This is a genomic window from Arthrobacter pigmenti, from assembly GCF_011927905.1.
Taxonomy (GTDB): Bacteria; Actinomycetota; Actinomycetes; order Actinomycetales; family Micrococcaceae; genus Arthrobacter_D; species Arthrobacter_D pigmenti.
This window is the reverse complement of the sequence record NZ_JAATJL010000001.1, coordinates 1-55,037: the sequence shown is the minus strand read 5'-3', so window position 1 is coordinate 55,037 and position 55,037 is coordinate 1. Positions and strand designations below refer to the sequence as shown.

The 55,037-nt window shown below is 64.4% G+C and carries 58 protein-coding genes and 1 pseudogene (1 of these 59 running past the window's edge); 30 read left to right on the top strand and 29 right to left on the bottom strand.

Translation table 11 applies throughout. The annotated features are described in order from the left end of the window. Positions 1 to 334, bottom strand: the 5' portion of a protein-coding gene (locus tag BJ994_RS00290) for an SIS domain-containing protein (protein ID WP_167990216.1). It extends 590 nt beyond the left edge of the window; only the first 334 of its 924 coding nucleotides appear in the window; its start codon is at positions 332 to 334; its stop codon lies off the left edge, out of view. Between the two features lie 237 nt (positions 335 to 571). Continuing rightward, the gene (locus BJ994_RS00285; protein ID WP_167990214.1) at positions 572 to 1,324 is read right to left on the bottom strand and encodes a TetR/AcrR family transcriptional regulator; all 753 of its coding nucleotides are present in this window, start codon (positions 1,322 to 1,324) and stop codon (positions 572 to 574) included. A gap of 116 nt (positions 1,325 to 1,440) precedes the next feature. Here BJ994_RS00285 and BJ994_RS00280 point away from each other — a divergent pair, with 116 nt between their 5' ends. Further along, positions 1,441 to 2,442 (top strand): ATP-binding cassette domain-containing protein, encoded by a 1,002-nt coding sequence (locus BJ994_RS00280; protein ID WP_167990211.1) that lies wholly within the window; start codon positions 1,441 to 1,443, stop codon positions 2,440 to 2,442. Then, on the top strand, positions 2,439 to 3,206 hold the full coding sequence (locus BJ994_RS00275; protein ID WP_167990201.1) for an ABC transporter permease: 768 nt from the start codon (positions 2,439 to 2,441) through the stop codon (positions 3,204 to 3,206). Before BJ994_RS00280 ends, BJ994_RS00275 begins: the two co-directional genes overlap by 4 nt. A gap of 53 nt (positions 3,207 to 3,259) precedes the next feature. On the opposite strand, the gene BJ994_RS00270 is transcribed toward BJ994_RS00275, so the two are convergent. Further along, positions 3,260 to 4,066 carry a carbon-nitrogen hydrolase family protein gene (locus BJ994_RS00270; RefSeq protein WP_167990199.1) on the bottom strand — a complete coding sequence of 269 codons (807 nt, stop codon included), beginning with the start codon at positions 4,064 to 4,066 and terminating at the stop codon, positions 3,260 to 3,262. A 57-nt stretch (positions 4,067 to 4,123) separates the two neighbouring features. Then, positions 4,124 to 5,233, bottom strand: a complete 1,110-nt coding sequence (locus BJ994_RS00265) for an alanine racemase (RefSeq protein WP_167990196.1) — start codon at positions 5,231 to 5,233, stop codon at positions 4,124 to 4,126. A gap of 102 nt (positions 5,234 to 5,335) precedes the next feature. On the opposite strand from BJ994_RS00265, the gene BJ994_RS00260 reads away from it, so the two are divergent. Beyond that, the gene (locus BJ994_RS00260) at positions 5,336 to 6,073 is read left to right on the top strand and encodes a SurA N-terminal domain-containing protein (protein ID WP_167990194.1); all 738 of its coding nucleotides are present in this window, start codon (positions 5,336 to 5,338) and stop codon (positions 6,071 to 6,073) included. Positions 6,074 to 6,158: 85 nt separating this feature from the next. Here BJ994_RS00260 and BJ994_RS00255 read toward each other — a convergent pair whose 3' ends face one another. Then, positions 6,159 to 7,448 carry an adenylosuccinate synthase gene (locus BJ994_RS00255; RefSeq protein WP_167990192.1) on the bottom strand — a complete coding sequence of 430 codons (1,290 nt, stop codon included), beginning with the start codon at positions 7,446 to 7,448 and terminating at the stop codon, positions 6,159 to 6,161. A 170-nt stretch (positions 7,449 to 7,618) separates the two neighbouring features. Continuing rightward, on the bottom strand, positions 7,619 to 8,188 hold the full coding sequence (locus BJ994_RS00250; RefSeq protein ID WP_167990189.1) for a hypothetical protein: 570 nt from the start codon (positions 8,186 to 8,188) through the stop codon (positions 7,619 to 7,621). Between the two features lie 227 nt (positions 8,189 to 8,415). Here BJ994_RS00250 and BJ994_RS00245 point away from each other — a divergent pair, with 227 nt between their 5' ends. From BJ994_RS00245 to BJ994_RS00230, 4 genes are all read left to right on the top strand, one after another. Continuing rightward, positions 8,416 to 9,087: a hypothetical protein gene (locus BJ994_RS00245; protein ID WP_167990186.1), complete on the top strand. Its 672-nt coding sequence runs from the start codon at positions 8,416 to 8,418 to the stop codon at positions 9,085 to 9,087. A 12-nt stretch (positions 9,088 to 9,099) separates the two neighbouring features. Continuing rightward, positions 9,100 to 9,957 carry a DUF72 domain-containing protein gene (locus tag BJ994_RS00240; RefSeq protein WP_167990184.1) on the top strand — a complete coding sequence of 286 codons (858 nt, stop codon included), beginning with the start codon at positions 9,100 to 9,102 and terminating at the stop codon, positions 9,955 to 9,957. A 154-nt stretch (positions 9,958 to 10,111) separates the two neighbouring features. Beyond that, positions 10,112 to 10,339: a hypothetical protein gene (locus tag BJ994_RS00235; protein ID WP_167990181.1), complete on the top strand. Its 228-nt coding sequence runs from the start codon at positions 10,112 to 10,114 to the stop codon at positions 10,337 to 10,339. A gap of 20 nt (positions 10,340 to 10,359) precedes the next feature. Further along, positions 10,360 to 11,151: an IclR family transcriptional regulator gene (locus BJ994_RS00230; protein WP_167990179.1), complete on the top strand. Its 792-nt coding sequence runs from the start codon at positions 10,360 to 10,362 to the stop codon at positions 11,149 to 11,151. Here the strand turns inward: BJ994_RS00230 and BJ994_RS00225 are convergent. From BJ994_RS00225 to BJ994_RS00215, 3 genes are read right to left on the bottom strand one after another with little or no spacing between them, the layout of a single operon-like run. Next, positions 11,144 to 12,058, bottom strand: a complete 915-nt coding sequence (locus BJ994_RS00225; RefSeq protein ID WP_167990177.1) for a beta/alpha barrel domain-containing protein — start codon at positions 12,056 to 12,058, stop codon at positions 11,144 to 11,146. The genes BJ994_RS00230 and BJ994_RS00225 overlap by 8 nt on opposite strands. Continuing rightward, positions 12,055 to 13,329 (bottom strand): CaiB/BaiF CoA transferase family protein, encoded by a 1,275-nt coding sequence (locus BJ994_RS00220; RefSeq protein WP_342450195.1) that lies wholly within the window; start codon positions 13,327 to 13,329, stop codon positions 12,055 to 12,057. Before BJ994_RS00220 ends, BJ994_RS00225 begins: the two co-directional genes overlap by 4 nt. 48 nt (positions 13,330 to 13,377) lie before the next feature. Then, complete coding sequence (locus BJ994_RS00215) at positions 13,378 to 14,820, bottom strand: GntT/GntP/DsdX family permease (RefSeq protein WP_167990164.1); 1,443 nt, start codon at positions 14,818 to 14,820, stop codon at positions 13,378 to 13,380. A 124-nt stretch (positions 14,821 to 14,944) separates the two neighbouring features. Here BJ994_RS00215 and BJ994_RS00210 point away from each other — a divergent pair, with 124 nt between their 5' ends. Next, positions 14,945 to 15,574 carry a hypothetical protein gene (locus tag BJ994_RS00210; RefSeq protein WP_167990162.1) on the top strand — a complete coding sequence of 210 codons (630 nt, stop codon included), beginning with the start codon at positions 14,945 to 14,947 and terminating at the stop codon, positions 15,572 to 15,574. A gap of 103 nt (positions 15,575 to 15,677) precedes the next feature. On the opposite strand, the gene BJ994_RS00205 is transcribed toward BJ994_RS00210, so the two are convergent. Together BJ994_RS00205 and fbaA are read right to left on the bottom strand one after the other, a co-directional pair. Next, positions 15,678 to 16,100: a DUF3151 domain-containing protein gene (locus tag BJ994_RS00205; protein ID WP_167990159.1), complete on the bottom strand. Its 423-nt coding sequence runs from the start codon at positions 16,098 to 16,100 to the stop codon at positions 15,678 to 15,680. Then, a complete protein-coding gene (gene fbaA, locus BJ994_RS00200; RefSeq protein WP_167990157.1) occupies positions 16,100 to 17,119 on the bottom strand; it encodes a class II fructose-bisphosphate aldolase in 1,020 nt (339 codons plus the stop codon). The genes BJ994_RS00205 and fbaA overlap by 1 nt, the downstream gene beginning before the upstream one ends. Positions 17,120 to 17,315: 196 nt before the next feature. Here fbaA and BJ994_RS00195 point away from each other — a divergent pair, with 196 nt between their 5' ends. Then, entirely contained in the window at positions 17,316 to 17,855 is a 540-nt protein-coding gene (locus tag BJ994_RS00195) for a MarR family winged helix-turn-helix transcriptional regulator (protein ID WP_167990154.1), read from the top strand. Here BJ994_RS00195 and BJ994_RS00190 read toward each other — a convergent pair. Continuing rightward, the gene (locus BJ994_RS00190) at positions 17,833 to 18,474 is read right to left on the bottom strand and encodes an RNA methyltransferase (RefSeq protein ID WP_167990152.1); all 642 of its coding nucleotides are present in this window, start codon (positions 18,472 to 18,474) and stop codon (positions 17,833 to 17,835) included. The two genes, BJ994_RS00195 and BJ994_RS00190, sit on opposite strands and share 23 nt — an antisense overlap. 61 nt (positions 18,475 to 18,535) lie before the next feature. Here BJ994_RS00190 and BJ994_RS00185 point away from each other — a divergent pair, with 61 nt between their 5' ends. Both BJ994_RS00185 and BJ994_RS00180 read left to right on the top strand, forming a co-directional pair. Beyond that, positions 18,536 to 19,315, top strand: coding sequence for an HAD-IIA family hydrolase (locus BJ994_RS00185; protein WP_167990149.1), 780 nt, complete (start codon positions 18,536 to 18,538; stop codon positions 19,313 to 19,315). After that, on the top strand, positions 19,315 to 20,037 hold the full coding sequence (locus BJ994_RS00180; RefSeq protein ID WP_167990147.1) for a tyrosine-protein phosphatase: 723 nt from the start codon (positions 19,315 to 19,317) through the stop codon (positions 20,035 to 20,037). Before BJ994_RS00185 ends, BJ994_RS00180 begins: the two co-directional genes overlap by 1 nt. Here BJ994_RS00180 and BJ994_RS00175 read toward each other — a convergent pair. From BJ994_RS00175 to pyrE, 3 genes are read right to left on the bottom strand one after another with little or no spacing between them, the layout of a single operon-like run. Beyond that, on the bottom strand, positions 20,034 to 20,678 hold the full coding sequence (locus BJ994_RS00175) for a UdgX family uracil-DNA binding protein (RefSeq protein WP_167990144.1): 645 nt from the start codon (positions 20,676 to 20,678) through the stop codon (positions 20,034 to 20,036). The two genes, BJ994_RS00180 and BJ994_RS00175, sit on opposite strands and share 4 nt — an antisense overlap. A 30-nt stretch (positions 20,679 to 20,708) precedes the next feature. After that, positions 20,709 to 21,704: a thioesterase domain-containing protein gene (locus BJ994_RS00170; protein ID WP_167990142.1), complete on the bottom strand. Its 996-nt coding sequence runs from the start codon at positions 21,702 to 21,704 to the stop codon at positions 20,709 to 20,711. Next, positions 21,704 to 22,267, bottom strand: coding sequence for an orotate phosphoribosyltransferase (gene pyrE / locus BJ994_RS00165; protein WP_167990139.1), 564 nt, complete (start codon positions 22,265 to 22,267; stop codon positions 21,704 to 21,706). The genes BJ994_RS00170 and pyrE overlap by 1 nt, the downstream gene beginning before the upstream one ends. A 276-nt stretch (positions 22,268 to 22,543) precedes the next feature. Here pyrE and BJ994_RS00160 point away from each other — a divergent pair, with 276 nt between their 5' ends. Beyond that, positions 22,544 to 23,431, top strand: coding sequence for a type IV toxin-antitoxin system AbiEi family antitoxin domain-containing protein (locus BJ994_RS00160; RefSeq protein ID WP_209066402.1), 888 nt, complete (start codon positions 22,544 to 22,546; stop codon positions 23,429 to 23,431). Between the two features lie 148 nt (positions 23,432 to 23,579). Here BJ994_RS00160 and BJ994_RS00155 read toward each other — a convergent pair whose 3' ends face one another. Continuing rightward, entirely contained in the window at positions 23,580 to 24,779 is a 1,200-nt protein-coding gene (locus BJ994_RS00155; protein ID WP_167995753.1) for an ROK family protein, read from the bottom strand. 131 nt (positions 24,780 to 24,910) lie between these two features. On the opposite strand from BJ994_RS00155, the gene BJ994_RS00150 reads away from it, so the two are divergent. The 8 genes from BJ994_RS00150 (at position 24,911) to nadE (ending at position 33,808) form a co-directional block, all read left to right on the top strand. After that, complete coding sequence (locus BJ994_RS00150; protein ID WP_167990134.1) at positions 24,911 to 26,416, top strand: ATP-binding cassette domain-containing protein; 1,506 nt, start codon at positions 24,911 to 24,913, stop codon at positions 26,414 to 26,416. Beyond that, the gene (locus BJ994_RS00145; protein ID WP_167990131.1) at positions 26,413 to 27,426 is read left to right on the top strand and encodes an ABC transporter permease; all 1,014 of its coding nucleotides are present in this window, start codon (positions 26,413 to 26,415) and stop codon (positions 27,424 to 27,426) included. Before BJ994_RS00150 ends, BJ994_RS00145 begins: the two co-directional genes overlap by 4 nt. Beyond that, a complete protein-coding gene (locus BJ994_RS00140) occupies positions 27,423 to 28,532 on the top strand; it encodes an ABC transporter permease (protein ID WP_167990128.1) in 1,110 nt (369 codons plus the stop codon). The genes BJ994_RS00145 and BJ994_RS00140 overlap by 4 nt, the downstream gene beginning before the upstream one ends. Continuing rightward, a complete protein-coding gene (locus tag BJ994_RS00135) occupies positions 28,532 to 29,761 on the top strand; it encodes a substrate-binding domain-containing protein (RefSeq protein ID WP_167995752.1) in 1,230 nt (409 codons plus the stop codon). The genes BJ994_RS00140 and BJ994_RS00135 overlap by 1 nt, the downstream gene beginning before the upstream one ends. A 106-nt stretch (positions 29,762 to 29,867) precedes the next feature. After that, complete coding sequence (locus BJ994_RS00130) at positions 29,868 to 30,746, top strand: sugar phosphate isomerase/epimerase family protein (RefSeq protein WP_167995751.1); 879 nt, start codon at positions 29,868 to 29,870, stop codon at positions 30,744 to 30,746. Continuing rightward, positions 30,743 to 31,912 (top strand): Gfo/Idh/MocA family protein, encoded by a 1,170-nt coding sequence (locus BJ994_RS00125; protein ID WP_167990125.1) that lies wholly within the window; start codon positions 30,743 to 30,745, stop codon positions 31,910 to 31,912. Before BJ994_RS00130 ends, BJ994_RS00125 begins: the two co-directional genes overlap by 4 nt. Positions 31,913 to 31,960: 48 nt before the next feature. Next, the gene (locus tag BJ994_RS00120) at positions 31,961 to 32,959 is read left to right on the top strand and encodes a sugar phosphate isomerase/epimerase family protein (RefSeq protein WP_167990123.1); all 999 of its coding nucleotides are present in this window, start codon (positions 31,961 to 31,963) and stop codon (positions 32,957 to 32,959) included. A 27-nt stretch (positions 32,960 to 32,986) separates the two neighbouring features. Then, positions 32,987 to 33,808 carry an ammonia-dependent NAD(+) synthetase gene (gene nadE, locus BJ994_RS00115; RefSeq protein WP_167990121.1) on the top strand — a complete coding sequence of 274 codons (822 nt, stop codon included), beginning with the start codon at positions 32,987 to 32,989 and terminating at the stop codon, positions 33,806 to 33,808. A gap of 16 nt (positions 33,809 to 33,824) precedes the next feature. Here the strand turns inward: nadE and BJ994_RS00110 are convergent, their stop codons facing one another. Continuing rightward, positions 33,825 to 35,249, bottom strand: coding sequence for a sensor histidine kinase (locus BJ994_RS00110; RefSeq protein ID WP_167990119.1), 1,425 nt, complete (start codon positions 35,247 to 35,249; stop codon positions 33,825 to 33,827). 83 nt (positions 35,250 to 35,332) lie between these two features. Between BJ994_RS00110 and BJ994_RS00105 the strand changes: the two genes are divergently transcribed. The 3 genes from BJ994_RS00105 to BJ994_RS00095 are packed head-to-tail and all read left to right on the top strand — an operon-like array spanning position 35,333 to position 38,273. Then, positions 35,333 to 36,133, top strand: coding sequence for an exodeoxyribonuclease III (locus BJ994_RS00105; RefSeq protein WP_167990117.1), 801 nt, complete (start codon positions 35,333 to 35,335; stop codon positions 36,131 to 36,133). Positions 36,134 to 36,136: 3 nt separating this feature from the next. Further along, complete coding sequence (locus tag BJ994_RS00100) at positions 36,137 to 36,985, top strand: DUF8083 family protein (protein WP_167990115.1); 849 nt, start codon at positions 36,137 to 36,139, stop codon at positions 36,983 to 36,985. A gap of 4 nt (positions 36,986 to 36,989) precedes the next feature. Beyond that, positions 36,990 to 38,273 carry an MFS transporter gene (locus BJ994_RS00095; RefSeq protein WP_167990113.1) on the top strand — a complete coding sequence of 428 codons (1,284 nt, stop codon included), beginning with the start codon at positions 36,990 to 36,992 and terminating at the stop codon, positions 38,271 to 38,273. Positions 38,274 to 38,279: 6 nt separating this feature from the next. Here BJ994_RS00095 and BJ994_RS00090 read toward each other — a convergent pair whose 3' ends face one another. The 5 genes from BJ994_RS00090 to BJ994_RS00070 all read right to left on the bottom strand — a co-directional run bounded on the left by BJ994_RS00090 (position 38,280) and on the right by BJ994_RS00070 (position 43,528). Beyond that, positions 38,280 to 39,008 (bottom strand): alanine--tRNA ligase-related protein, encoded by a 729-nt coding sequence (locus tag BJ994_RS00090; protein WP_167995750.1) that lies wholly within the window; start codon positions 39,006 to 39,008, stop codon positions 38,280 to 38,282. A 106-nt stretch (positions 39,009 to 39,114) separates the two neighbouring features. Continuing rightward, positions 39,115 to 40,125: a substrate-binding domain-containing protein gene (locus BJ994_RS00085; RefSeq protein ID WP_167990111.1), complete on the bottom strand. Its 1,011-nt coding sequence runs from the start codon at positions 40,123 to 40,125 to the stop codon at positions 39,115 to 39,117. Between the two features lie 17 nt (positions 40,126 to 40,142). Next, complete coding sequence (locus tag BJ994_RS00080) at positions 40,143 to 41,096, bottom strand: carbohydrate ABC transporter permease (RefSeq protein WP_167990109.1); 954 nt, start codon at positions 41,094 to 41,096, stop codon at positions 40,143 to 40,145. Next, positions 41,093 to 42,058 carry a carbohydrate ABC transporter permease gene (locus tag BJ994_RS00075; RefSeq protein WP_167990107.1) on the bottom strand — a complete coding sequence of 322 codons (966 nt, stop codon included), beginning with the start codon at positions 42,056 to 42,058 and terminating at the stop codon, positions 41,093 to 41,095. The genes BJ994_RS00080 and BJ994_RS00075 overlap by 4 nt, the downstream gene beginning before the upstream one ends. A 126-nt stretch (positions 42,059 to 42,184) precedes the next feature. Continuing rightward, positions 42,185 to 43,528, bottom strand: a complete 1,344-nt coding sequence (locus BJ994_RS00070) for an ABC transporter substrate-binding protein (protein WP_167990105.1) — start codon at positions 43,526 to 43,528, stop codon at positions 42,185 to 42,187. 160 nt (positions 43,529 to 43,688) lie between these two features. Between BJ994_RS00070 and BJ994_RS00065 the strand changes: the two genes are divergently transcribed. Together BJ994_RS00065 and BJ994_RS00060 are read left to right on the top strand one after the other, a co-directional pair. Next, complete coding sequence (locus BJ994_RS00065; RefSeq protein ID WP_342450192.1) at positions 43,689 to 45,422, top strand: glycoside hydrolase family 13 protein; 1,734 nt, start codon at positions 43,689 to 43,691, stop codon at positions 45,420 to 45,422. Positions 45,423 to 45,446: 24 nt separating this feature from the next. Further along, positions 45,447 to 46,127, top strand: coding sequence for a FadR/GntR family transcriptional regulator (locus BJ994_RS00060; RefSeq protein WP_167990103.1), 681 nt, complete (start codon positions 45,447 to 45,449; stop codon positions 46,125 to 46,127). A gap of 6 nt (positions 46,128 to 46,133) precedes the next feature. Here BJ994_RS00060 and BJ994_RS00055 read toward each other — a convergent pair whose 3' ends face one another. The 3 genes from BJ994_RS00055 to BJ994_RS00045 are packed head-to-tail and all read right to left on the bottom strand — an operon-like array spanning position 46,134 to position 49,266. Further along, a complete protein-coding gene (locus BJ994_RS00055) occupies positions 46,134 to 46,970 on the bottom strand; it encodes an amidohydrolase family protein (protein ID WP_167990101.1) in 837 nt (278 codons plus the stop codon). Next, the gene (locus tag BJ994_RS00050) at positions 46,967 to 47,944 is read right to left on the bottom strand and encodes an aldo/keto reductase (protein WP_167990099.1); all 978 of its coding nucleotides are present in this window, start codon (positions 47,942 to 47,944) and stop codon (positions 46,967 to 46,969) included. Before BJ994_RS00050 ends, BJ994_RS00055 begins: the two co-directional genes overlap by 4 nt. A 2-nt stretch (positions 47,945 to 47,946) precedes the next feature. Next, on the bottom strand, positions 47,947 to 49,266 hold the full coding sequence (locus BJ994_RS00045) for an L-fuconate dehydratase (protein ID WP_167990097.1): 1,320 nt from the start codon (positions 49,264 to 49,266) through the stop codon (positions 47,947 to 47,949). A gap of 158 nt (positions 49,267 to 49,424) precedes the next feature. Between BJ994_RS00045 and BJ994_RS00040 the strand changes: the two genes are divergently transcribed. The 5 genes from BJ994_RS00040 (at position 49,425) to BJ994_RS18040 (ending at position 52,461) form a co-directional block, all read left to right on the top strand. Next, positions 49,425 to 50,282, top strand: coding sequence for a fumarylacetoacetate hydrolase family protein (locus tag BJ994_RS00040; protein WP_167990095.1), 858 nt, complete (start codon positions 49,425 to 49,427; stop codon positions 50,280 to 50,282). Then, the gene (locus BJ994_RS00035; RefSeq protein ID WP_167990093.1) at positions 50,279 to 51,031 is read left to right on the top strand and encodes an SDR family NAD(P)-dependent oxidoreductase; all 753 of its coding nucleotides are present in this window, start codon (positions 50,279 to 50,281) and stop codon (positions 51,029 to 51,031) included. The genes BJ994_RS00040 and BJ994_RS00035 overlap by 4 nt, the downstream gene beginning before the upstream one ends. Positions 51,032 to 51,075: 44 nt before the next feature. Continuing rightward, positions 51,076 to 51,531 (top strand): DUF2975 domain-containing protein, encoded by a 456-nt coding sequence (locus tag BJ994_RS00030; protein ID WP_167990091.1) that lies wholly within the window; start codon positions 51,076 to 51,078, stop codon positions 51,529 to 51,531. Positions 51,532 to 51,617: 86 nt separating this feature from the next. After that, positions 51,618 to 51,767, top strand: a complete 150-nt coding sequence (locus BJ994_RS18045) for a hypothetical protein (RefSeq protein ID WP_245192211.1) — start codon at positions 51,618 to 51,620, stop codon at positions 51,765 to 51,767. Between the two features lie 61 nt (positions 51,768 to 51,828). Next, the gene (locus BJ994_RS18040) at positions 51,829 to 52,461 is read left to right on the top strand and encodes a polysaccharide deacetylase family protein (RefSeq protein WP_342450191.1); all 633 of its coding nucleotides are present in this window, start codon (positions 51,829 to 51,831) and stop codon (positions 52,459 to 52,461) included. Here the strand turns inward: BJ994_RS18040 and BJ994_RS00020 are convergent. The 4 genes and pseudogenes from BJ994_RS00020 to BJ994_RS00005 form a co-directional block, all read right to left on the bottom strand. Next, on the bottom strand, positions 52,458 to 53,591 hold the full coding sequence (locus tag BJ994_RS00020; protein ID WP_167990086.1) for a winged helix DNA-binding domain-containing protein: 1,134 nt from the start codon (positions 53,589 to 53,591) through the stop codon (positions 52,458 to 52,460). The genes BJ994_RS18040 and BJ994_RS00020 overlap by 4 nt on opposite strands. Before the next feature lie 62 nt (positions 53,592 to 53,653). Continuing rightward, a complete protein-coding gene (locus BJ994_RS00015) occupies positions 53,654 to 54,262 on the bottom strand; it encodes a hypothetical protein (protein WP_167990084.1) in 609 nt (202 codons plus the stop codon). Beyond that, a complete protein-coding gene (locus BJ994_RS00010) occupies positions 54,259 to 54,846 on the bottom strand; it encodes a DUF6286 domain-containing protein (protein ID WP_167990082.1) in 588 nt (195 codons plus the stop codon). Before BJ994_RS00010 ends, BJ994_RS00015 begins: the two co-directional genes overlap by 4 nt. After that, a pseudogene (locus tag BJ994_RS00005) lies at positions 54,843 to 55,037 on the bottom strand (hypothetical protein); the annotation flags it as partial. The pseudogene BJ994_RS00005 and the gene BJ994_RS00010, both read right to left, overlap by 4 nt.

Below are 55,037 nucleotides of genomic sequence, written 5' to 3'. Positions count from 1 at the left end.
TGTCAAGCAGGTGCAGGACCTCGGTGGTAGTTCCCGAACGGGTAATCACCACGATTGCGTCATAGCCGCGCACGGCGAGATCCGGTGCTTCGGAGGCTGCAAAGGCGTCAGTCACACCCTTGCCCGCGGCCTCACGTGCCACAGCGTAGGCCTGTGCCATGAACCAGGACGTCCCGCAGCCAATGACCGCGATGCGCGCACCGTCGGCGGGCAGCAGATTCTCTTCGGCTGACTGCCGGGCAGCAGTCTTCCAGACGTCCGGCTGGGAAAGGAGTTCAGCTTCCATGTGTGCGCCGGGCTGCACTGCAGAAAGTGGAGCAGTCTGCTGGGTCATAGGTTCTCCTGAAGAAATGTGACGGATGATCGAAACTGGTTATTAGTCTGCCGTATCAATCATTTCTAGTCTACCGCACGTAGATGAAACTTCATCAAATCGTGTTGTTGGACCGCCGGAAAACTGTAACTCGCAGGGATCCCGGCAAGTTGGATGGAGCCTACCGGCTGCGCCCCGTGATCGAACGTGATGGCAGTTGCACGCACATTTGCCTGCACTGCTGGCCGCACCGAGCGGTTACACGCGGTCGATCAACCGCTCAATGCCGTCGAGCGCCCGCGGCAGCGCGAAGTTGATTTCGTAGTTGGGGTCCGTAGACGCAGCCATTTCGGGGTCGGCGAACACACTCAACACTTCGGGGAAGACTTTCGGATCCAAAACACTGAAGAGCGCGCGCACGTACGCGTCCCCGCCCTCATCGGTCAGATTCATAGGATTGGTGGCGAGGTCCCGTTCAAGCCTGGACGTTGTGGCCACCAGGTTGCTGATCATCAAGGCCGCACCGAGCTTGTCCGGAGCCCTCAAGCCTGTTTCCCGCAAAGCGCCAAGCAGCTGCTCCAGCCACTTCAGCTGGCCTGGCGTGGATGGCATGTGACTGATGGGAATATCCAGCACCCAGGGATGCCGTCGATACCGCGCGCTGGCCTGTGCGGCCCATTCGAGGCAACGGTTTCGCCAGCCTGCAGAGGTGGACGGCGTGGGGGCTCCAAAGGCGGCGTCCTGCATCAGGACCAGCAGTTCTTCCTTCGACTCCACGTGTCGATATAGCGACATCGTGGTGAATCCCAAGGCCTTGGCGATGCGGGCCATAGTCAGCGACCCAAGCCCCTCAGCGTCCGCAACGTCGATACCGGCCTGCACAATCCGTTCGACGTTCAGATCCGCCTTGGGTCCACGGGCCGCCTGCTTCTGAAGGCCCCACGCCTTGAGGAAACCCGGTGGAAGAACGCCGTCGGGCAGGGCGGAAGCGGCCAGTTCGTTCTGCTCCAACGGCCAACCCCTTCAGTTGCTTGCAAATCGATCCTAACAAACAGTGTGCGGCGTAAGCGTAAATGTGTATTATATAAACTGTATATCAAATACACACCTCCCAAAAGGAGCCTCTCATGTCCGCTCTCGCCAGCACCGGAAGGCATTCGCAGGATCCCGTCCTGTGGGCGCACGGGATCCATAAACGTTTCGGCGCCCACAGTGTGCTCAGCGGCGTGGATCTTGACCTCTCCAGCGGCGAAGTTGTCGCCCTGCTCGGCCCCAACGGTGCCGGAAAGACAACGTTGATCAACATCCTCAGCACGCTCATCAAGCCCGATCAGGGAACAGCCTCGATTGCGGGGATCGACCTGCTGGCTAACCCAACCAGCGCCCGCAGGCACTTCAGCCTCACCGGGCAGTACGCTGCGCTGGACGATTTCCAGTCAGGCCAGGAGAACCTCATCATGATGGCGCGGCTCTCCGGGCTGACGAAGGGGCAGGCACGGGAGCGGGCAACCGGGCTCCTCGAAGCCTTCGACCTCACGGGGACAGGCACTAAGCGGGTTTCCACCTATTCCGGTGGCATGCGGCGTCGGCTGGACCTCGCGGCCGGCATCGCTGCACGGCCGGCCGCGCTCTTCCTCGATGAACCGACCACCGGTCTCGATCCGCAGAGCCGGCACAGGCTCTGGCAGGAAATCCGGCAATTGGCGCAGGACGGAACGGCGATCCTGCTGACAACCCAGTACCTCGAGGAAGCGGACCAGCTCGCGGACCGGATCCTCATTTTGAACGGCGGCGCTCTTATTGCAGAGGGCACAGCCCGGGAGCTGAAAGGCTTGCTTGGAAACATCCACCAGGTCCGGTTTTCCTTCGGCAGCCAGGAGGACCTCGACAGGGCCGCCGCCCTGACGCAGCCAACCGCTGTTGATCCTGATTCCTGGTCACTCACCGTATCGACCACCGATACCGCCGCCACCATCCGCCGGATCCTCGGCGACCTTGCGGATGTAACCGTGGCGAACATCGCCATCCTGCAACCAACGCTCGACGACGTCTTCCTCACCCTCACTCAGCCTGCCCATGCGGAGCGAGTGAACCAGCCCGCCCGGCCCGCAAAGGAGCAGGTCCAATGACCACCACCACGCTGAACGTCCGCTCCGGAACCGCCGTCATGGTGGGCCGGGAACTCCGCCGCACAGTCCGCAGCATTGACGGCCTGGTGCTCTCGATCGTGCTGCCCGCGATGATCCTGCTGTCCTTCGTGGTGATCTTCGGCGGCGCCATGAACACCGGCACGGAGTATGTGGACTACGTGGTGCCCGCTGTGATTGTCCTGTGCGCGGGGTACGGTGCCGCGAACACGGCAGTCTCCGTGGCAACCGATATGACCACCGGCACCATCGGCCGGTTCCGCACCCTGCCTACCTACGGTTCCGCCGTCCTCGTGGGCCACGTCATAACCAGCGTCCTACGCAACCTTGCTTCCTCGGCCGTGGTGGTCGGTGTCTCCTTTGCGCTCGGCTTCAGGCCCTCCGGGAACGTGGCGGGCTGGCTGACGGCGGTCGGCATCCTGCTCGTGTTCGTAGTCGCGATGACCTGGATAGCCTGCCTCCTTGGCCTACTGCTCAGCCCGGAAGCAGCCAGCGGCTCCACCTTCCTGATGATCTTCCTGCCCTACATCAGTAGCGGGTTTGTCCCGGTCAATACGCTTCCGGAGTGGATCCGCGGCATTGCCGAGCACCAGCCGCTCACACCGGTAATTGAAGCCGTGCGGTCCAACCTGATGGGCAACACCGCGTACGACGACGTCTGGCTGGCTCTCGCGTGGTGGATTCCCTTGGGCGTGGCAGCGCATGCCGGCGCAGCTGTGCTGTTCCAGCGCACCCGGAAGCGCTAGCGGTACAGCTAAATAGCAGGAACCTCGCCATGGCGGGAGCGGTTCCCGTCGCCTTAGTGGGACTCGACGATGTCCTCGTTGCGGGCGAACCGGCGGTTACGCAGCACGGGAAGGAACTCACGCACCTCATCGATCCGGCGCCGGTTCACATCAGCAGTGACCACGCCGCGTTCCTCGTCGTTCAGGAAGACCTGCGGCACGCCCATTGGATCGAGGATGACGGAGTGGCCGATGGTGTGAGCGCTGGAGGTGCCGGCTGCCGCAACCCAGACCGTGTTTTCGATCGCCCGCGCACGCAGCAGGGTCTCCCAATGTTCAATCTTGTGGTCGCCCTTGAACCAGGCGGCGGGCACCAGCACGACGTCGGCCCCCTGGTCCGCGAGCGCCCGCGCGAGTTCCGGGAAGCGCAGGTCATAGCAGGTCATCAGCCCAACGGTAAGGTCGCCCACCGGCACCACCTTGATGCCGCCGTCGCCCGGTTTGATGCGCTTGGACTCGTGGTAGCTGAAGGCGTCATAGAGGTGAAGCTTGCGGTACGTCTCAACGATCTTGCCGGTCGAGTCAATCAGCACGAGCGTGTTGTACGGGCGCTCCTCGCCGCTGGCTTCGTAACCGCCGGCGACGACGGCGATGTTCAGTTCCGCCGCAAGGAAGGATAGCTGCTGCACGAAACCGGACCAGTTCGCTTCCACCGCAACGGCCAGATCCCCGTCCACCTTGCCGATGGAGAACATTGATTCCTCGGGGAAGACGATCAGCTGCGATCCATCAGCGCTGGCCTGCCGCGCAAGTTCCCGCATGGTTTCGATGTTGGCCAGGACATCGCCGCCCGGCCTGAACTGTCCGACGCTGATCTTCATCGTGAGCCCTTTCGGGTAGGAACTGGGGCTGATTCAAGCGTACCGAACCCCAAGGAGCTAGAACTGCGGGTGCCACAGTTCCGTCGCGTTGCCGTGCACCGCCAGCACTGACCGCCACCGGTCGAACACCGAGCACGGGTGCGAGATCCCAAGGTCCACCGTGTCACCGACTACCAGCCCGTCCGCGCTCTCCACGATGGCGTGGTGGTCGAAGAGCTTGACGACGACGCCGGCCGGCTCCACCTGCGCCTCGCCGTTCCGGTGATGCGCAACAAGGGTGGGCAGGCCGGCGTCGTACGCCAGCTCCCTCTTGCCTGCCCCGAGCACCGCCCTGGCTTCCTCTGGCACGGAGAGAACGACGGCGCGCACCACCGCCGCGGGCCGCAGCCCCGGCAGCGGTGAGACGTCGGCGTACGTCCCGTGGTCGTGGATGACGTAGCAGCCCGAGCGGAGGACATTGATCGCTCCGGCGGGCAGGAACTGCGCAGCCCGATCCTGGAAGGCAGAGCCGCCGATCGAGAAAATCGGCTGCTCCCCGAACCGTTCCCGAAGCCCTTCGAAGATGGTCCGGGCCATCCGGCAGTGCGAGTCCACCTGCTCAAGGTTCTCCGCCGTGCGGAGGTTCGGCGCAATTCCCTCGTAGGCACTGACGCCCGCCAGCCGGAGTCCTGGGTGCCGGTGGATCTCATCAGCCAGTGCCGGGGCTTCGTCCGCTGTCCTGATGCCGGTCCGACCCCCCGCGACGCCGACGTCGATGAGCACGTTGAGTCGCGGACCGGCGCCGTCGAAAACCTCTGCCAGCACGGTCACGCCCGCCACCGAATCGGTAAGGCAGAAGATGTCCAGTGTGTGGTCCGCCTCCAGCAACCGCCGCAGCTGCAGGACCTGCGGTGTGAACACCACCTCGTTGGCGATCAGGATCCGGCGAGCGCCCCACGCAGCAGCGTGAACCGCCTGGCCCGCGGTCGCAACCGTTACGCCCCACGCGCCGGGCAGTTGCCTGTGCACAATCTCGCGGGTCATTGTGGTTTTGATGTGCGGCGCGAGGACCATTGACCGTTCTGCCGCCCACCGTTCCTTCAACGCGATGTTGGAGTCGATAGCCGCAACATCCAGCAGCAGTTGCGGGAGGCTTTGCAGGGGGAGGTGTCCGTTGAGGTTCGGCATCTTCGGAATCCTACCGTCCAGCGTACGTACAGCGGGCGCCAAGGTTTACCTCATCAGGGGCTGCTAAGCTCGCTGGCGATCGTCAATCAGTAGGAGAATCTTGTGAAGAAGAAGTGGCTGATCGGCCTGTGCTTAGCCGGATCGCTCGCGTTTGCGACGGGCTGCGCGGGAAATACCGAGGCGGAACCGGCTCCGGAGGAAAGCGCCTCCAGCACCCCGGCCGAAGCACCGACGCCGGACCTTGAGGGGATCCCCGACGTCGTCGCCGTCGTCAACGGCCTCGAAATCCCGAAAGACGAGTTCATCACCTCGTATGAGGGCGCATTTCAGCAGATGTCCATGCAGTCGCAGATGACCGGCCAGGAGGTCAACCAGGAACAGCTGAAGACGCAGACGCTGGATAACCTGATCGGCAATAAGCTGCTCATCCAGGAAGCGGACAAGCGCGGGATCGAAGCATCCGAAGAGGCCGTCGCAGCCGAGACCGACAAGCTCGTGAAGTCCAACAACTTCGCCGACGCGGAAGAGCTGTTCGCGAAACTCGAGGAGGTGCAGGGCATCCCCAAGGAGGAGGCCACCACCCAGATTGAACAGCAGGTCCGGCTGAACACCCTGCTCGCGGAAGAAACCGGCGACGTCACGCCCACCGAGGAAGAACTGAAGGCAGCCTACGAGGAAGCGAAGGCACAGGGCGCAGCGGCCCAGGGCGGCGAAATACCGCCGTTCGAGGAGGTCCGCCCCCAGCTCGAGCAGCAGGCCGTCGCCCAGAAGCAGAATGAAGCGGCAGCTGCCCTGGTGGAAAAGCTCCGCGAAAGCGGCGAGGTAACCAGCAACCTCTAGACCCCATCCGCATCGACTCTCCCCAAATGGGGCTTCTCAGGCTGAAAACCCGCTGAGAAAGCCCATTTGGGGAGAGTCGAGGTAGTTAACCGGCGATCAGGTCGTTGATCACGATGGTCTGGTCGCGGTCCGGGCCAACGCCGATCGCCGAGAACCGGGTGCCGGACATCTTCTCCAGCGCCCGCACGTAGGTCTGCGCATTCTCGGGGAGATCGCCGATGGTCCGTGCGCCCGTGATGTCCTCGCTCCAGCCCTCGAAGTACTCGAAGATGGGCTTGGCGTGGTGGAACTCGGTCTGCGTCATGGGCATTTCGTCGTGGCGGACGCCGTCGACGTCGTACGCCACGCACACGGGGATGCGGTCGATGCCGGTCAGGACGTCGAGCTTGGTCACGAAGTAGTCCGTGAAGCCGTTCACGCGGGCAGCATGCCGCGCCAGAACGGCGTCGTACCAGCCACAGCGGCGCGGCCGGCCGGTGTTCACACCGTATTCACCGCCGGTCTTCTGCAGGTAGATTCCCATGTCGTCGAAGAGTTCGGTGGGGAACGGACCCGCGCCCACACGTGTGGTGTACGCCTTGATGATGCCGACTGCCCGGCTGATGCGCGTCGGGCCAATACCTGACCCCACGGAGGCGCCGCCCGCGGTGGGATTCGACGACGTCACGAACGGGTACGTGCCGTGATCCACGTCGAGGAACGTTGCCTGGCCGCCCTCCATGAGGACCACCTTGCCGGCGTCGAGTGCTTCATTGAGCACATAGGTGGAGTCGATGACCAGTGGCCGCAAGCGCTCGGCGAAGGACAGGAAGTACTCGATGATCTCTTCGACCTGGACGTCACGCCGGTTGTAGACCTTGACCAGCAGTTCATTCTTCTGCTCCAGTGAGCCCTCGACCTTCTGGCGCAGGATCGACTCGTCGAACACGTCCTGCACGCGGATGCCGAGGCGCGCGACCTTGTCCATATAGGCAGGGCCGATGCCGCGCCCGGTAGTTCCGATCGCGCGCTTGCCGAGAAAGCGTTCGGTGACCTTGTCCAGGACCTGGTGGTACGGGGCCACGAGGTGGGCGTTCGCGGAGACGCGGAGCTTGGAGGTATCTGCACCACGGGCAACGAGTCCGTCAATCTCCTCAAACAATGCCTCCAGGTTGATGACGCAGCCATTACCGATGATCGGGATTGCGTTGGGGCTGAGGATGCCTGCGGGAAGGAGCTTGAGTTCGTACTTTTCACCGCCGACGACGACGGTGTGCCCGGCGTTGTTGCCACCGTTCGGCTTTACGACGTAATCGACGCGACCGCCGAGCAGGTCTGTGGCCTTGCCTTTACCTTCGTCGCCCCATTGGGCTCCGACAATCACAATTGCTGGCATGGGATCCTCCCCCATTTGTTGGCCGCATTCTTTAGCGCGCCGCGTGCCGCGCGCAAGGTGCCGCCGTGCATGAGAATGCCCCAAGACTTGTAAGAAGTCCGGGGCTCTTACCACCCAAGTTTAGCGGACTCCCCGTTCAGCGCCCGGGAGCGTTACGCGAACGCTTTGCTTCAGCCGCCCTGCGCGCCGTTGACGAAGCCTACGATCATCGCCGTCCACCAGCACGCCTGCGAGATGCCGAGGCAGATCAGCAGGTGCGTGCGCATTCCAACGTCGAGGTCCACGAAACGGGTGTGGCGCGGCTTGGAGTTCAGCCGGCGCATACAGGGGATCAGCAGGATGCCGTTCAGCGTAAGGATCAGCACGGCGGCCGTCTTCACCACGGTGAAGGGGTTCTGCATGTCGGGGTTGATGAGCGCACCCGTGATCAGCAATCCACCGATGCCTGCCCAGATGATGGGCAGAGCCGCCGATTCGATGCGGCTCGTCTCGTGGAGTTGGCGGCGTGTGATGAGCCAGAGGAAACCCACCCAGTCGACCAGCAGGACGGCACCGAAGGCGGCAACAACGGAGAGGGTGTGAAAGGTGAGTGCCACTTGCTCCACGGGCGGCTCGACCCGTACTACTGAGCCTATGGTGACCGACGCGATCCAGGCGGCAATCGCGGCCAACGAGAGGAACGCGATTCGAGGAAGGGAATAGCTGGTTCGTAAAGAGACGCTCGAAACTGCGGATGTCATGACGGTCAGCTTCATTCGGGGCGTGCACGGCGCCGGGTTAATATGGGTGAAGGACTCCTTTCCTGCCAACCCCCACACGAGCTGAGGTGAGGAATTTTACGCCTCGTTGCAGGTCTTCACAAGGAATTGGTCGGACGGGAACTTATGATTTCCTCACCGGTTCAGGAACCGCTCGCAAGGGCAGCGGTCGCCGGCTTCCAGGGGGAACCATGCATCCGGTCCGGCGTTTGTCTCTGCTTTTTGCAGCGCTCCTTCTCGTTTCAGGCTGCAGCAATCCCGACGACGGCGGCAGCCACGTTGGGGGCGGCGCCGTCGTTGAAGCTGTTGGCCCGCTCCCAGCGGAGATGGTGCCGACGGTTGAGTCGCTTCGTATCCCGTCGTCGGGCACCGACGAAGAGACAGGACGCGCCGTCGTCGACCGTCTTACCGCATGGATAAATGCCGGGGCGAGCGCCGAGGTTTATGAGCACTATGACGGAAGTATCAGCGTCGGTGCCTTCGCCCACGAAGTGGTCGCGCAAATGCAGCCCACCCACGTCGAGGCGCTCTTCACCGACGAAATCGTCGCTTCCAGCGACATCTCCCACCAGGAGTTCCTCAGAAAAGCGGGCGAGTTCCACGCAAGCAACCTCACGCTGCATTACTCCACGCTGGAGAGCCGTTCTGACCGGCCGAATGAAGAGCCATACTCCATGGGCTATGAGTTCAGGGAGTTGCTCGGCAGCGAATCGGAAGGCGCCGCGCTCAATCTGCTCATCAGCGCCGACTTCGTTCACAACGGTGACCGCAACGTCGTCGGGCTCAGGTACGGTGACACCCGACAACCCGTAGAGCTTCACGTCATTCTCGAAGGCGGCGATTACCTGCTCATTGACTATTACGAAGTCACGTTTGAGTAGTACGTTCAGTTCATGAGCCCGTCAGTCCCGACAGCCCGCATCGGCATTTCGGGCTGGCGATACGCACCGTGGCGGAAAAACTTCTATCCGGTTGGGCTGCCGCAGCGGCTCGAGCTCGAGTACGCCTCCCAGCATCTCGACACGATCGAAATCAACGGCACCTTCTACTCCTTACAGCGACCAACCAGCTTTGTTCAGTGGCGGGACACAGCACCGGATGCTTTCCGCTTCTCCGTCAAGGGCCCGCGCTTCATCACGCACATGCTGGGCCTGCGGAACGCGGAAACGGCTCTCGCGAACTTCTTCGCGTCGGGTGTTCTCGCCCTCGGCTCCAAGCTTGGACCTATCCTCTGGCAGCTGCCCGCCACCCGCCGCTTCGACGCGGAACTTCTCGAGGGCTTCCTTTCCCAACTGCCAACGACGACGACGGCCGCCGCCTCTCTCGCCAAAGGCCACGACGATCGCCTCAAGGACCGCAACTGGACAGAGACCGACGCTGATCGGCCGCTATGCCACGCCCTCGAGGTCCGCCACGAGAGCTTCCGGGACGAAGCGTGTTACGAGATTCTCCGGAAGCATTCGGTGGCCATGGTGGTGGCCGACTCCGCCGAAAAGTGGCCGCAGTTCCGGGAGGTGACCGGCGGCGTCGTTTATGTGCGCCTGCACGGCAGCACGGAGCTGTATACGAGTGGCTACTCCGACAAGGAACTGGATGAGTGGGCGGGACTGGTCCACGGTTGGCTTACGGGCAGCGGCTGCCCGGACGGGCAGGGCCGGGATGTGCACGTCTATTTCGACAATGACGTGAAGGTACATGCGCCGTTCAATGCAATCGCCCTGGCTGGGCGGTTGAGCACCATGCGGCGGTAGGTATCTCTCTCAGCGGTGCCTGCAGAGTGCAGATCGCACTCGTTGCAGGCAACGCCTGCAGTGCAGGCGGATCCTGAAACAGTACCGGTTCCTTGACGGAGACCACGCGAGCCAAGTAGGAATCAAGTACGGCAACAAACCCCAGGAGGACATCATGAGCCAGAGCACCTCGGACGAACCACAGGAAATCGATGAGGACCTGCCGGGCAAGCCCGACACCGACCCGGATGTCCAGTCCGATCCCGCCTACGACGCCAGCGATTCCAGCGACTGGAGCGGCGAAGGCGGGGCAACGCCGTCGGGCGCCGCAACCGATGCAGCGGACGATGACCGGCCGGTCAACGAGGAAGACGAGCAGGACGGCGAACAGGATGGCAAGTGAGTCCATCCTAGGATTGGGGTATGCCTGCAACTGCTGACACGGGACCCGCTCCCCTGCTGGTCCTCAACAAGATCACGAGCATCCTTGACGCCTTCTCGCTCAGCAGGCCCGAACTCACCCTCGCGGACATCCGCAAGGCCACGGGGTTGCCGACCTCCACCGTGCAGCGGCTCGTCGGCAACCTGGTGGCCAACGGCTTCCTCGACCGCACCCAGGACGGCTACCGGGTTGGCGTGAAGATGGCGTACTGGGCAGCTCCGGCCGCGCACGGCGTCGAAATCCTCGAGACCCTGAAGCCGGTCATGAAGGAACTGCGGGATTCCCTCGGCGAAACCGTCTGCTTCTACCAGTCGTCGCTGGAGTACCGCGTGTGCGTGGCGATGGCCGAGACCCACCACATGCTGCGCCGCGCCATGCACGTTGGCGACATCCTGCCGCTCCACGCAGGCTCCGCCGGCCGGGTGCTCCTGGCCTATGACCGGCCACTTGCCGATCGCATCCTCGCCATGGACCTTGATCCGCTGACCGCCGGAACCATCACCGACCGGGAGATTCTCCGCGACGCGATAGAGAAGACCCGCGTGGATGGCTACGCGATTACGATCGGCGAGCGCGAATCCGGCTCCAGCGGCCTGTCCGCGCCGGTCTTCAACGCGCAGGCGGACATCATGGGCGCCCTGACGATCATGGGGCCGTCCTTGCGTATGACTCCCGAACTCTGTGAGTCCTGGGTCGAGAACCTCCTCGAGGCAACCGAGCGCATCACCCGCATGATCGGTGGGCGGCTGCCCGGCGAGAAAACGCTTAGATAACCCACTCGAAGGCGCTGGCCTTGGAGCGTGCGCCCTGGGCGGCCTTGGACCGGTTGTCCTCGCCCAGTTCCGCGATGACGCCTTCGCCGAGGGTGACCAGTTCAGCGAACGACGACGGCGTGAGCCACCCCGGGCGCGTAGCGAACAGGATGTCCTCACTCGAGGTGTTGCCCGAGGCGCCGGGTGCGAACGGGCAACCGCCCAGGCCGGCGAGCGCCCCGTCCACCATGTAGGCGCCGGCGTCGATCGCGGCAAGTGCGTTGGCGACCCCCATCCCCCAGGTGTCGTGCCCGTGGTACACCACCCCGCGCTCCGGGGATAGCTCAGTGGTCCTGCGGATCAGGCTGCCGACTTCCTGCGGGACGGCGTGGCCGAGGGTGTCACAGATGACGACGTCGTTGGTTCCAGCCGAGCGCTCGTCGGCTACCAGCGCGAGCACCCGTTCCGGGTCGATGCGCCCTTCGAAGGGGCAGGTGAACGACGTCGCCAGGCAGAGCTGGATGGTGGCTCCGGCGTCGTTCGCGTACCCCACGGCCTCCGGCAGTGCGGCCATGCTCGCCTCGGTGGTGCGCCCGATGTTGGCCTGGTTGTGGGCATCGGAGACGCTGAGGCAGTACTGGACGTTCTTGGCGCCTGCTGCGGTGGCCTTCTGTACGTGGCGCGGGGTGGCCACCCAGATCCAGCACTTCTCAAGTTCCTCAGGCGTGAGCGCCTCGATGACCTCAAGGGTGTTGGCCATGGGCGGTACCAGGTCCGGCCGCGCCATGGAACCGATTTCGAGGGCGGGCACCCCGGCGGCAAGGAGGGAACGGACAATGCTGACCTTGCGGTCGGTGGCAAGGACGCCGCCGGTCAGCTGCAGTCCGTCGCGCAAGGTTACGTCGCGGAGCGCGGTTGTGCGGGTCATCGGATCTCCTTCTCAAGGGCCGGGGTCAGCCCCATGTCTTCCAGGATGCGGTCCACGTCTCCCGGGGACCGGTCGAGCAGGTCTCGGAGGATCTCCGCCGTGTTCTCTCCCAGGTCCGGTCCGAGGTTGCGGATGGGCAGCGAAGCACCACCGATGACGGGCGTGATGCCCGGGAAGGCGACGTCGTCGAGCGTTTCCTCGCCCGTTGAGACGCTGAACCGCTGGATCATGTTCCGCGATGCGTACTGATCGTCCTTCACGATGTCTTCGGCCGTGTAGATCGGTCCGGCGGGGACACCGGCGTCGTCGAGCACTGCGAGCGCCTCCGCAACAGTGAGCTTCGCGCTCCACTCGCCGATCGCGGCGTCCAGTTCCTCACGCCGCTGCCAACGGGCAGCGTTGGACTGCAGCCCGGGATCGTCTCCGAGGTCCGGCCGCCCGATCGCTTCCATGTAGCGCTTGTAGATTCCGTCGCCGTTGCCGGCGACGACGATGCTCCCGCCGCCCTTGCAGAGATACGCGTTCGATGGCGCAATCCCCTCCATGCGCCCGCCTGTGCGTTCGCGCTTGATGCCGTAGGCCGTGTAATCGGGGACCAGCGATTCCATGACGGAGAGCATGGCCTCGTTCAACGCGACGTCGATGGTGCGGTGGTCCAGCGGGATGGGCGGGCCGCCGCGCTTCACCTCGCGTTCAAACAGCGCCATCACGGCACCGAACGCGGCGTAGATGCCCGCGATCGAGTCGCCGATGGAGACGCCGACGCGTACGGGCGGCCGGTCGGGATCCCCCACGAGCTCCCGGAAGCCACCAAAAGCCTCGGCGACGGCGGCAAAACCGGGCCGTGCCGAGAGCGGTCCAGTCTGGCCGAACGCGGAAATCCTAGTCAAAATTAGATCAGGATTCGCTATGTTGAGCTGCTCCGGCCCGATACCCCACTTCTCCAGGGTTCCCGGGCGGAAGTTTTCCAGCACAATGTCGGACTTCGCGGCGAGTTCCAGCACAATGTCCCGGCCCTCCTCGGTACGCAGGTCCAGCACCATGGACTTTTTGTTCCGGTTCACCGTCCGGTACAGCATCGAGGTGTTGCCGGCGTAGAGGCGCCAGTTCCGCAACTCGTCCCCGGTGCGCGGCCGCTCGATCTTGATGACCTCCGCTCCGAAGTCTGCCAGCATGCGGCCGGCTGTCGGGGCGGCGATGTAGTTGCCGAGTTCGAGAACCCGGACTCCCTTCAGCGGCGCGATGTCATTGTTCCTCTGGGGGTGTTCCACAAAGTTCCTTTCATGCGGTCTTCCAGCAAGCTTTCCAGCAGGCACTTGCTACAGGAACAGGCTGAGTACGAGGGTGAATCCGAGTGCCATCACGGAGGCCACCGAGACGCCGAGCGAGCAGGACTTGAGCGTTCCGCGGGTGGTCTGGCCCAGCAGCGACTGCAGCAGCCAGAACGTGTTGGACGTCGCGTGCACCAGGAACAGCGAACCCGCACCTGCCGCGAGGGCGATGAGCACCGGATTCAGTCCCATGGCCGGCGCTACGGGTGCAAGGATACCCGCGGCGGTGATGGCCGAGATTGAGACGGAGCCGACGGCGATGTGCAGCACCGCGGCGATGGCCCAGACCACAACGAGCGGGGCGACGGTGCTGGCCGTGAAGTACTGGCCAAGGATGTCACCCATGCCGCTGGTGGCAACAATGGCGGCGAGCGATCCGCCGGCACCGGTGAGGAGCAGGATCTGGCCGGACTCACTGAAGCCGCGGGCAATTGCCTTCTCAACGCGCGGTGTGCCGATGGTCATCCGCGCAACGATTCCCGTGCCGACCAGGCCGATCAGCAGGGAGATCACCGGTGTGGAGAGGAAGTCCATGACCGGTGAGCTGAAGTTGACCATCTTCAGGATGGCACCGGTGCCGATCAGGACCAGCGAGAGCAGCATCGGGGCGAACATCACAAACAGTCCGGGCTCGCGGCCGCTGGTTTCCACGCCGGTCTTCGCCGGGGCGGCGACGCGCACGTGGCCGCTGCCGCCGTCGTCGTTGGGGGTTGTCTGGTCCCTGGGGGTCTGGGCGAGGCTGCCCTGAGCGCCGTTGCCGTCGGAGGGCTCTTCGGCTTCCTCGAACGGCTGCTGATCCTTGTCGATCTTCCACAGGCCGCGGGTGATGAAGAAGTTCATGATGAAGATGGAAGTGACGATGGTCGGGATGATGACCAGCAGCCCGAAGATGAGCATTTCGCCGAGCGGGACGCTCAGGAGTCCGGCCAGCGCAACGGTCGCAACGCCGGGAACCATGAGGACAATGCCGCATTCGAGGCTGATCGCCATTGCGGTGGCGATCTTCGCCGTGCCGTACTTGCCAAGACGCGGGGCGATGCGGCGGGCCAGCGGCGCGCTCATCACCAGCAGCACGTCGAGGAAGATGGACTGCAGCGCGGTTCCGATGGTGAGGCCGAGGGCGTAGGGGATGCCCTTGGGACCGAAGACGTGCATCAGTTTGTCGACCAGGCGCCGGATCGCGCCCATCTCATTGAGCAGGGCACCCATCAGGACGCCCCAGCCGATCAGCAGGCCCACCTCGAACATGATGTCCGCGAAGCCCTGCATGATCGTCTCGGTAGTGGTGTTCGCGCCGAGCCCGGTGGCCAGGCCGAGGAAGGCCGCGCCAAGTACAAGGGCGAGTACGGGGTTCACTTTGAACCGGATGATCAGTACGACGATGGCGAGAATTGCCACCCCGGTGATGGTGAGTATTTGCCAGTCTTCCACGCTGAAGAACCTCCACGGACGAACGGTTGGTGATGTGTGACACACTTGCTTCCTTACAATGTGAGCACGTGCTCACCATGTGAGTCAAGTGTTGGGGCGGAACAAGTCCGTACATAATGGACCCATGAGCGCCGGTACGGAACGATTCGTAGGACACATAGCGGGCCTGGGCACGACCTCGGGGGTGCGGATTGTGATCGGCATGTGGGCGTCGTCGCCCTTTGGCGCCTTCACGGATGTGATGGTGCAGAGCGCTGAGGGCACGCGGACGCTGCTGGCGCCGTCGTCGTCGATCGCTGACTATGTGTCCGGCGCCTATTCGTTCGACGTCGTGCGGGTGGAGCCGTTGAGCGTGAGTATGGGCGAGGATTCGCTGAGCCTCGACGCCGGCCCGCTCAGCGTGGAGGCTGAACTGGGCGCAACAACCGGCGTCGGACGGCTGCTTGGCCTCATTCCGACGGCGGTCGCAACGCATCCGCGCTGGCTCACCGCGATCAACCCGGTAGCGAAGGTCCTCATGCCCGGCGTCCGGACCGTTGGCGCTACCCGCGACCAGCGCAGGCAGTACTACGGCGTGACCGGCGCGCGGCTCATCACATCAGCCAGGGTGTCCTGGGCCGGAGACGACCTCGGTGAGCTGTCGTCCGTTCGACCGCGGGTTCGGTTCGGGTTCAGCTCAGTGCCGAAGAAGCCGCAGGTTGTGGACGTGACGACCATCGCCGTCGTCGTTCCGTCGGAGGTTTCGGGCACCTAACGCGACTTCCAACCCCAGGAAGTCACCAGAACTGCACGAAAGTTCCTGAAAACGCGAAGGGCCGCCCTTCCCTTGAGGAGGACGACCCTTCGACGGTTACAGCCTAGGACCCGCTCAGCTTCTCGCTTGCCTCGGGATCCGATTCGCGGAGGAACTTCGCGATGCGCTCAGCCTCATCGATTTCACCGATCGACGCCGCCGCACGACCCAGCGCATTCAGCGACCGCAGGAAGCCACGGTTCGGTTCGTGCGAGTACGGGACCGGGCCCGCGCCGCGCCAGCCGTTACGCCGAAGCGCATCCAGCCCACGGTGGTAGCCGGTGCGAGCGTAGGCGTAGGACTCGATGGTTCGGCCTTCCGCGTACGCTTCGTCGGCAAGGATGGCCCAGACCAACGACGACGTCGGGTGCTTGGCTGCCAGGTCCACGGCCTCATCCCCCGCGGCCAGGCGGGAGACAACTTCCGGCTCTTCCGGCAGCAGGGTGGGCTCGGGGCCGAGGAGGTTCTTGCGGAATTCGTCCGACATCAGAGCTTCTTGCCTGCCGAACCCAGGGACTGCGCCGCCTCGACAATGCGTGCAGCGAGGCCCGCTTCGGCGGAAGCGCCCCAAACGCGAGGATCATAGGTCTTCTTGTTGCCCACCTCGCCGTCCACCTTGAGGACGCCGTCGTAGTTCTTGAGCATGTGGTCCGCGACCGGGCGGGTGAACGCGTACTGGGTGTCGGTATCGATATTCATCTTGATCACGCCGTAGGAGACCGCGTCGGCAATTTCCTGCTCGCTGGAGCCGGACCCACCGTGGAACACGAGGTCAAAGGGGCTGTCCTTACCGATCTTCGAACCGACCTGCTCCTGGATGTCCTTCAGGATTTCCGGACGCAGCTTCACGCCGCCCGGCTTGTACACGCCGTGGACGTTGCCGAAGGTCAGGGCGGTCAGGTAACGGCCATTCTCGCCGGCACCAAGTGCCTCGATGGTGGCCATGGCGTCATCAACCGTGGTGTACAGCTTGTCATTGATGGCGTTCTCGACGCCGTCCTCTTCGCCACCGACGGTGCCGATTTCCACCTCGAGGATGATCTTCGCGGCGGCCGCACGCGGCAGGAGATCCTTGGCAATGCGCAGGTTCTCCTCCAGCGTCTCGGCCGAGCCGTCCCACATGTGGGACTGGAACAGCGGGTTCTCGCCGCGCTTCACAGCTTCCTCCGAGGCAGCCAGTAGCGGGAGGACAAAGCCGTCCAGCTTGTCCTTGGGGCAGTGGTCGGTGTGGATGGCGATGTTAACGTTGTAGTTCTTCGCAACCTGGTGCGCAAACGCCGCGAAACCGAGCGATCCTGCCACCATGTCCTTCACCGAAGCGCCGGACCAGTAGGCGCCGCCGCCGGTGGAAACCTGCACGATGCCGTCGGAGCCGGCTTCAGCGAAACCGCGCATCGCTGCGTTGAGGGTCTGGGAGGACGTGACGTTGACCGCTGGGTAGGCGAAGCCGCCTGCCTTCGCGCGGTCGATCATCTCGTTGTAAATCTCAGGTGTGGCGATGGGCATGGCAACTCCTCAGTGTGGACGCTTCGGTGATGGGAGGCACACCGAACCCTCGAGCCTCCCGCTTCCCCCATCCTATCGAGGCGCCCTAGACCGCGGAAACCTTGGGTCACTGCGAGACGACAACCTGCATTTTGCTAGGCAAACTAATAACCAGTTGTTTGTGACAGTAGAAAGGCTGTCTACTAGAGTTGTTCGCATGAGCATCTCGGCGCCCCCGCCCTTGAACCACCCTTCGGGGTACTGGTATGAGGGCGGCGTCGGAGCAGTGGGCGTTCTGAACGCTCTGCGCGACTACCGCGCGGCTGAGGCGGCAATGCGCCGTCGAACCCGCTCATCCATGGGCATGGGGGAAACCGATCTGCTCGCCCTCCGGTACCTCCTGGAAGCGCAGAAGGCCGGGCGGCAAGTGACCCCCAAGGAACTGTCCATCCGGTTGGGGATCTCCTCCGCCTCCACCACCACGCTGATCGACCGCCTCGCGAAGACCGGGCATGTGGTCCGCAAGCCGCATCCGAAGGACAGGCGGGCGCTCATTCTGGAGGCAACCCGCAACTCCGACTGTGAGGTGCGCGCAACACTCGGCGAAATGCACAAGCGCATGAAGGATGTCGCGGATTCCCTCTCGGAGGAGGAGGCCGCCGTCGTCGTCGGCTTTCTGTCCCGCATGCGCGAGGCCGTGGACAAGATCGACACCCACCAGCCGGAACAGGACGCTAACGAACCACCGGCTGGTTGAACACGTGGCGGCGCACCCAACCGTGCATCGCGATCGCAGCCGCTGCTGAAGCGTTGATGGAGCGCGTGGACCCGAACTGGGCGATGGACAGGGTGGCATCTGCGGCGGCATGAACCTCGGGCGTCAGACCCGGCCCCTCCTGGCCGAAAACGAGCACGCACTTCCGCGGAAGCGCGTAGGTTTCAAGCGGCACGGAATCGGGAAAGTTGTCGATCCCGACGACGGCGAGACCCTCCCCTCCGGCCCAGGCAACGAATTCCTCGACAGTGGCATGGTGCCGCACGTGCTGGTAGCGGTCGGTGACCATCGCGCCGCGCCGGTTCCACCGCCGTCGTCCGATGATGTGGACTTCACGGGCGAGGAAGGCGTTGGCCGTGCGCACTACGGAGCCGATATTGAGGTCGTGTTGCCAGTTCTCGATGGCCACGTGGAATTCGTGCCTCTTCGAGTCAAGGTCAGCAACGATGGCCTCGTGCGTCCAGTAGCGGTATTCGTCCACAACGTTGCGGGTATCACCGTTGGCGAGAAGTTCCGGGTCCCAGTGCAGGCCCGTTGGCCACTCGCCCTCCCACGGGCCCACTCCCACGGTTCCCGGAGCGTTTTCCACCGTTTCTTTCACCCCCCAAGCCTAAGGTGAAAGACTTACCTTGGATTTCCACCTGATCTTCAGAAAGAAGCGTATGCGCGAGAACGAACACATCGAGTGCTGGTTGACGGATATGGACGGCGTTCTGGTGCACGAGAACCAGGCGATTCCCGGAGCTGCCGAGCTAATCGACCGCTGGGTTGCCACCTCGAGGCGGTTTCTCGTGCTCACCAACAACTCCATCTTCACGCCCCGGGACCTCGCCGCGCGCCTGAAGGCATCGGGACTGGAAGTGCCCGAGGAGAACCTGTGGACCTCCGCGCTGGCCACCGCGCAGTTCCTCCGCGACCAGATGCCCGGAGGCCGTGCGTACGTTATCGGCGAGGCCGGACTGACGACGGCGCTCCATGAAGCCGGTTTTGTCCTCACCGACCAGAAGCCCGACTACGTGGTCCTCGGCGAAACCCGCACGTACTCCTTCGAGGCCATCACCAAGGCCATCCGCCTGATCCTGGACGGCGCACGCTTCATCGCCACCAACCCGGATGTGACGGGCCCCTCCAAGGAAGGGCCGCTGCCTGCCACCGGGTCCATCGCGGCCCTCATCACCGCGGCAACCAACAGGGAACCGTACGTGGTGGGCAAGCCGAACCCCATGATGTTCCGCTCTGCCATGAACCAGATCGACGCACACTCTGAGACCACCGCCATGGTGGGCGACCGCATGGACACCGACATCATCGCAGGCATGGAGGCAGGGCTCCACACGGTTCTGGTCCTCACCGGAATCACCCAGCGGTCAGATGTGGATGCCTACCCCTTCCGGCCCGCGCAGATCGTCGATTCGGTCCAAGACCTGATTGAGCAGGTCTGATGGCCGGCATCCTGAATCTGCGGGACATCGCGGAAGTCACCGCCGGAAGCCCTCACGCACCGGCCCGCGGCAAGGTCTACCGGTCCAGCCAGCCCTTCGGGTGGGATGCGGAAGCCACCATGGACTTCCTCGGCCGCCAGGGCATCGAGACGATCGTAGACCTCCGGAGTGAGCGCGAAGCGGGCATGGTGCCGTGGCAGGTGGCTCACGATGCCGGGATCGACGTGATCGCCGCGCCGCTGGACCCAACGGATGCTGACCCGGCCGCCACGATGTCCCTCCAGACGGCGGAGGATCTCGGCAACTACTACCTCAGCTGGCTCTCCGCCCGGCCGGACGCCGTTCTCAACGCGCTGCAGCCCATCATCGACGGCCGGACCACGCTCGTGCACTGCGCCGCGGGCAAGGACCGCACCGGGGTGATCACCGCCGTCGTACTGTTGGTGGCAGGCGTTGAGGATGAGCTGATCATCGAGGATTACGCCCACACCACCGGCGCCCTGCCGCAGATTCTGCCCGCGCTGGCCGAGCTGTGGTCGGGGCAGCTGCCCGCCCACGATGTGCCGAAGGATCTGCCCGTCATCATGACCGCGCCGGGCGAGGCAATGGCCACGTTCCTCGCGGGCGTGCGGCGGGATTTCGGTTCGATCGAGGACTACCTGCTGGGTGTCGGGATGAGCGAGGCCGACGTCGCCGCGTTGCGCTCGGGCCTGCGCGCCTAACCCTTCGCGGCGTCCCGCGCTACTTCCAGGTCCGCAACGAGCTGCGCGAACGCCGGATCGCGGTCCGCTGCGTCACGAAGCCGCAGCAGCGCCGAGGGATGCGTGGTGAGCAGCACCCCTTTCGCTGCTAGCTCAGCCGGGTCCGGCATGAGCTTCCCGCGTTCGGCGCCCACCCGCACCGGTCGGCCCAGGACAGCCCGTCCTGCGGTCGCGCCCAGGCAGACGACGACGGCGGGACGCACCGCCTGCAGCTCAGCCTCCAGCCAGGGCCGGCAGGCGGTGATGTGCCCGACGTCGGGCGTTTTGTGGATCCGGGCCTTCCCGCGGCGTTCAAACCGGAAGTGCTTCACGGCGTTGGTGAGGTAGACCGACTTCGTCTCAATGGAGGCGGCGGTCAATGCTTCGGCGAGCAGGCGTCCAGCGGGGCCCACGAAGGGACGGCCGCGCTGGTCCTCCTGGTCGCCGGGCTGCTCGCCAACCAGCATGAGGCCCGCGCTCTTCGGACCGGCGGAGAACACCACCTGCGTTGCATCAGCATAGAGTTCACATCCGCGGCACTCCGGCGCCGCGTCAGCCAGTGCCTTCAGTGACCTGCTGTCAGGCACCCAACCTTGGGCGCCCGGACGTTCCTCATCAACCATGCTGAACACTCTAGGCAGCTTCGACCTCCGTTAGAAGTAGCTCTTTCTTGAACCCCCAACGGGAAGGGGCAGGAATTCCCGCTGCAGCTCCCGCACAACCTCCTGGTAAATGCGCGGGTTCCACTGAGGGCTGGCGTGCGCGGGCAGGGCGCCTTCAGTGATCAGGTCCGCGGAGACCATATTGTCCGGAAAGGCACCAGCCCAGCCGGGGCGCGCCATTGAATAGTCGACGGTGCCGTCATTCGGGTTTCCGATGAACGCGAGCTCTGTTTTGCCGAGATTGAACCGGGCAACGTTGAAGTGGAAGATATAGGACGCCTGCGACTGGATCAGCACGCTCGACGGCGCCAGCGGCGAAAGCTGCGCGAGCGTCTGATCGATGATCTGGGACCAGGTCCGCTCGTCCTTGTTCACAATGCGCTCAGCGAGTTCATACGTGCCCCGCAGTACCGACGGCACGCGCGCACCGGCCTCATAAAGGTAGACAACGCCGTCGAACATGGCCTGGTCCACCACGTCGAAGCGATCGTGTGGGCTTGAATCGAGGAGGACGAACCGCACGTCCACGCCCACTTCGCGCAGCCGGGACGCCACCTCCACAGCGACCATCCCGCCGAAGCTGTGGCCATAGAAATACAGTGTGTTGATCTGCTGGATACGGATGTACCGGCGCAGCGAGCCAACGATGCTCGCGACATCGAGGCCCCGGTTCGAGTACCCCATCACGGCCATTCCCCCGCGGCGGCTCAGGACGGGGCGCAGTGAATTCATGATCCAGACGCCCTCCTCCCAACTGGTCTTGTAGCCGGGAAAGAGGATCCAGCGGGCGTGGGGGAAGGCGGCGTCGGCGTACTCATCCTCTACGGGGATGATGGTGAATTCCTCGCGGGCTTCCTGGATCTGCCGTGTGACATAGAGATCCGTCGCCAACGCCAACCCCAGGGCAGAGCCCGTGAGGAAGCGCCGGCGCGACATCCCCTTCAGCCCATGCGCGTAGTTGAGCAGCCGCTTCGGATCGTTGGTCATTACTCCAGGCCGAGCTCGTCCTTGCCGAACGCGAACAGGTACGGCACACCCGCCTCGGCCTCGATACGCTCCTTTGAACCCGTATCGCGGTCCACAATCACAGCCACGGCCTGCACCTTGGCGCCCGCCCTGCGGACACCCTCCACCGCGGTGAGCGCGGAGCCACCGGTGGTGGAGGTGTCTTCGAGTACGACGACGTTCCGCCCCGCCACCTCCGGACCCTCCACCTGCCGGCCCATGCCATAGGTCTTTTGCGCCTTGCGGACAACGAAGGCGTCAATGTTCCTGTTGTCGCGGCCTGCCGCGTGCATAAGGGCAGTGCCCACCGGATCCGCGCCCATTGTGAGCCCGCCTGCGCTCTGGAAGCTGATGCCGGCGTCGTCGAGCATTGCCAGCATTACCTGGCCCACCAGCGCGGACGCCTCATGGTGCAGGGTGACGCGCCGGAGGTCGATGTAGTAGTCCGCTTCCTTGCCGCTGGAGAGAGTGACCCTCCCCCGCACCACCGCCAGTTCCAGGATGAGTTCTTTCAGGCGGGCGCGGGCAGCGGCAATATCGGTCATGCGAACCAGTTTAGTAGTGGCTTGCTTGCGAGGTGTGACGGTCCGGGGCGTGACGGTCCGGCCGTCCTGGCTCGCGGCGTAAGCGTCCTGTTCCAGATGTCGCGGCTTTGCGTCCCGGATGCCGTGATGTGACGGCGTGTCGCCGTCCGACTCGCTCCTGTTGACTCCAAAGCCGCGCAATTGGCATACCCCAACCGGCGGGGAGTGAAACTTGCGGCGCAAGCGGGACCCGATTTTGCAGCGACTCGTCCTCCACAAAAGGTTGATAGTACCTAGTTGTCCACAGATTCCGGACCTACCGCCAAGCGCCAGATGCGAATCGACTGGACTAGGGTGATGGATCCAGTCGCTCTGCTGCGTAGTGCCGGTTCTGTTGCCCGGACAGCCCAACTGCTCGAACGAGGCCTGACCAGGAGGACACTCGCCGCGGCCGTTCAAACGGGTGAGATACAGCAGGTACAGCGCGGCGTGTTCGCGCTACCCGATGCCCCGCCGGAATTCGTCGCCGCGCTCACTACCAATTCGCTGGTCACCTGCGCGTCTGCCGCCCGACACTACGGCCTCTGGCTCCTTCATGAACCCACCGCTCATCACCTCACCTGTCCGGGCGGCAGATGTGCTCCCCATCTCAACCACCACCGACGGCGGAGTGTTCCGGTGGATCGACGCTTGCCGGTCGTGGGGCTCGTGGATGTTCTGATTCACGCTCTTCACTGCCTACCGCCGGTGGAGGCAGCAGTTGTGGTGGAGAGTTCGCTGCGCCGGGGAGACACTGTCCGCACCTTCCTTCTCGACAGGTTGCAGGGAAACCGGAACGGGAAGGCACGTGCCGCGCTTGAGCTGGTCAGCGGATGCGCAGAGTCGGCTATTGAAGTGGTGGCACGGGTCATGTTCCGACGGACGGGCTACTTTGTGGAGACCCAGGTGCGCATCGACGACGTGGGGCGGGTCGACTTTGTCCTGGAAGGTTTCCTGGTGGTTGAGGTGGACGGCGATGAATTCCATTCGACCCGGGAGGCGCGCAACCGGGACCGCCGGAGGAACAACGAACTGATCGCGCGAGGCTACCTGTACCTCCGCTTCGGTTATGGCGACGTCACGTTCCGCCGCGATGACGTCCTGGAGCAGGTACGGACTGTGCTTTCCGGGCGGGTTGTCCGCTGAGCCTAAATCCGGGCCGTTCCAACCCTCGCGGGTTTGAGTTTGGAAGCCACCATTTTCCCGGCGTGTTGGGCTCCGACACGCCTTCCCGCACCGCAAAGCCGCGAACAAAGGAACGACGACGACGCGCGCCGCCGCTTGCCGTCCCCGGCTACCCCGTCTGCAGGCTCGCCGCTTCGATTGCCTCGGGCGAGAGCACGTGCGAAATAGCCATCGACGCCGCACCCATCACACCCGCGCGCTCGCCGGCAACTGACGGCACGATCCGCAGGTGTTCGGTGGCCAGCGGCAGTGAACGCCGGTACACCACCTCCCGGATACCGGCCAGCAAATGCTCGCCGGCCTGCGCGAGGGACCCGCCGATAACTACAACGGATGGGTTGATGAGGTTCACGCACGTGGCCAGAACGTCACCGATGTCCCTGCCCGCCTGCCGGATGACCTGGATTGCGGTCGCATCGCCCGAGCGAACCAGATCGATCACGTCGCGGCTTGTCACCAGGGACCCTCCGGTCAGCTCGTTCAGAGCCGAGGCGAGCGCGGGCCCACCCGCAAGGGCCTCCAGGCAGCCGGTGTTTCCGCAGCGGCAGAGCACCTCTCCGCCCCGTGGAACGCGGACATGTCCAAGGTCGCCCGCCGTACCCTGCGCGCCCCGCTGCAACTGTCCCCCGGAAATGATCCCTGCGCCAATACCCGTAGCGACCTTGATGAACATCAGGTCAGCGACCTCCGGCCAGCTTCCGGTCTGTTCACCGAGCGCCATGATGTTCACGTCGTTGTCCACGAGGACCGGCACGTTGAAACTGCGCTGCACGAAGTGCGGAACATCGAACCGGTCCCAGCCCGGCATGATCGGCGGATTGATCGGCATGCCGGTTTCGTGTTCAACCGGACCGGGAAGCCCGATGCCGATTGCCGCCAGCTCGAACGATCCGCGCTTCCCCTTGTCCAGGAGCGCCTCGACGGCCTTAGCCAACCAGCCGAGCACAGCCTCCGGACCGTCGGAGATGGTGATTTCCTCGCGTTCACTGACGATCTCCCGCCCCGAGAGATCGGTCAGGACGACGATGGCGTGCGTGGCTCCGATGTCCGCGCCGATCACCACGCGCGCCCCCGGATTGAGGGCGAACAATGACGGCGGCCGCCCGCCGGTGGACACGGCTCCCCCATAGGGCGCTATGAGCCCCGTGCGCATGAGCCAGTCAACACGCGAGGCGACTGTGGAACGCGCCAGTCCGGTCAGCAACGCCAGTTCGGCGCGGGTGCGGGGATGACCGTCGCGCAGGAGCTGAAACACCTCACTGGCCCCCGGTGCCGGCACTCCGGACGCCCGCTGGATTACTGATTCCATCACTGATTTGGCCACCCTTTTAGTAAATCACGCGGCACTTCCATTCGCCATGCAGGTAACTATTTGATCTCAAACCAAATACTTTTGACTGATGCTCGACAAAAGTCTGCGATCTGTGTCACAGTGAAGGCGTGGATAAAGAAGTCAACCAACCTGTTCTCAGGGTCACCGGGCTCACTAAGGCGTTTTTCGGTGTGCAGGTACTCAAGGACGCGCATCTGGAACTGCATGCAGGAGAAGTGCACGGCCTCGTCGGTGAGAACGGTGCCGGTAAGTCAACACTGATGAAACTGCTTGCCGGCGTCTACCAGCGGGACGCCGGAACCATCGAGATCAATGGCGAAGAGGTGGATTTCCACCACCCCACGCAGGCGCAGAAAGCCGGTCTTTCAACGGTCTTCCAGGAGTTCAACCTCCTGCCCGACCGCACCGTCGCCGAGAACATCTATCTCGGTAGGGAACCTCGCAGGGGCCCGCTTGTGGATCGCAAGGCCATGCAGTCCAACACCGCAGAACTGCTGGCGCAACTGGGAATTACCAGCATTGAGCCTTCGACCGAAGTGCGCTCCCTCTCCGTAGCCCAGCAGCAAATCGTGGAGATCGCGAAGGCGGTCAGCTATGACGCGCAAATCATCTCCATGGATGAGCCAACGGCTGCGCTCGCCGGCCCGGAAGTCGATTTGCTGTACGCGATCATCCGCCGCCTGAAGGAGCGCGGCACCGCCATCCTGTATGTCTCGCACCGGCTGAAGGAAATCTTCGATCTGTGCGACACCATCACCGTCCTCAAGGACGGCGAGATTGTCGGCACCCAACCGGCGTCGAGCATGGATGACGCCGCGCTGGTGCGCATGATGGTGGGTCGCCCCATCTCGGCGTTCTTCCCGGAAAAACTGCCAGGCACCGAGCGCGGAAAGGCATTGCTCACAATCGACGACGGCGGCAACCACCAGCTCGATTCCATCAGCCTTTCGCTTCACGCCGGTGAGATTGTCGGCGTTGCGGGGCTGCAGGGCTCGGGACGCACTGAACTCGTGGAAGCGATCTTCGGCGCCCAGCCCTTCACACGCGGACGTATGGAGTTGGACGGTTCGCCGTATGAAGTCTCCAGTCCGCGGCAGGCCATCCGCCGCCGCGTCGCTCTCATCACCGAGGACCGGAAATCCCAGGGACTGAGCCTGAACCAGTCGATCCTGGACAACGCGCTCGGGGTAATCCGGTCAGTGTTCCCCCAGAAGACCTCGACTGCCAGGGCCGGCGTCCCCGGAGTTTTCTCATCCCTGGAAGTGGTTGCGCGCGACCTCGACCAGGAAGTCCAGTACCTCTCCGGTGGCAACCAGCAGAAAGTCGTCCTTGCCAAGTGGCTCGCGATCGACCCGCAGATTGTCCTGCTGGATGAGCCAACCCGCGGCATCGACGTCGGCGCGAAGGTAGCCGTCTACAACCTGATGCGTTCCCTCGCAGCGGAAGGAAAGGCCATTCTGATGGTTTCGAGTGAACTTCCCGAGGTGCTCGGGATGTCGGACCGCGTCGTCGTCATGCGCGACGGCCGGATTGCCGGCGAAGTTGCCCCCCACAGCACCGAGGAACAGGTCCTCCAACTCGCAACCGGGGCCCGGACGGAGGCCCTCTCATGAAGCGTCTGACCTCAACGCACGTCGTCTACGCAGTAGTGCTCCTGACCATCATCGCCGGAGCCATCCTGGTGGGTGCCGCCGGGCGCAGCTTCTTCAGCACCGGCAACATCTCCGCCATTCTCACGGGCACCAGCGTGCTGGGGTTCATCGCCATCGGCCAGACCCTGGTGATCCTTGTGGGAAGCCTCGACCTTTCGGTGCCCTACGTGGTTAGCCTGAGCAGCCTAGTCTCCGCAGGGATCATGGCGAACCAGGCGGTCAATATACTGCCGGGCGTACTCCTGGCGCTGCTCGTCGCGGCGGCTATCGGGCTGGTCAACGGGCTGATTGTCTCCGGTCTCAAGGTGCACGGTTTCATTGCCACCCTCGGCGTGGGACTGATAGTCAGCGGGTACCTCGCAACCAACTACAAGGGCAGCTCCGGACAGGCTCCCATCGAGTTCCGGCTGCTCGGCGCCACCGGGATCGGGCCCGTGCCCATCTCGACGCTCATCATGCTGGTGTGCGCCGCCGTCGTGCTGCTCATGCTCACCCGGACCCGGCTGGGACACCACATCTACGCTGTTGGGGGCGACATGGCGGTGGCCCGCATGTCCGGTATCCAGACCCGCACCCCGATCATCGCAGCTCACGTCATCTGTTCGGTCATGGCAGGCCTCGCCGGATTGCTCCTTGCCGCTCGGCTCGGCGTCGGGAGCCCGACGATCGGCACCCAGGGCGGCTATGACCTGCTGTCCATCGCCGCCGTCGTACTCGGCGGCACCCTACTCGCCGGAGGTAAGGGATCCCTGGTGGGAACCCTCGGCGGAGTCCTGATCTTCGCGATGATCGACAACATCATGAGCGTCATGCAGATCAACCCGTTCCTCAAGGACGTGGTCCGCGGCATCGTGATCGTCGTAGCGGTTGCCATCTACGCCCGCCGGAAATCCGCCAGCCGGACGGACAGATTCCCCAGCACCCCGCGCCCTGAGTCGAAGAGCGCCGCCAGGCAGGAGGTTGCCGCATGAGCACCGCGACCACACCCCGAAACAAGGCCCTTGAGCAGAACCGGTCGACTCGAGGCGAGCGAATACTCCGCGCATTGCGGACGCCCAGCGGGGCCGTCTTCGTGCTGCTCGTCGTCCTGCTGATCGCTGTCATCGCGGTCAACCCGTCCTTCGGGGAGCCCGGATCGCTGATCCGTTTCATCGGCCGCACCGCCCCGATCGCCATCGCGGCCATCGGACAGTACTTCGTAATTGTCTGCGGCGAGTTCGACCTCTCGATGGGCTCTCTGGTGACCGCGCAGGTCATCATCGCGGGCAACCTGATCGGCGAGAATGACAGTCTGGCCATCCCTGTCCTGCTCCTCATGCTGGTGTTCGGCGCGTTCGTCGGTCTCGTGAACGGCTTGCTCACCACACTCCTGAAAGTGCCCAGCTTCATCGTCACGCTCGGGATGATGCTCGCCCTCCTCGGCCTGGTTCTCTACTGGACCGGCGGCGCTGCAACCGGCAACCCGGCGGATAGCTTCCGCCAGATCGGCCGCGGCGGCATCGAGGGAATTCCCGTGCTGGAGGTCCTCCCCTACCCCGTCATCATCCTGGCGGTACTGGGCGCCGGCGCCTTCTTGCTCATGCGCCGCCCGTACGGACGCACCCTCATGGCGGTCGGAGACAACGCCGGAGCGGCCGCGCTGACCGGCGCACGCGTCTGGTGGGTGCGGACCCGCGCGTTCATGCTCTCCTCACTGGCAGCGACGGTGGCCGGTGTGATCCTGGTGGGCTACGCCGGCGTCCATCCGTCGGTTGGGCGCGGCTACGAGTTCACGGCGATCACCGCCGTCGTACTGGGCGGCGTATTACTCGGTGGCGGTCGCGGCTGGGTCCTGTCGGCAGCAGCCGGCGCGTTTGCCCTGGAAATGCTCTTCACCCTGCTGAACTTCGTCGGCGTCCAGTCAACCTGGCGCGACACAGTGCAGGGCCTGATCATCATTCTCGCCGTAGCCGCGGGAGCGCAGACGTGGCAGCGCCGCAGGCGCGGCCGGAGCAGCACCACCCATGAACCGCAACACCCAATAGCAGAAACAGATGCACCAAAGCCCGCCGTGGGCACCAATGAGGGAGGAAAATGATGCGTCGAAGCATCCCAACGAAGGTCACTGTGGTGGCAGCAACAGCGCTGCTCGCCCTGACCGCCTGCACCACCGATTCATCCATCGAGAATCCGCCGTCCGCGGACGCCGGTGGAGAGCCCGCGGCAACCCCAGCGGGAGAGAGCAGCGACGAATGGTTTGTCCAGGAGGAGTATGACGAGCAGTTCGAACAGCGCTCAGCAACCTTCGAGGGTGACGCGGAAACGCCGTGGCTGCAATACATCGACGGTGAGATGGTCGAAACTGCCGAGTACACCGCGGACGGCCCGCAGAAGGTCTGCTTCTCCAATGCCTCGATCAACAACCCGTGGCGGCAGACCGGCTGGATCACCATGAACGAACAGCTCAAGGTGCTGCAGGAGTCCGGCGTCATCTCCGAGATGGAGACCCGTGACGCGCAAGCGGATGACAACACGCAGATCGCCGACCTCGACTACTTCATCGCTGAAGGCAACTGCGACGCGTTCGTCATTTCCCCGAACTCAACGGCGGCCCTGACTCCGGCAGTTGAGCGTGCGTGTGAAACCGGCAAGCCCGTTGTCGTCTTCGACCGCGGTGTGGACACTGATTGCGCCACCACGTTCATCCACCCGATCGGCGGCTTCGCCTGGGGCATCGACAGCGCGAATTTCCTGGTGGAGAACCTGGAAGAAGGCAACAAGGTTGTGGCCCTGAGGATTCTTCCGGGCGTGGACGTCCTGGAGCAGCGCTGGGCAGCGGCTGAGAAGATCTTCGAGGAGAACGGGATTGAAGCGGTGGACTACTTCACCGGCGCCGACCCCACCGAGATCAAGAAGATCATCTCCGATGAGCTTGCCACCGGCGACGTCCACGGCGTGTGGATGGATGCGGGCGACGGCGCCGTCGCGGCGATCGAGGCGTTCGAGGACGCCGGTGTGGACTACCCGGTCATGACCGGTGAGGACGAGATGAGCTTCCTGCGCAAGTGGGAAGAGACGGGCCTGAACGGACTGGCTCCGGTCTACTCGAACTTCCAGTGGCGCACTCCGCTGCTGGCGCTCGAGAAGATCTTTGCCGGCGAAGAGATTCCGGCTGAGTGGGTTCTGCCGCAGGAGCCGATCACCGAGGACCAGCGTGCTGACTTCCTCGCGGCGAACGAGGGTATGCCTGACGGCCACTACGCCAAGTTCGGCGGCGAAGACCTCCCGGGTTACCCGGAGGTCTGGCAGGAACGCATCATTCCGTAACCACCGGTTCACCCTGTATCGACTCTCCCCAAATGGCGCTTCCCAGCCCGTATTCGGCGTCCAGAACAACCATTTGGGGAGAGTCGATGCAATGAAAGGCAACAACATGCATCGCTCGATCGGCGTCAACACCTGGGTCTGGGCATCCCCACTCACGGACGCAAACCTGCCGGACCTGCTCCGGCGGATCGCGGACCTGGGTTTCGACGCCGTCGAGCTGCCCCTGGAGAACATTGGGGACTTTTCAGCGGCAACAGTTCGGGATGTCCTGACCTATACCGGGTTGAAGCCCTATGTGGTCGGGGCCATGGCTCCAGGTCGGGACCTGGTGCGAGCAGACCCTGCGACCATCGCGGAGACGCAGCGTTATCTGAGCGCCTGCATCGAGTTGGCGCACGACGTCGGTGCTTCCGCCGTCTGCGGCCCGTTCTACTCCTCCACCGGCCGGGTGTGGCGGATGAGCGAAACCGAACGGCAGGAAGCCTACGCCGAACTGCGCCGCAACCTGGCTCCCCTTGCCGCGGAAGCGCTAAGCGCCGGCGTCGTACTGGGTATTGAACCGCTCAACCGGTACGAGACCTCCCTCATCAACACCACTGCCCAGGCGTTGGAAGCGCTTGAGCCGCTACTGGGCCACGGCGTGGGCCTGGCCCTGGACACCTACCACCTGGGTATCGAGGAGCGGTCCTCGGCACTGGCGATCGAAACCGCCGGGGAGCACCTGGTCCACCTGCAGGTCTGCGGGAACGACCGCGGTGCACCCGGCGGCGACCAGACCGACTGGGACGGCATCTTCGACGCCCTGGACCGCATCCGGTACAAGGGCGCGCTCAATATCGAGAGTTTCACCGCACTGAACGCCAGCATTGCGACGGCCGCTTCGATCTGGCGGCCACTGGCCGAGACGCAGGACCAACTTGCCGAGGACGGCCTGGCTTTCCTCCGCATCATGCAGAACAGCACCATCAAGGAGATGCAGTTATGACGACGACGGCGCCGGCCCCCTCTGCCCCGGACGTTGTGCAGGCGGGCCCTCTCGGTGTGGCGGTGCTCGGTTACTCGTTTATGGGCAAGGCCCACTCGAACGCGTGGCGCAACGTCAACGCCTTCCATCCGTCCCCGCAGGTTGCACAGAAAGTGCTTGTCGGACGCGACGCCGGGCACGTCAAAGAGGCTGCCCAGCAGTACGGCTGGGAGGAAAGCCTCACCGACTGGCGCCAGGTCCTCGATCGGGACGACATTCACATCGTCGACATCTGTACCCCCGGGCACCTTCACGCCGAGATTGCCATCGCAGCACTCGACGCCGGCAAACACGTGATCGTCGAGAAGCCGCTCGCCAACACCCTTGCCGAGGCCGAACTCATGGTGGCCGCCGCCCAGCGTGCACAGGCACGTGGCGTCCAGTCGATGGTGGGCTTCAACTACCGCCGGGTGCCGGCGCTCGCACTGGCGAAGAAGCTCATTTCCGAGGGCCGCCTGGGTGAGGTCCGGCAGGTTCGCGTGAGCTACCTGCAGGATTGGCTCGCCGACGCGGACGCGCCCATGACCTGGCGCCTCCGCCAGCAAACGGCCGGTTCCGGGGCGCTGGGCGACCTCGCGTCCCATGCCGCGGACCAGGTGCGGTACCTGTGCGGATCGCCCATCGAATCTCTCACCGGCACCGTGAATACCTTCGTGAAGACCCGCACCGGCCCGGACGGCCCGGAAGAAGTAACCGTCGACGACGCCGCCTGGGCCACCCTGCACCTTGCCTCCGGTGCTGTGGCCAGCCTGGAGGTTTCGCGGTTCGCCACCGGGCGCAAGAACTCGCTCGAGATTGAGATCTACGGATCGGCCGGCAGCCTCTCTTTCAACCTCGAGCGGCTGAACGAGCTGCAGTTCTTCGACGCAACCGAGCACGCCGCAACCCAGGGGTTCCGCACCATTCCGGTCACCGAGCCCGAACACCCCTACCTTGAGGCATGGTGGCCGGCCGGTCACATTCTTGGCTGGGACTCCACCTTCACCAACCAGGCGGCCGACTTCCTCACCGCCATCCGGACCGGAACCGCACCGTCGCCGTCGTTCGAGGACGGCCTGGAGGTTCAGAAGGTCCTCGCCGCGATCGAAACGTCTGCGGCGCAGTCCGGCGCCGCCGTCGTACTCTGAACCCTGAACCGCCGCCGAATCCTGAACCGCCGCCGCAAGGAGACACCCATGAGACGAAACTTCACGCTCTTCACCGGCCAGTGGGCCGACCTGCCGTTCGAGAAGGTGGCCGAGCTCGCCGGTCAGTGGGGTTACGACGGGCTGGAGATCGCAGTATCCGGTGACCATCTGGATGCGTGGCGCTGGGACGACGACGCGTACATCCAGGACCGCCTCGACATCCTGGAACGCAACGGGCTTAAAGTCTGGGCCATCTCCAACCACCTCAAGGGCCAGGCGGTGTGTGATGATCCCATTGACTTCCGGCACCAGCCGATCGTTGGCCCGAGGGTGTGGGGCGACGGCAAACCGGAGGGCGTCCGGCAACGCGCCGCGGAGGAAATGAAGCACACCGCACGGCTTGCGCAGAGGCTTGGTGTGAAGACCGTCGTCGGGTTCACCGGTTCCTCCATCTGGCAGTACGTGGCAATGTTTCCTCCCGTGGGCCAGGACGTGATCGACGCCGGCTACACCGACTTCGCGGACCGCTGGAACCCGATCCTCGACGTCTTCGACGAGTGCGGCGTCCGGTTCGCGCACGAGGTTCACCCGTCAGAGATCGCCTACGACTACTGGTCCACCCGGCGGGCGCTCGACGCCGTCGGGAACCGGCCCGCGTTCGGCTTGAACTGGGACCCGAGCCACTTTCTGTGGCAGCAGATTGACCCGGTGGCGTTCATCTCCGACTTCGCGGACCGCATCTACCACGTGGACTGCAAGGACACGAAGATGCGAATGGGCGGCGGACGGAACGGGATCCTGTCCTCACACCTGCCATGGGGCGACCCGCGGCGGGGTTGGGACTTCGTCTCGACAGGCCGCGGAGACGTCCCGTGGGAGGACAGCTTCCGTGCCCTGACCGCTATTGGCTACGACGGCCCCATCTCCGTGGAGTGGGAGGACGCCGGGATGGACCGGCTTGAGGGCGCTCCGGAGGCGCTGGCGTTCCTGAAGAAGTTCGACTTCGCGCCGTCGTCGTCGTCGTTCGATTCGGCGTTCAAGCAGTAGCTTTCCTCGCGTAGTACCCTAAAGCCCATGCGCGAACTCCAGGCGAAAATCATCGAGGAAATGGGCGTACGCCCCACCATTGACCCGCAGGAGGAGATCCGCCGCCGCGTTGGCTTCCTGAAGGATTACGTTCAGGCGACCGGCACGAAAGGTTTCGTTCTCGGCATCAGCGGCGGGCTCGATTCCACGCTGGCGGGGAAGCTTGCCCAGCTCGCGGTGGACGAGTTGAAGGAAGAAGGAACGGATGCGCGGTTTGTCGCCGTCCGGCTTCCCTACAAGGTCCAGCACGACGAGGACGACGCCCAGGCAGCCCTCGCATTCATCCAGCCGAGTGAGTCCGTGGTGTACAACGTCGCCCCGGCCGTCGACGGATTCGAGAACGAGTTTGCCAGCGCGGCCGGCGTCGAAATGTCCGACTTCAACAAGGGCAACGTCAAAGCCCGTGCCCGCATGATCGCCCAGTACGCCGTAGCCGGTGAACACAACCTCCTGGTCATCGGCACGGACCACGGCGCCGAGTCAGTGACCGGATTCTTCACCAAGTACGGCGACGGCGGCGCGGACGTCCTGCCCCTGTTCGGCCTCAACAAGCGCCAGAACCGGCAGGTCCTCAAGGAGCTCGGCGCCGAGGAACGCCTCTACAACAAGATTCCGACGGCGGACCTGCTCGACGAGAATCCCGGCCAGACCGACGAGCATGAACTCGGCCTCACCTATGAGCAGATCGATGACTACCTCGAGGGCCGCGAAGTGCCCGAGGAGGCTGCACACGCCATCGAACGCCGGTACACGATGACCCGCCACAAGCGCACCGTACCGGTCAGCATCCTCGACAACTGGTGGCGCTGAGCAGCCCTCTGAGGAGTTACCGCCGCAGCGTGATCTGGAAGCAGGCACCCCAGCCCGGCTTCTCCACGAGCGCCGCCGAGCCGTGGTGCGCCTCGGCAATCGCGCTCACGATCGAAAGCCCCAGGCCCGCCCCACCACGGTTCGGATGACCTCCCGGCACATTCACCGTCCCTTTCCGGAACCTTGTGAAGATGTGCTCGGCGTCGACGTCGGCAATTCCCGCCCCGCTGTCCGCAAGCCACAGGCGGATCTGCCCCTTGGCGACGTCGGCGCCCAACCGGATGGCGGCGTCGTCGTCGGTATGTTTCACGGCGTTGTCCGCGAGCTGGAGCATCGCCTGGGTGAGCCGGTGACGGTCGCCGGTGAAGCGCGTTGACGGCGGGACCTGCACCTGCCAGTCCCGTTTGCCGAGGGCGGTCATCTTCCGGTGCATGCTCAGCACGAGGTCGCGCAGGTTGATGCTTTCGAGGTGCAGGAAGTCGGGCTGCTCAGCTTTCGCCAGCAGGAAGAGGTCGGAGACAATCTGGTTCATCCGGTCGATCTCATCGGTCACCAAAGCGATTGTCGCCGCACGCTCCTGAGGCGTCTCGTCCAGTTCCAGCAGTTCAATGTGCCCGCGGATCACCGTGAGCGGTGAACGCAGTTCGTGGCTCGTGTCGTCCAGGAACTGGCGCTGCGTGGTGAAGGCCTGGTCGAGGCGCTCGAGCATGTCGTTGAAGGCCTCCGCGATGCGGGATGCCTCATCCCGCCCACGGATGTCGATCCGCTTGGTCAGGTCGGTTTCCGAGATGCTCAGTGCGGTCTCCGCGAGCGAGCGCAGCGGACGAAGGATCCGCCCCGCGAGCGCCATTCCAAGCAGGGTCGCCAGGACAGCTGTTCCCAGTTGCACCACGAGCTGGGTCTGCACCGCACTGTCGATCTCGCTCTGCTCGAAGGCCGGGAAGTTCGCGATCACCATGACGCCGTTGTTCGGCTCACCCATCAGCGGGATGACCACGTATTGTGCCTCCCCCGCCTCTGTATCCCGGCGCCCGCGCTCAACCTCGGTCCGGGAAAGCCAGTAGTCGACGGCGGGAGAGAAGTCCTCGAGGTCCGGCACCGCTGCGGCGCGGCTGGATTCATAGAGTTCCCCGTCGATGTAGGCCATCAGCGTCTCTCCCTCGTCGGCAATTTCCCGCGAGAAGTAGACATCGAAGATGGCCGTCAGGTCATTTCCAAACGGCTGGCCGGTGCGCGGATCCAGTCCACCGGCCAGCAGCTGGAACTCCTCGGCCTCGCGATCGAGGCTGGTGGCGATCTCTTCCTGGAGCCGTTCGAACAGGACCACGCGCAGCAGCAGCACCGAGCCGATTGAGGACAGCGCCAGCAGGCCGGCCACGACGGCGATGATGCGGACCCGGATGCTGGAGGCCCACGCCCTGGCCCCGATGCTGCTCGACATAAGCGCAAGGTTATCTGTGCAGGATGAGAACGCGTGTCTGGGCGCATCAGGGAATGCCAGCCATCTTCGGTAACGTAGCGTCTGTGAAGATTGCCACCTGGAACGTTAATTCCCTCCGAGCCCGTGCAGACCGTGTTGAGGCCTGGCTGGGCCGCTCCGACGTCGATGTCCTCGCCATCCAGGAAACCAAGTGCAAGGACGATAATTTCCCCTGGGAACTGTTCGAGAAGAGCGGCTACGAGGTTGCGCATTTTGGTGTGAGCCAGTGGAACGGCGTCGCGATCGCCTCCCGGGTGGGGCTTGAGGACGTCGAGCGTACCTTCCCGGATCAGCCGGTCTTCGGCAAGGACGCGGATCCGGTACAGGAGGCCCGCGCGATCGGCGCAACCTGCGGCGGGGTGCGCGTCTGGAGTCTGTACGTGCCGAACGGGCGTGCGCTGGATGATCCCCACATGCCGTACAAGATCGAGTGGCTCGAACTCCTGCGCAAGCACGCCGTCGGGGTCCTCGAAGCTGACCCCACCGCGCAGGTTGCCCTCACCGGCGACTGGAACATCGCACCGCGCGAAGAGGATGTCTGGGACAACGAACTTTTCCTCCGCAACGGATACACACACGTCAGCCCTCCGGAACGCGCAGCGTTCGCGGCCTTCGAGGATTCCGGTTTCACCGACGTCGTCCGCCCCTACACCCCCGGCCCCGGCGTCTACACCTACTGGGACTACAAGCAGCTCAGCTTCCCGAAGAAGATGGGCATGCGCATCGACTTCGTGCTTGCCTCCCCCGCCCTTGCACAGCGGGTCAGCGGCGCCTCGATCGACCGCGAGGAGCGCAAGGGCAAGGGCGCGTCGGACCACGCTCCCGTCGTCGTAGAGCTGGACTGACCAGTGGCAAGCGCACCGGGCTCGGGCCGGAGCTTCCCCTACGTTTCCTTCCTGCGGGTCTATGAGCCGCTTGACGCCTTCAGTGACGCCCAGCAGCTTGCCATCCTGGAGCAGCGGACGCGTGAACGGCACGTCACCGAGGACCTCGACCGCGTCGATGCCCTCCGGCGGATCACCAGGCTCGTCTCGGATCCGTTCCCGCACCACGAACCGGATCTGGTGCGCGTGCTTCACTACCCGCGCAGCAATGGGACTACGGCCCCGTATTACTGCCCCAACCAGTTGGCGGTCCGCACTTCGCTGGCCGCGGAGTCACTTGAGCAGACCATCCGCGGGCCCCTCATGGACGTGTTGCTCCCCGAAGTTGCCCGTGAGGCGCAGCAGGCCCGCCTGGACCCCGAAACACTCTCTGAGTCCACCGCGAAGCTGCACACGCGCTCCGCCACGTGGGGTGTGCCGTTTTCCTGGTTCGTCCTGATCCACGAGGACGATCTCACGGACGTAGTGGACGACGACGGCGAAGTCCACACCGTGCGCGTAGCAGTCACCATCAGCGAGTGCATCGACCGCGCGCGCCGGGCGGTCGCGAGCCTCGCCATCGCCGCGCCCGAGTTGGACCTGCTGGAGGACCTCACCGAGCTCACCGAGTGGCTGGAACTGTTCCGCCGGGACGCCGTCGTCGAGCTGGACTACGGCCCGGTCGCTGACCTAGTCTTCCCCGATGAATCACCCATGGACGTGCGGATGGGCATTGAATGCCTCGCGGAAGCGGACATGACCGGCGCCGCCGCCGCTTACCGCCGCCTTGCCTCGCGCTGGATCCCAATCCGCCAGCTCGCCCGCGCGTCCTGACGTCATGCAGCTGCGCCGGAATCCAGCGTTCGTACGGTTCTGGGCGGCGTCGTCGGTCTCGGACTTCGGGACCTACCTGACCACCGTTGCGCTCTCGGTGCTCATCCTCGTCACGATGGATGGCACCGCACTGGATCAGGGGTTGGTCAACGCCGCCCGCTGGCTGCCGTATCTGCTCTTCGGGCTGCTCGCGGGAATCTGGGTGGACCGGTTCCGGCGACGCACCGTCATGATCACCGGGGACCTCGGCCGGGCAACCATCCTGGCTGTGCTCTGTCTCCTCGGGGCGACCGGCGTCATCGGCCTCCCCGCGCTTCTGATCCTGATGTTCGCGTTCGGGACGCTCGCGCTGATGAGCGACGCCGCCTACCAGTCCTTCCTGCCGCAACTCGTGCCGCGCTCCCAGCTGGTTCGTGCGAATGCACGCCTCCAGCAGAGCGAGACCGTCGCGCAAACCTCGGGCGGCGCAGTCGCCGGTGGCATAGTGGCGCTGCTCAGCGCGCCGTTCGCGCTCCTGCTCGACGCCGCGAGCTACCTCTTCTCGGGCCTCACCCTCCTCACCGTTCCCGCCGGTGATCGGCCTGCACGGAGTACCACGCCGGTACGCACCCGCATCGCCGAAGGCCTGCGCTGGATCTACGGGCACCGGATGCTGCGGCCCCTCGCGCTCAGCTCGCACCTCTGGTTCATCGGCTCCGCGATGCTTGGCGCGGTGCTGCCGGCGCTGATCCTGAATGACCTGCGCCTCGGCGCACTCGGCCTCGGGTTGGTCCTCGGCGGCGCCGGAATCGGCGCCGTAATCGGAACCACCCTGTCCCAGCGCTGGGGAGAACGCTGGGGTACCGGCCGGGTGGTGGTCGCGGCGCGGCTCGCGCAACCACCCGCCGTCGTCGTCGTTCTCCTGGCGCCCCTCGCTGCCGGCGGTGCGACGGGGGACGGGAGTATGGGAAGTTGGCCGGCGCCGGTGTGGGCAGCGTTCGCGCTGGCCGTTCTCGGGCAGGTGCTGTACGGGTGTGCGCTCGGGGCGGAGGGCCCGGTCGAGATGGGTTACTGGCAGGCGGTCACGCCCGACGCGCTGATCGCCCGGATGAATGCGACGCGGCGGTCGGTGAACCGCGGCATGATCGTGGTCGGGGCGCCGTTGGGTGGCGTTATTGCGACGGGTTTCGGGAGCGTCGCCGCGCTGGGTGTGGCCGCGGCGGTGATGCTCGTCTCGGCCCTGGTGCTGGCGCTTTCGCCGTTCCGGGTGGCCTCGGACGCGGACTTCCCGGTCGAAGCGTCCCACTGAGGTGCGCTAGTTCAGGCCTTCCACGGCGTAGGACACCTTGGTGACACCTTTCTTGGACTTGATCTTGGTGATCGTGAGGGTCCCGACGTCCGCAACGTCCCGCACGTGGGTTCCGCCGCACGGCACGCCGAACGTCTCGTTGTAGAGCACAATCCGCGCCGGCTTGTTCGTGGGAATGTTCTCCGGCACGTGGCGGCAGTAGGCGTCCATCTCCGAAACCGGCATGAAGCGGATCTCATTACTGCTGCCCGTCGCAATGACTGCGGCCACCTCGCGCTCGATGCGCTGCCGCGTCTCCTCGATGTCTCCGGGCACCTCGCCGGAGTACTCGACGAAGGACATGTGCGGGTAATGCGCACCCTTGCCCGGCACCCACGGCAGTCCCAGCCGCTCCACTGCAAGGTCCACGATATGGCCCGCCGAGTGCAGCCTCGTGTTCATCGAACGCCGCTCGCCGTCCACTTCGAGTACGACGCCGGCACCCTCCGACACCGCGCCCGCACCCAGGTGGTGGACCACCCCGTTCTCATCGAGCCGGACCTCATCGACGGTGAACGCGTCCCCGCCCGATCGGATGACGCCGGTGTCCCAGTCCTGGCCGCCGCCACGCGGGTAGAAGCAGGTGCGGTCGAGTTCGACGTCGAGCCGTCCGTCATCGAGCTCGCTGACCTGCATGACGGTCGCTTGGGCGGTGAGGACATCGAAGTCGTCGAGGTAAAGGAGTTCCGTAGCCATAGTGGTTAAGACTATCGGCAGGGTACCCTCGCAGCCTCTTCATCGACCGGCCACTTATGACGAAAATCTTACGAGAACACCGCTATATCTGGCCGCTCGATGAAGCTTACGACGGCGCCGGGCCGGTTGACGCCCGCTCGACCAGCGTGTGCGGCTGCGTGGGCGGGCACTGCAGGGGCGTCCTGCCTTCCAACTCACCCAGCAGGAGGTCTGCGGCGAATGCCCCCTGTTCCTCCGGCACCTGGCGTACAGTGGTCAGCCCCATCGGCTCCGCAAATTCGTGGTCGTCAATGCCGATGACGGACAGCTCCTCAGGCACCCGGATGCGGAGCTCCGTGGCAGCGGTGAGCGCACCGAAGGCCATCTCATCTGAGGAGCAGAACAACGCCGTCGGCCGTTCCGCGACAGTGGAGAGCATCTGCGTCACCGCATGCTTGGATTCGTTGAACCGGAAATCACCGAACACACACCACTCGGAGCGGACCGGAAGGCCGCGCGATGCCATTGTCTCCAGGAAGGACTCCTCGCGGATGCGCGGCACCTCGAAGTAGAGCCCGTCGGATCCGCTCCCGCGCACATGGCCGATCTTCGTGTGGCCGAGGGAGATCAGATGCTCGACGGCGTCACGCACAGCCACCCGGTCGTCGATGCCGACGTGCCGCACCCCCTGGACGGAACCGCCCACCACCACGGTGGGCGATTCCAGTTCGCGCAGCGAACGGTGTTCCTCCTCGGTGAGCTCCATGCACATCACCAGGAGCGCATCGATCCGCTTGCGGAGGATCGAGCGGTGGAATACCCGTTCCCGGTTGGCTCCCCTCCCGCCCAGGCTGAAGACAATCAGGTCATAGCCGGCTGCACGCAGCTGCCGGTCCACTCCCTCGAGGACCGCCGAGAAGTACCAGCGTTCGATGGACGGCAGCAGCACTCCCATCGCCATGGTGCGTCCGGAGGCGAGTCCGGAAGCGGCCGACGACGGCACGTACCCCAGTTCCTGCGCAGCACTGAGTACCCGGGCACGCGTGCCCTCCGAAACCCCCGCGAGCCCGCGAAGGGCTCGCGACACCGTCGCCGTCGAGACCCCCGTGGCTACCGCAACATCCTCGATGCTAGTCACTCTTAATCATCCGTGCATCAGCCCTTGAGGCCACCAGCCAGCAAACCGCGAACAAAGTAGCGCTGCAGTCCGAAGAAGACCAAAAGCGGGACGATCATCGACACGAAGGCTCCCGCCGTAAGCCGGTGCCACTCGCCACCGCGGGTTCCCGTCAGTTCCGCCAGCCGCTGGGTGATGGGAGCGACGTCGGCAGTTCCGCCCGAGAAGACGAGAGCCACCAGCAAGTCATTCCAGACCCAGAGGAACTGGAAGATCCCGTAGGAAGCGAGCGCGGGGACGGAGAGCGGTACGATGATGCGCCAGAAGATGGTCGTGTGGCCGGCGCCGTCCACCCTCGCTGCCTCGATAACCTCGCCGGGAATTTCGGCGATGAAGTTGTGCAGCAGGAAGATGGCCAGCGGCAGCGCGAAGATGGTGTGCGCAATCCACAGCTGAGCGTAGGAGCCCGGCGGAATCAGCTGGAACTCACCGATCTGCAGGTTGACGAACAGGCTCAGCAGCGGAATGAGCGCCATCTGCAACGGCACAATCTGCAGGGCGAAGATGAACACAAACAGGGTGTCCTTGCCGCGGAACCGTCCCCAGGCGAAGATGTACGCTGCCATCGCCGCCACCACCAGCGGAATCAGGGTGGCCGGGATGACGATCGCCAGCGAGTTGACGAAGTACTGGCCGAGGTTGGATGACGAACTACCCTCGTCGCCGATCACATCCACGTAGTTCTGCAGCGTGAAGTTGAATTGAGTGAAGCTTGTCCACCAACCGGTGTCGTTGATGACCTCCTCGGAACGGAAGGAGGAGATGAACAACCCGAAGGTGGGAATGGTCCAGAGCACCGCGATGATGATCGCGGCGATCGTCGCCCCACGCGAGGTGAGCTTGTTCTTCACCCGCCGGGTGATGGGCGCCTCCCGGGTGGTATCCGGCGTAGTATCCGTGCCCATGGCCGGCACGGCTGGGGTCGAGGTCATCGGATCTCCTTCTGCTTCTTCAGCTGCCGTGCGTTGTAGAGCACTACGGGCAGCACCATCAGGAACAGCACCAGCGCCAGTGCCGCGCCGCGTCCCGGTTCGTTTGCCCGGAATGCCTGCGTGTACATCTCGTTGGCGACGACGGACGTGTCGTAATTACCCGCCGTCATGGTGCGCACGATGTCGAAGACCTTCAGTGTGATGATCGTGATAGTGGTGACCACCACGATCAGGGCCCCCCGGATTGAGGGAATGGTGACGGACCAGAACTGTTGCCACGCCGTCGCGCCGTCAAGCCTGGACGCCTCGACGATATCCGCGGGGATTCCCTTGATCGCGGCGGAGAGAACCACCATTGCAAAGCCCACCTGGATCCACACCATCACCACGATCAGGAAGAACGTGTTCCAGGGCGCGTCGAGGAGGAACTGCCGTGGTTCGCCGCCGAACCACACCAGGATCTGGTTCACGAGGCCGATCTGATCCTGCTCGGTGCCGCGGTAGGCGTACATGAAGTTCCAGATGATGCCTGCGCCCACCATCGAGATGGCCATCGGCATGAAGACGAGCGCCTTCAGCACGCGTTCCCCGTGTGCCTTGTCGATGAAGACCGCGTACACCAGGCCCACGATCGTGGAGATCGTGGGAACCAGGATTACCCACAGGACGGTGTTGCGGAGCGTCACCAGGGCCGTGGGTTCAGTGAACATCCAGATGAAATTATCCAGGCCGTTGACGTTGCCGTCACGGTCCGTGAACGCAAGGAACGTGGTCTGCACCGCGGGCCAGACCATCCCGACCGTAAGCAGGATGCCGGCGGGTGCAAGGAACCCGATGATCGTTGCCTTGTCGCGGAAAGACTTTGGCGCCCGGTCGACCAGCAGCATGATGAGCCCGATGATGGCCGCAAAGATGGCCAGGGCGATCACCACCTGCAGGAACTTCTCGCCGACATCCTCCATAGCGGAGCCTCCTAAAGTGTGAAGTTTCCTTCGGAATGAAAGTTTCTCCGCGCGCGGACGTTGCCGGAGAAAGTCAGGTAAGGCCCGGCGCGTCACCTGGGTGACACGCCGGGCCTGACGAAGGAACTACTCGGGCCAGCTGCTCTCGATGGTGTCGACCACTTCTTCGGTCGGCGTTCCATTGATCCACTCCACAATGCCGCTCCAGAAGGAGTTGGCGCCTACGGCACCGGGCATGAGGTCGGAGGCGTCAAAGCGGAAGACGGTCTCTTCGCTCTGCAGCAGTTCAATGGACTGGCGGTCGAGGTCGCTGGAGGCCAGCGAGGCATCCAGTCCCTGGTTGGCGCTGATCGCACCGCCCTGCTCCACACGGTTGTTCGCGAACTCAGCCGAAGCCATGTAGGACAGGAAGGCAGTGATCGGCTCGCCCTCGTTGTAAGCGGCTACGAACTCGCCGCCGCCGGTGATCGCGGAGGAGCCGGCTTCCTCACCGGGAGTGATGAAGGCCCAGATGTCGCCGTTCTCCGAGATGTCGGTACCCTCAGGCCAGTTCGCGGCCTGGAAGGTGGCCTGGTGGTACATGGCGCACTCACCCTCGACTACCGGGTCTCCTGCAACATCCACGTTCGTGGAGATGATGGACCGGACGTCGCCGAACCCGCCGTTGACGAACTCCTCGTTCTTGAGGATGTCGCCCACAGTGTTCCAGGCTTCGGTGATCTGCGGATCGTTGAAGGGGATTTCGTGTGCAACCCACTGGTCGTAGACTTCCGGTCCGGCCTGGCGAAGCACTACGTCCTCGATCCAGTCGGTGCCCGGCCAGCCGGTTGCTTCACCGGACTCGAATCCTGCACACCACGGCTTGATACCGCTGTCCGCGATGGTCTGGGAGAGTTCCATCATCTCGTCCCAGGTAGCCGGAACTTCCCAGCCGTTTTCCTCGAAGGTTGTCGGCGAGTACCAGACGTAACCCTTAACGCTGGCGAGCATGGGAGCGGCGTAGAACGTGCCGTCCACGGTGCCGTAGCTCTTCCAGTCCTCGGACCAGTTCTCGTCGACCAGCGCCTCAACCTCCGGGGGTGCGGGCTTGATGTACCCCTCACGAGCCTGTGCTGCAAGAAGGCCGGGCTGCGGGAAGATTGCGACGTCCGGCGGGTTGCCCGCCTGCGCCCGCACAAGGACCTGGGTTTCAAACTCGTTGGAGCCTTCGTACGCCACTTCGATGCCGGTGCATTCCTCGAAGTCCGCCCACGAGTTCTCCAGCAGGTCCTGTTCGCTGTCGGTGATGGTTGAGTAGACGCTCACCTCTTCGCCCTCGAACGTTCCGTACTCTTCGTAGGCTGAGCAGTTGGCTGCGGGCTCCTCGCCACCGCCGTCGCCCTCGCTCCCGCCACAGGCGGAGAGGGTGAGCGCTAGTACGCTGAGTGCTGCGAGCGGCAGCACCGCTTTCTTGCTGCGAATATTCGCCATGAAATGACTCCTTTGTCTGGCAGCAGGCACCTAGAAGGAATCCGCCGCCTCACCTCTTGATATCCTGAATGTAAGCGCTTACGTTGTGGCGTGCAACACAATTCAGGCTGCCCACTGTTGTCGATATCGAATCGTGACACCATCCCTGTCGAGGAGTTCCGTGACTGCTTCCAAACCCTCCGGTTCGCTCATTTCCGATCAAACGGCCCGTTCGGCCGCTTGGTGGAAAGACGCCGTCATTTACCAGATCTACCCCCGATCCTTCGCGGATGGGAACGGGGATGGAATGGGTGATCTCCCCGGAATCACCAGGAAGCTGCCCTACCTTGCGGACCTGGGAGTCGACGCCGTCTGGCTTTCCCCCTTCTATGTGTCGCCACAGGCCGACGCCGGTTACGACGTCGCCGACTACCGGGACGTCGATCCGCGCTTCGGAACGCTGGCAGATTTCGACCTCATGCTTGCCGAGGTACATGAGCGCGGTCTCAGGGTGATCGTTGACCTGGTTCCGAACCACACTTCGGATGAGCACGAGTGGTTCAAGGCTGCCATCAGCTCACCCAAGGGCTCCCCGGAGCGCGGGCGCTACATGTTCCGCGAAGGCCGCGGTGAAAACGGTGAATTGCCGCCCAACAACTGGCAGTCCGTCTTCGGCGGCAGCGCCTGGACGCGTGTGGAGGATGGCCAGTGGTACCTGCACCTTTTCGACACCAGGCAGCCGGACCTCAACTGGGAGAACCCCGAGGTCCGCGAGGAGATGATCTCCGTCCTCCGCTTCTGGCTGGACCGCGGGGTGGATGGCTTCCGGATCGACGTTGCACACGGACTTGTCAAGGCCGAAGGTCTTCCCGACTGGTCCGGCCGCGAAAGCATGGTGGGCGAAGTGAAGACGCCGGACGCCACTGAGGAAGCTGAGGCCACAGAGCCCACGCCGCCCTATTTCGACCAGCCGGGCGTGCACGCGATCTACCGCGAGTGGAACCGGGTGCTTGCCGAGTATCCCGGGGACCGCATGCTGGTTGCCGAGGCCTGGGTTGAACCGGCCGAGCGGCTCTTCCGCTACGTCCGCCCGGACGAGATGCAGCAGGCGTTCAACTTCGATTTCCTGCGCGCAGGCTGGGATGCGCGGCGTCTGACCGCGAGCATCACCGAGTCCCTTGAACAGGCCGGCCGGGTGGGCGCGCCGAGCACCTGGGTGCTCTCGAACCACGACACCGTCCGCCACACCACCCGCTTCGGACTCCCGGATCCCACTACCCTGCCCAAGGGCGTGGGAGCGCAGGATGAGCAGCCGGATGACGCGCTGGGACTCCGGCGAGGTCGCGCGGCACTCCTGACTATGCTTGCCCTTCCCGGCTCGGCCTATCTGTACCAGGGCGACGAGCTCGGCCTTCCCGAGCACACTCTGCTGGACGATGATGTCCGACAGGACCCTTCCTTCTTCCGCACCAATGGCGCCGAACGGGGCCGTGACGGATGCCGCGTCCCCCTTCCCTGGAAGGCCCAGGCGCCAGGCTTCGGTTTCAGCAACCAGAACGACGACGACGCACCCTCCACGGGCGCCGATCCCTGGCTCCCACAGCCCCCGGCGTTCGCGCAGTACGCCGTGGACGCCCAGGTGGGCCAGCCGGGCTCTGTACACAGTCTTGTGAAGGACACTCTGAGGGAACGTGCGGCCCGGCGCGCCGGCCGTGGCTCCCTTGAGTGGGCTCCTACCCACCGGCCCGACGTCGGCGTGGTCGCCTTCGTGAACGGGGACGTCACGGTGATTGCGAACATGGGCCGGCAGCCCACGGAACTGCCTGCCGGCGTCGTCGTGCTTGCGAGTGCTCCCGACGCGGTGCAGGGCACTTCGCTACTGCCGGATAACGCTGTGTGGCTCCTCCCACGCTAAACATCTGACCAATAGGATGGGCTCATGGCTGTAACAGACGAAGCGATCATCAGAATCAAGGAGATGCTCCTCTCCGGTGAGCTGAAGGCGGGTGACCGTCTACCTCCTGAGAAGGAATTGAGTGAAAGGCTCGGCCTATCCCGTAGTTCATTGCGGGAAGCCGTCAAAGCTCTCGATCTGATTCGCGTTCTGGACGTCCGTCGTGGAGACGGCACCTACGTCACCAGCCTGGAGCCGCAGCTCCTGACCGAGGCAATTGCCTTTGTGGTTGACCTTCATCAGGACAGCTCCGTCCTTGAGCTTTTCGAAGTCCGCCGGATCCTTGAGCCGGCCTCGGCTGCCATGGCTGCCGTACGGATTCTCCCCGAGCAACTGACAGCGCTCCGAGAGTCAGTCAAAGCGGCGAACGAGGAGACGGCTGTCGAGAGTCTGGTGGCGCACGACCTTGAGTTTCACGGCCTGATCGCGGTTGCTGGCGGAAACAACTACCTCTGTAGCCTTTTGGATGGACTCTCAAGTAGCACCGTGCGTGCTCGCGTGTGGCGCGGTCTGACGCAGGAGAAGGCTGTCGAACGTACGCTGGCCGAACATCTTGCCATCGTTGACGCACTTGAACGACAGGATGCTGAGCTTGCCAAGGCGCTTATGGTTGTACACATCAGCGGGATCGAAGAGTGGCTGCGTCGTGCGTCGGAAAGCTTCTGAGCGTCTTTATCTCAGGTAGACAGCCGTCGCTGTTCCTGCCATGACAGCTGTGCGCTCATCGGGCGAGAGCTGGTCAGCCAGTTGCGCGATAATCCCGCACGTTTCCTCATAGGTGCCCCCGAGAACGGACACGGGCCAGTCGCCGCCGTACATCAACCGTCCCGGCCCGAACCCGTCGAGTGCAAGATCCCAGACGGGCTGGAGTGCCTCGACGGTGAGCGGCTGTCCTGGTACCGCAAGTCCGGAGACCTTCACCGTGACGTTGGGCAGCTGTGCCAACTCACTGAGCTGGTCCTTCCATAGCTCCATCGCTTCCGCGTCGCCTCTCGGCGGCTTTCCGAGGTGATCGAGGACCACGTTCAGTTCCGGAAGGTCGCGGGCCAGCTCAACCGTGGCCTGCAGGTGCCGAGGGAAGGCGTTCGGCACGTCGAACGGCAGACCTGCTGCTGCCAGCGACTTCAGGGACGTCCGCACCTCGGGCAGCGAGAGGAAATCGTCCCGCGGATCGTCATGCACCAGGTGCCGCACGCCTACCAACGCGGGGTTGGCCGCGTAACCGGCCAGCGCGCCCTCAGTCGACGAGGGGTTATCAAGCGGAACCCAGCCGACGACGCCGGCAATCCAGCTGTGCGCCGATGCCTGGGCGAGCAGAAATTCGGTGTCCGCTGCGGTGTCGTCAGCCTGCACCAGAACGGCGCTTCCAACTCCCGCAGCATCCAGTTCCGCGCGCGCCTGCTCCGCGGTGTAGGTCCGGTACAGCTCGCCGGCGTCGGGGGTGAGCCACGAGTACCCGCCGGAGGACAGATCCCACAGGTGCAGGTGTGAGTCGAGAATCCCGGTCATGCCGGCACCAGGCCTTCGCGGGCGAGAGCGGCCCAGAGCCCCTGTGGAATCCGGGCGTTCATGGACTCGATGTTCTGCTGGATCTGCGCGGCCGTACGTGCGCCGACGACGACGGTTTCCACTGCCGGGTGGTGCAGGCTGAACTGGATCGCGGCGGCCGGCAGTTCGACGTCGTACTCACGGCACAGCGCGGAAAGGCGACGTGCGTGTTCCAGGACGGCCTCGGGCGCCGGCTGGTAGTTGTAGTGCGCATCGTCTCGGATAGTCGAGGAAGCCAACAGGCCGGAGTTGAACACCCCGACGTTCACCACACCCACACCGCGCTCCAGGCAGGCGGGCAGCAAGTCGGCCAGAGCAGGCTGCTCCAAGAGCGTGTAGCGGCCGGCAAGCATGATGAGGTCGAGGTCCGCGCGCTCCACGCAGGCGAGCAGGGCTTCGGAAGAGTTGGCGCCAACACCGATCGCCTTCACGAGCCCTTCGGCCCGTAGCTTCTCCAGCGCGGGCAGCGCCTGGCTGATGCCTTCCTCGAGGTTGTAGACGTCGGGATCGTGCAGGTAGAGGATGTCAATGCTGTCCAGGCCCAGCCGTTCGAGCGAGTCCTCCAGGCTCGCGCGGATACCGGCCTCATCTGGTGCCCACTGGCGCCTGAACTCGGCGGGGACGGCGAAGCCTTCGTCGTCAGGCTGCCCGCTGAACTCCGGGTTCGGCCTCAGAAGCTTGCCCACCTTGGTGGAGATCAGGAACTCTTCGCGCGGTTTGCTCCGAAGGAATTCACCGACCCGGCGTTCGGAAAGGCCCAGGCCATAATGCGGTGCCGTGTCGAAGTAGCGAATTCCGCCGTCCCAGGCCGCTTCGAGGGTGGCCCGGGCGTCGTCGTCGGGCACGTTCCGGTACAGGTTCCCGATGCCCGCGGCGCCAAAGCCCAGCCGCCCGAACCGAAGCTCGAGGCTGTTTGGGGATTCCTCAGAGGCCATGGCTATCCTGCAATCGCTACGGTTTCGGGCATCCAGGCCGGGCCGCCGGGGTAAGAGAATTCCTGCAGCGAGGCCAGGTGCATCTCGGCGCCGGCACCCTGGGCGAGCGGCGGCCAGTAACGTCCCTGGCGTACGTCGATAGGCGTGATGAAGTGCTCATGCAGGTGATCGACGAACTCAATCATGCGCCGTTCAAGGGTCCCGGACACGGCAACGAAGTCGAACATCGAGAGGTGCTGCACCGCTTCGCAGAGGCCTACTCCGCCGGCGTGCGGGCACACAGGAACATTGAATTTCGCGGCGAGCAGGAGGATTGCAATGTTCTCGTTGACGCCTGCCACGCGTGCCGCGTCAATCTGCAGCACCTGGAGGGCATCTGCCTGAAGCATCTGCTTGAAGATGACCCGATTCTGCACGTGCTCGCCGGTGGCGACCGGTATGGGCGCGACGCCGCGGGAGATCGCCGCGTGGCCCAGGACATCGTCGGGGCTGGTGGGTTCCTCGATCCAGGCCACGTCGAACTCTGCGAGCTCCTTCATCCAGCTGATGGCCTCGGCAACGTCCCAGCGCTGGTTCGCATCGACGGCGATTCGGATATCCGGTCCCACCGTTTCGCGGGCGATCTTGAGACGACGGCGGTCGTCCTCAAGGTCGCCGCCAACCTTGAGCTTGATCTGCTGGAAGCCGTCCTTCACCGCTTCGCGGCACAGTCGGGCCAGCTTCTCGTCCGAGTAGCCAAGCCATCCGGGCGTGGTGGTGTAGGCGGGATAGCCGACGGTGAGCAGCTCTTCCTCGCGCTGCCTGCGTCCCGGCTCCGCTTTACGGAAAATTTCGAGTGCTTCCTCGGGCGTGAGCGCGTCCGTGAGGTAGCGGAAGTCGATGAGGTTCACTAGTTCCTCAGGCGTCATCCGGCCGAGCAGTTGCCACAGCGGCAGGCCTGCACGCTTGGCCTTGAGGTCCCAGAGCGCATTGACGACGGCGCCGATCGCCATGTGCATGACGCCCTTCTCCGGGCCCAGCCAACGCAGCTGCGAATCATGGACGAACAGGCGCCAGGTGGCTCCCATGTCATCGAGCAGCTCTTCGGTATTACGTCCAATGACGTGACCCTTTAATGCGTTGATCGCAGCAGTTTCCACGTCATTCCCACGCCCGATGGTGAAGACGAACCCGTGACCCTCATGACCGTCGGCGGCGTCGGTAATAATCCTGAGGTAGGCCGCCGAGTAGTCGGGGTCCGCGTTCATGGCGTCGGAGCCGTCAAGGTGCTTCGAGGTGGGAAAGCGGACGTCGAACGTCTCGACTGCTGTGATGATGCTCAATGCCTTGGCTCCTGCTGCTTACGCGGTTACTGCAACCGCACTCGGAAAGGTCTGACTTCTTCGAGAATAAACATCAGATGTCTGGGTGTCAATGGGTGTTTTTTGCGCTATCGTTCTTCACAACACGCTTCATAGTTCAGATGTTAGAGAGGCAGTTTATGTATTTCCTGCGATTGGGTGAGCGCGGCGCAGAGATGCCCGCAGTCGTTCAGGAGGGCACCACATATGATCTTCGCGGCCTGACCGGAGACATCGACGGCGCGTTCCTCGCCGGAGATGGTGTAGCCCGGGTACGCCGGGCGCTGGACGCGGGTGAACTTCCGGTTCTGCCCGATGCTGATGCACTCCGGGTGGGAGCGCCCGTTGCCCGTCCCGCCGCCGTCGTCTGCGTCGGAATGAACTATGCTGCGCACGCCGCGGAATCAGGCGCCGCGCCGCCCACCCGTCCGGTGGTCTTCTTCAAGCCGTCCAACACCATTGCCGGCCCGTATGACGCGGCTCCGATTCCGCCCGCCTCAGAGAAGTACGACTGGGAAGTGGAACTCGGCATCGTCATCGGCCGGGAATCGAGCTACCTGTCCAGCGTCGAGGAGGGCGCAGCGGCGATCGCCGGTTACGTGCTGGCCAACGACCTATCCGAGCGCGAGTACCAGATCCCCGGCGATGCGGGCCAGTGGACCAAAGGCAAGTCCCTTCCCGCCTCCACTCCCCTGGGCCCGTGGCTGGTTCCGGCTGACGGGATCGACGCCGGCAACCTGCGCCTGCAGAGCTGGGTGAACGGCGAGATCCGCCAGGACTCAAAGACATCGGATCTGATCTTCGACTGCGCCACCGTGGTTCACCACATCAGCCAGTACATGGTGCTCGAGCCGGGAGACGTCATCCTCACCGGCACACCAGAGGGCGTCGCGCTCTCCGGGCGGTTCCCCTACATCCAGCCGGGCGACGTCGTCGAACTCGAGATCGCGGGACTTGGCAGGCAGCGCCAGGAGTACTTCCGGAAGGAACTTCCATGAGCAGGGAACTGAAGGACAGCGTAGCCATCGTTACCGGTGGAGCTTCCGGGATCGGCGCCGCAATTGCCGAGAAGCTCCAAGCCGCGGGGGCGTCGGTGGTCGCCTTCGACCTACGGCCGGAGGCGGCGCCCGAGGGCGTTGAAGGTGTGCGGTGCGACGTCTCCGATGACGCCTCCGTGCGCGCCGCCGTCGAGCACGTTGCCTCCACCTACGGGCGGTTGGACATCGTAGTGAACAACGCAGGGATCGGCGCGCAGGGCACGGTGGAAACGAACGACGACGACGAGTGGCACCGCGTGTGGGACATCAACGTGGTGGGACTGGTCCGGGTCAGCCGTGCAGCTCTTCCTCACCTGCGCCAGTCGCCCTCGGCGGCGATTGTGAACACGTCATCCATCGCAGCCACTGCCGGACTCCCCCAGCGTGCTCTGTACACAGCCACTAAGGGCGCCGTCCTGTCGCTCACCCGGGCGATGGCAGCTGACCACCTGCGCGAAGGAATCCGCGTGAACGCCGTGAATCCTGGCACTGCGGACACGCCGTGGATCGGCCGGCTCCTCGATTCCGCGCCAGATCCCGCCGCGGAACGTGCAGCCCTCGAGGCGCGGCAGCCGCATGGCCGGCTCGTCTCCGCCGATGAGGTTGCGGGGGCGGTCGTGTACCTGGCGTCGCCGTCGTCGGGCTCTACTACCGGTACGGCGATCGCTGTCGACGGCGGCATGCAGGAACTGCGGCTGCGCCCGGCCTGATTTGCACTATCGCGGGGCGCGCAAACTTGGGCGATGATTGCACCATGACCGCACGGCACATTTCACTGTTCCGCGTCCTTATCGGGGTATGTGCAATAGGAGCCTTACTGGCTCAGGTTGTGGTTGTTCCGCAGGTCGCAGCTGACTACGCCGACCGCTATCCAGAGGTTGCCCATTTGGAGTTGCCGTACCTGGTTGCGGTGGTGGTTGCAATCGGCGGTTTCGAGGTTGCATTGCTGGCGGCATGGCGACTACTGGCGGCTGCCAAGGATGTTTCGGTGGGTCGCTCGAAGCGATGGATCAACCTGATGGCAGCGTCTCTGTGTTTTACGGCATTGGTTCTCGCGGGTGTTTGCGTGCACGCCGGTTCCGTCGAGAACATCGGCGGACCCGCGATGCTTTTTGGCGTGCTTGCCTCCGTAGCGATCATAGCCGGCGTGATTGCACTAAGAAGTAGGGCGCTCCCTTTCTATTTGGCCGCCGACCGCGGATACCCTTGAGCCACCGATCCTTTAGGGGGCAGAGTGACCGCCGATCCGCAGCGCAGAACTGTGCTCCTCAGCGCCCTCGGCCTTGCGCTAGGCGGGTGTGCGGTGCCCGGTCCTTCAGGTTCGGTGTCCAGCGCACCCCCGAGAACGACGACGCCGGCCCCTTCCCCTTCGGCTCTTCCGTCACCTTCGACGGCGCCACCCAGCGCGCCGGCTCCCACCGCTGCGCCGGGCTTTCCCACGCGTGAAGAGATCATCCAGGCCTACGCCGGAAGATCTCCAAGCCATTGGGGACTCGCCGTACCCGGAGTGACGAGCGCGCTTCCGCCGGCTGCCCGCGGCGCGGCCCTCACGCTCGATTACTGTGGCGGTTCCGGCGGATCAGGGTCCGACCGGTCAATCCTCGAGACGCTGCGCAAACATGGACTGCCCGCAACGTTGTTCCTCAACGCGCGGTGGATCGACGCTAATCCCGGACTGGCCAGGGAGCTGGCGGCGGACCCGCTCTTCGAGCTCGCCAACCATGGAACCCGGCACCTGCCGCTCAGCGTCGCCGGTCAGCACGCCTACGGGATCCCCGGCACGGCAGGAGTGCCTGATGTTTACGACGAGATCATGGTCAACGCCGAGAAGCTCGAAGAGCTCACCGGCATCCGTCCCCGTTTTTTCCGGTCCGGAACAGCCCATCTCGATGAAGTTGCGGGGTCGATCTGCCTCGACCTCGGCATGATCCCAGCGGGCTTCACCATCAATGGTGACGCGGGCGCAACTTACCCTGCCGACGTCGTCGTGCAGGAGGTCGTGCGGGCGAGGGCCGGCGACATCATCATCGCCCACGGGAACCAACCGGGCTCCGGGACGGGTGCGGGCCTCGCCGAGGCGCTGCCCAGGCTGCAGGACAACGGCGTGCAGCTTCTGACGCTGAGCCAGGCGACAAGCTAGCGGCGAGGCATATCCGGGCCGAATGTTGCAGACATCTGCAGGGTTGGCCTTAGCGGCTGACCGGTCATCGTCGCCAGTCTGTCGACCTGCTCCTCCAGGGACTTCCGGGGCGGCGCACCGTTTTTCCCGAACCAAACCATCACCACCTCGTCGCCCTTGACCGCCCACGTGCCGCTCACGACGCCGCCAGCGACCACGAGGTTCGCCTTGCGTGTCACCAGTGCACGGTACGCCGATGGAACAACACGCTGGTCTTTGGTGCCCGGCCCCATCACCCATTGGTCGTGCCCAGGCAAGAGCCGCACGGCCTGGGTAGGTTGCGTCGTCATCAGCGCGTCGACGTCCTCGCTCGCCACATACGCAGTCTCACCCTCGACGTCTACCGCCGCCAGCCGGCTCTTGATTTGCGTGAGCCAACCCTCCAAGCGCTGGCGGCCCGCGCTGAGTCCTTCGCCCAGCCAGTAGTGGATGTGATCGTGAGTGGCCGGGCCATAGGCGCGGAAGTACGACATGATCGCGTGCGGCCCAGCCTCCTCAAGATCCCAAATCCCTGACCATCGCGGGTTGTGAGCAAGGCTCTGAAACGTGCGCTGCCCATCTCGCGGTGGTCCGAAGCTCATGTCCCCCTGCCACGTGAGCGGCTTGATCAAAGTGCCGGCGCCTTCCTCGAAGACCGGACGCAGGTGCCGGTACGCCGCATCACGTGTCACCAGCGCGCTGAGCTCGGCGGTGGTCAGCGGTCCCTCCTTCAACGCCTCGCGAACCGACTCGCGAAACGCAGGCCATGCTGCGGCGCTCAGCCCGTAGTACTTCTGCCAACTCGGCAGCTCCCATTGCCGTCCGGCCGCCCGGAGTGCAAGATACGCACCACCATCCTCGGGTGACAGATAGTGCATCGCGCCCCTGAAGGCGAAAGCCTTGATGATGCTTCCTTCGGTGAGCGCCTGCCCGAGATCGCCACGCCGCGATTGCACGCGCCGTGCCCCGACCGCCAGCTCGGCCAAGTCCTCATCTGTCGCCAGCACGGCACCGAGGCGCCGTATCACGTCGTTGATCGATTCGTTCCCCACGGGCTCAAGGAAGTGCCGCTGCATCCGCCAAGCGAGGGCCTGCGACCAGGAAATCGACATCCTCACAGGTTAGCCGCAGAACCGGACGATTCGCCCTGACTGACCTCTGATGGGTGATACAGCTAGCGGACCCGTTCCGCCCGCGTGAACCTGGTGCGTGCTCCCGAATCGATGCTGATCAGAACCGGGGTCTGCGTGCCGAGTGCAGCGTCCAGTGCATCGACGAGCGCAGTCACCTCCTGGGCAACCACATACGGCGCCACACCCTGGCGCGGGAAAACACGCACCTTCAATGCCGGGCGCCGGCGGAATTCGTAGGTTGCAACGGACGAGTTCACCAGGTCGACGCGCTCTGCCAGCGCGGCTTTGAGCGCCTGTTCGGCGACCGCGCCGTTGATGGTGACGCTGCCCGGGACGGGCGACTCGCCGTCGTCGTACGCCAATACGCCCGAACGGCCCTTGCCCTGATTCGCTACCCACGTGATCATCAGGATCACCAGCAGCACCATGAGCAGGGCCAGAACTATCCATAGCCAACTGTCGCGTTGGCCCGCCAGCGTGGTCGCCGCAAGGAGTTCCTGCAGGGCCTCGCCGATTTCGGCTGCCGTTGCCTGCCACCAGCGCGCGACGGCGGGAAGGCTCAGTGCCGCTGCAAGCGCGCCGATCACCATGAGAACCAGCCCAAAAATGGCGAGCAGTACACGGTTCACTGTGCGGGGTGTCTGATTCACTGCCCGATCACCCCCGAGGGCGCCACGGCAACACGCACGTCGGGTACAGGTTCGACGGCGGTGCGGCGGAGTTCGTCCTCGACCGCGGACTGAACGGCTTGCTCATCCACGGGGATGCCCGATGTCGGCCGTACCTGTACCTCGACCACGCGTCGCCCTATGGTCACCAGCACCTGCTCCGGTGTTACCCCGGCGGCCACGCGTGCCCGGCGCGCGAGCGAGGAGGCGAGGACTTCGGCTTCAACGACGACGGCGGCGCGCTCGTTCGGGATGCTGAGCTTGGCCCTGCGGCCCGGCAGGACGGCACTGAGGAAGAAGATCAGACCCATCAGGAAAACGAGTGCCCCGGCGGCGCCGAGGAATGACGGGGCTACTCCACCGGGCAGGGAACCCACCCAGGCGGCTGCCTGTTCCGGGCCGATCAGCCACGGATCCTGGCCGAGTGCCTTCAACGCTGCCTCGAGCATCACGTAGAGGCAGAGCAGGATGAGGAGGGCGGCGACAATAATCGAGGGCACCGCACGCGATGAGTGCATCTCGCGGCGGATGATGTGGGAGGTCAAGCGGTACGTTTCGTCGTTCATTGCGCCCTGCCGCCTGTCGAGACGCGGGCGCCGGTCACCCGGATGTCCACCCTGCTGAGGCGGGATCCGCTCAGTTCCGTGAACCGCTGGAGGATGGTCCCCTTGGCGCGGTGGACCCGCTCATCAACCGAGCCACCGAAAGCAGCCACCGCACCCGGATCGGCAACCACGCGGTGAAGCGGAGGGACGCC

Bases quoted from the DNA above. Each gene is read 5' to 3' on its own strand.
- BJ994_RS00280 (WP_167990211.1), top strand. From the start codon at position 1,441: ATGTCCGCTCTCGCCAGCACCGGAAGGCATTCGCAGGATCCCGTCCTG.
- BJ994_RS00275 (WP_167990201.1), top strand. From the start codon at position 2,439: ATGACCACCACCACGCTGAACGTCCGCTCCGGAACCGCCGTCATGGTG.
- BJ994_RS00270 (WP_167990199.1), bottom strand. From the start codon at position 4,066: ATGAAGATCAGCGTCGGACAGTTCAGGCCGGGCGGCGATGTCCTGGCC.
- BJ994_RS00265 (WP_167990196.1), bottom strand. From the start codon at position 5,233: ATGCCGAACCTCAACGGACACCTCCCCCTGCAAAGCCTCCCGCAACTG.
- BJ994_RS00255 (WP_167990192.1), bottom strand. From the start codon at position 7,448: ATGCCAGCAATTGTGATTGTCGGAGCCCAATGGGGCGACGAAGGTAAA.
- BJ994_RS00250 (WP_167990189.1), bottom strand. From the start codon at position 8,188: ATGACATCCGCAGTTTCGAGCGTCTCTTTACGAACCAGCTATTCCCTT.
- BJ994_RS00240 (WP_167990184.1), top strand. From the start codon at position 9,100: ATGAGCCCGTCAGTCCCGACAGCCCGCATCGGCATTTCGGGCTGGCGA.
- BJ994_RS00235 (WP_167990181.1), top strand. From the start codon at position 10,112: ATGAGCCAGAGCACCTCGGACGAACCACAGGAAATCGATGAGGACCTG.
- BJ994_RS00230 (WP_167990179.1), top strand. From the start codon at position 10,360: ATGCCTGCAACTGCTGACACGGGACCCGCTCCCCTGCTGGTCCTCAAC.
- BJ994_RS00225 (WP_167990177.1), bottom strand. From the start codon at position 12,058: ATGACCCGCACAACCGCGCTCCGCGACGTAACCTTGCGCGACGGACTG.
- BJ994_RS00210 (WP_167990162.1), top strand. From the start codon at position 14,945: ATGAGCGCCGGTACGGAACGATTCGTAGGACACATAGCGGGCCTGGGC.
- BJ994_RS00205 (WP_167990159.1), bottom strand. From the start codon at position 16,100: ATGTCGGACGAATTCCGCAAGAACCTCCTCGGCCCCGAGCCCACCCTG.
- fbaA (WP_167990157.1), bottom strand. From the start codon at position 17,119: ATGCCCATCGCCACACCTGAGATTTACAACGAGATGATCGACCGCGCG.
- BJ994_RS00195 (WP_167990154.1), top strand. From the start codon at position 17,316: ATGAGCATCTCGGCGCCCCCGCCCTTGAACCACCCTTCGGGGTACTGG.
- BJ994_RS00185 (WP_167990149.1), top strand. From the start codon at position 18,536: ATGCGCGAGAACGAACACATCGAGTGCTGGTTGACGGATATGGACGGC.
- BJ994_RS00180 (WP_167990147.1), top strand. From the start codon at position 19,315: ATGGCCGGCATCCTGAATCTGCGGGACATCGCGGAAGTCACCGCCGGA.
- BJ994_RS00175 (WP_167990144.1), bottom strand. From the start codon at position 20,678: ATGGTTGATGAGGAACGTCCGGGCGCCCAAGGTTGGGTGCCTGACAGC.
- BJ994_RS00170 (WP_167990142.1), bottom strand. From the start codon at position 21,704: ATGACCAACGATCCGAAGCGGCTGCTCAACTACGCGCATGGGCTGAAG.
- pyrE (WP_167990139.1), bottom strand. From the start codon at position 22,267: ATGACCGATATTGCCGCTGCCCGCGCCCGCCTGAAAGAACTCATCCTG.
- BJ994_RS00155 (WP_167995753.1), bottom strand. From the start codon at position 24,779: ATGGAATCAGTAATCCAGCGGGCGTCCGGAGTGCCGGCACCGGGGGCC.
- BJ994_RS00145 (WP_167990131.1), top strand. From the start codon at position 26,413: ATGAAGCGTCTGACCTCAACGCACGTCGTCTACGCAGTAGTGCTCCTG.
- BJ994_RS00140 (WP_167990128.1), top strand. From the start codon at position 27,423: ATGAGCACCGCGACCACACCCCGAAACAAGGCCCTTGAGCAGAACCGG.
- BJ994_RS00135 (WP_167995752.1), top strand. From the start codon at position 28,532: ATGCGTCGAAGCATCCCAACGAAGGTCACTGTGGTGGCAGCAACAGCG.
- BJ994_RS00130 (WP_167995751.1), top strand. From the start codon at position 29,868: ATGCATCGCTCGATCGGCGTCAACACCTGGGTCTGGGCATCCCCACTC.
- BJ994_RS00125 (WP_167990125.1), top strand. From the start codon at position 30,743: ATGACGACGACGGCGCCGGCCCCCTCTGCCCCGGACGTTGTGCAGGCG.
- BJ994_RS00120 (WP_167990123.1), top strand. From the start codon at position 31,961: ATGAGACGAAACTTCACGCTCTTCACCGGCCAGTGGGCCGACCTGCCG.
- nadE (WP_167990121.1), top strand. From the start codon at position 32,987: ATGCGCGAACTCCAGGCGAAAATCATCGAGGAAATGGGCGTACGCCCC.
- BJ994_RS00110 (WP_167990119.1), bottom strand. From the start codon at position 35,249: ATGTCGAGCAGCATCGGGGCCAGGGCGTGGGCCTCCAGCATCCGGGTC.
- BJ994_RS00095 (WP_167990113.1), top strand. From the start codon at position 36,990: ATGCAGCTGCGCCGGAATCCAGCGTTCGTACGGTTCTGGGCGGCGTCG.
- BJ994_RS00090 (WP_167995750.1), bottom strand. From the start codon at position 39,008: ATGGCTACGGAACTCCTTTACCTCGACGACTTCGATGTCCTCACCGCC.
- BJ994_RS00080 (WP_167990109.1), bottom strand. From the start codon at position 41,096: ATGACCTCGACCCCAGCCGTGCCGGCCATGGGCACGGATACTACGCCG.
- BJ994_RS00075 (WP_167990107.1), bottom strand. From the start codon at position 42,058: ATGGAGGATGTCGGCGAGAAGTTCCTGCAGGTGGTGATCGCCCTGGCC.
- BJ994_RS00070 (WP_167990105.1), bottom strand. From the start codon at position 43,528: ATGGCGAATATTCGCAGCAAGAAAGCGGTGCTGCCGCTCGCAGCACTC.
- BJ994_RS00060 (WP_167990103.1), top strand. From the start codon at position 45,447: ATGGCTGTAACAGACGAAGCGATCATCAGAATCAAGGAGATGCTCCTC.
- BJ994_RS00055 (WP_167990101.1), bottom strand. From the start codon at position 46,970: ATGACCGGGATTCTCGACTCACACCTGCACCTGTGGGATCTGTCCTCC.
- BJ994_RS00050 (WP_167990099.1), bottom strand. From the start codon at position 47,944: ATGGCCTCTGAGGAATCCCCAAACAGCCTCGAGCTTCGGTTCGGGCGG.
- BJ994_RS00040 (WP_167990095.1), top strand. From the start codon at position 49,425: ATGTATTTCCTGCGATTGGGTGAGCGCGGCGCAGAGATGCCCGCAGTC.
- BJ994_RS00035 (WP_167990093.1), top strand. From the start codon at position 50,279: ATGAGCAGGGAACTGAAGGACAGCGTAGCCATCGTTACCGGTGGAGCT.
- BJ994_RS00030 (WP_167990091.1), top strand. From the start codon at position 51,076: ATGACCGCACGGCACATTTCACTGTTCCGCGTCCTTATCGGGGTATGT.
- BJ994_RS00020 (WP_167990086.1), bottom strand. From the start codon at position 53,591: ATGTCGATTTCCTGGTCGCAGGCCCTCGCTTGGCGGATGCAGCGGCAC.
- BJ994_RS00010 (WP_167990082.1), bottom strand. From the start codon at position 54,846: ATGAACGACGAAACGTACCGCTTGACCTCCCACATCATCCGCCGCGAG.